At 68.1% G+C, this 56,696-nt stretch carries 54 protein-coding genes and 1 tRNA gene (1 of these 55 running past the window's edge); 34 read left to right on the top strand and 21 right to left on the bottom strand.

Annotated features, from left to right (window positions below):
- Both fabG and Q9R39_RS19225 read left to right on the top strand, forming a co-directional pair.
- Positions 1–461: the 3' portion of a 3-oxoacyl-ACP reductase FabG gene (fabG, locus tag Q9R39_RS19230; RefSeq protein ID WP_311277987.1), read on the top strand. Its footprint begins 295 nt before the window's first position; 461 of the gene's 756 nt are visible here — the last part of the coding sequence; its start codon lies beyond the left edge, outside the window; the stop codon is at positions 459–461.
- A 119-nt stretch (positions 462–580) separates the two neighbouring features.
- Positions 581–652: transfer RNA gene (locus Q9R39_RS19225), tRNA-Gln, on the top strand.
- Positions 653–719: 67 nt separating this feature from the next.
- Here the strand turns inward: Q9R39_RS19225 and Q9R39_RS19220 are convergent.
- Both Q9R39_RS19220 and Q9R39_RS19215 read right to left on the bottom strand, forming a co-directional pair.
- On the bottom strand, positions 720–2,060 hold the full coding sequence (locus tag Q9R39_RS19220) for an NtaA/DmoA family FMN-dependent monooxygenase (protein WP_311277986.1): 1,341 nt from the start codon (positions 2,058–2,060) through the stop codon (positions 720–722).
- Positions 2,057–3,229 (bottom strand): LLM class flavin-dependent oxidoreductase, encoded by a 1,173-nt coding sequence (locus tag Q9R39_RS19215; protein ID WP_311277985.1) that lies wholly within the window; start codon positions 3,227–3,229, stop codon positions 2,057–2,059. The genes Q9R39_RS19220 and Q9R39_RS19215 overlap by 4 nt, the downstream gene beginning before the upstream one ends.
- A gap of 187 nt (positions 3,230–3,416) precedes the next feature.
- Between Q9R39_RS19215 and Q9R39_RS19210 the strand changes: the two genes are divergently transcribed.
- The 3 genes from Q9R39_RS19210 to Q9R39_RS19200 all read left to right on the top strand — a co-directional run bounded on the left by Q9R39_RS19210 (position 3,417) and on the right by Q9R39_RS19200 (position 5,340).
- Positions 3,417–4,559: an LLM class flavin-dependent oxidoreductase gene (locus Q9R39_RS19210; protein ID WP_311277984.1), complete on the top strand. Its 1,143-nt coding sequence runs from the start codon at positions 3,417–3,419 to the stop codon at positions 4,557–4,559.
- A 1-nt stretch (position 4,560) separates the two neighbouring features.
- Entirely contained in the window at positions 4,561–4,755 is a 195-nt protein-coding gene (locus tag Q9R39_RS19205) for a hypothetical protein (protein ID WP_068971918.1), read from the top strand.
- Between the two features lie 75 nt (positions 4,756–4,830).
- On the top strand, positions 4,831–5,340 hold the full coding sequence (locus Q9R39_RS19200) for a pyridoxamine 5'-phosphate oxidase family protein (RefSeq protein WP_311277983.1): 510 nt from the start codon (positions 4,831–4,833) through the stop codon (positions 5,338–5,340).
- A gap of 14 nt (positions 5,341–5,354) precedes the next feature.
- On the opposite strand, the gene Q9R39_RS19195 is transcribed toward Q9R39_RS19200, so the two are convergent.
- The 4 genes from Q9R39_RS19195 to Q9R39_RS19180 form a co-directional block, all read right to left on the bottom strand.
- Positions 5,355–6,290 carry a glycine betaine ABC transporter substrate-binding protein gene (locus Q9R39_RS19195; protein WP_078112134.1) on the bottom strand — a complete coding sequence of 312 codons (936 nt, stop codon included), beginning with the start codon at positions 6,288–6,290 and terminating at the stop codon, positions 5,355–5,357.
- A gap of 74 nt (positions 6,291–6,364) precedes the next feature.
- Complete coding sequence (locus Q9R39_RS19190) at positions 6,365–7,183, bottom strand: ABC transporter permease (RefSeq protein ID WP_058250826.1); 819 nt, start codon at positions 7,181–7,183, stop codon at positions 6,365–6,367.
- Entirely contained in the window at positions 7,180–8,514 is a 1,335-nt protein-coding gene (locus Q9R39_RS19185) for an ATP-binding cassette domain-containing protein (RefSeq protein ID WP_137810734.1), read from the bottom strand. The genes Q9R39_RS19190 and Q9R39_RS19185 overlap by 4 nt, the downstream gene beginning before the upstream one ends.
- Positions 8,511–9,155, bottom strand: coding sequence for an ABC transporter permease (locus Q9R39_RS19180; RefSeq protein WP_058250824.1), 645 nt, complete (start codon positions 9,153–9,155; stop codon positions 8,511–8,513). Before Q9R39_RS19180 ends, Q9R39_RS19185 begins: the two co-directional genes overlap by 4 nt.
- 149 nt (positions 9,156–9,304) lie before the next feature.
- Between Q9R39_RS19180 and Q9R39_RS19175 the strand changes: the two genes are divergently transcribed.
- The 3 genes from Q9R39_RS19175 (at position 9,305) to Q9R39_RS19165 (ending at position 12,466) form a co-directional block, all read left to right on the top strand.
- Positions 9,305–9,955 carry a vitamin K epoxide reductase family protein gene (locus Q9R39_RS19175; RefSeq protein WP_058250823.1) on the top strand — a complete coding sequence of 217 codons (651 nt, stop codon included), beginning with the start codon at positions 9,305–9,307 and terminating at the stop codon, positions 9,953–9,955.
- A 56-nt stretch (positions 9,956–10,011) separates the two neighbouring features.
- Positions 10,012–10,713 (top strand): TetR/AcrR family transcriptional regulator, encoded by a 702-nt coding sequence (locus tag Q9R39_RS19170; RefSeq protein ID WP_068971913.1) that lies wholly within the window; start codon positions 10,012–10,014, stop codon positions 10,711–10,713.
- A gap of 169 nt (positions 10,714–10,882) precedes the next feature.
- Positions 10,883–12,466 carry a cation:proton antiporter family protein gene (locus Q9R39_RS19165; RefSeq protein WP_078112130.1) on the top strand — a complete coding sequence of 528 codons (1,584 nt, stop codon included), beginning with the start codon at positions 10,883–10,885 and terminating at the stop codon, positions 12,464–12,466.
- Between the two features lie 34 nt (positions 12,467–12,500).
- Here the strand turns inward: Q9R39_RS19165 and Q9R39_RS19160 are convergent, their stop codons facing one another.
- A complete protein-coding gene (locus Q9R39_RS19160; protein ID WP_065630919.1) occupies positions 12,501–13,073 on the bottom strand; it encodes a GNAT family N-acetyltransferase in 573 nt (190 codons plus the stop codon).
- Between the two features lie 102 nt (positions 13,074–13,175).
- On the opposite strand from Q9R39_RS19160, the gene mfd reads away from it, so the two are divergent.
- Positions 13,176–16,754, top strand: a complete 3,579-nt coding sequence (gene mfd, locus Q9R39_RS19155) for a transcription-repair coupling factor (RefSeq protein ID WP_058250819.1) — start codon at positions 13,176–13,178, stop codon at positions 16,752–16,754.
- 139 nt (positions 16,755–16,893) lie between these two features.
- Positions 16,894–17,802, top strand: coding sequence for a MazG family protein (locus Q9R39_RS19150; protein WP_058250818.1), 909 nt, complete (start codon positions 16,894–16,896; stop codon positions 17,800–17,802).
- A gap of 94 nt (positions 17,803–17,896) precedes the next feature.
- Here the strand turns inward: Q9R39_RS19150 and Q9R39_RS19145 are convergent, their stop codons facing one another.
- The 3 genes from Q9R39_RS19145 to Q9R39_RS19135 are packed head-to-tail and all read right to left on the bottom strand — an operon-like array spanning position 17,897 to position 21,466.
- A complete protein-coding gene (locus Q9R39_RS19145) occupies positions 17,897–19,234 on the bottom strand; it encodes an amidohydrolase family protein (RefSeq protein WP_058250817.1) in 1,338 nt (445 codons plus the stop codon).
- Positions 19,231–20,244 carry an isopenicillin N synthase family oxygenase gene (locus Q9R39_RS19140; protein ID WP_058250816.1) on the bottom strand — a complete coding sequence of 338 codons (1,014 nt, stop codon included), beginning with the start codon at positions 20,242–20,244 and terminating at the stop codon, positions 19,231–19,233. Before Q9R39_RS19140 ends, Q9R39_RS19145 begins: the two co-directional genes overlap by 4 nt.
- Positions 20,245–20,284: 40 nt before the next feature.
- Positions 20,285–21,466 (bottom strand): hypothetical protein, encoded by a 1,182-nt coding sequence (locus tag Q9R39_RS19135; RefSeq protein WP_058250815.1) that lies wholly within the window; start codon positions 21,464–21,466, stop codon positions 20,285–20,287.
- 299 nt (positions 21,467–21,765) lie between these two features.
- Between Q9R39_RS19135 and Q9R39_RS19130 the strand changes: the two genes are divergently transcribed.
- The 15 genes from Q9R39_RS19130 to Q9R39_RS19060 all read left to right on the top strand — a co-directional run bounded on the left by Q9R39_RS19130 (position 21,766) and on the right by Q9R39_RS19060 (position 36,338).
- A complete protein-coding gene (locus tag Q9R39_RS19130; RefSeq protein WP_058250814.1) occupies positions 21,766–22,545 on the top strand; it encodes an ABC transporter ATP-binding protein in 780 nt (259 codons plus the stop codon).
- Complete coding sequence (locus Q9R39_RS19125; protein WP_078112125.1) at positions 22,542–23,429, top strand: ABC transporter permease; 888 nt, start codon at positions 22,542–22,544, stop codon at positions 23,427–23,429. The genes Q9R39_RS19130 and Q9R39_RS19125 overlap by 4 nt, the downstream gene beginning before the upstream one ends.
- A gap of 51 nt (positions 23,430–23,480) precedes the next feature.
- Positions 23,481–24,512: an isopenicillin N synthase family oxygenase gene (locus Q9R39_RS19120; RefSeq protein ID WP_058250813.1), complete on the top strand. Its 1,032-nt coding sequence runs from the start codon at positions 23,481–23,483 to the stop codon at positions 24,510–24,512.
- Between the two features lie 34 nt (positions 24,513–24,546).
- Positions 24,547–25,197: a GntR family transcriptional regulator gene (locus Q9R39_RS19115; RefSeq protein ID WP_058250812.1), complete on the top strand. Its 651-nt coding sequence runs from the start codon at positions 24,547–24,549 to the stop codon at positions 25,195–25,197.
- Between the two features lie 145 nt (positions 25,198–25,342).
- Positions 25,343–26,749 (top strand): sulfatase, encoded by a 1,407-nt coding sequence (locus Q9R39_RS19110; protein ID WP_058250811.1) that lies wholly within the window; start codon positions 25,343–25,345, stop codon positions 26,747–26,749.
- 140 nt (positions 26,750–26,889) lie between these two features.
- Positions 26,890–27,699, top strand: a complete 810-nt coding sequence (locus Q9R39_RS19105; RefSeq protein ID WP_265965527.1) for a trehalose 2-sulfotransferase — start codon at positions 26,890–26,892, stop codon at positions 27,697–27,699.
- Positions 27,696–28,685, top strand: coding sequence for a sulfate adenylyltransferase subunit CysD (gene cysD / locus Q9R39_RS19100; RefSeq protein ID WP_396275694.1), 990 nt, complete (start codon positions 27,696–27,698; stop codon positions 28,683–28,685). Before Q9R39_RS19105 ends, cysD begins: the two co-directional genes overlap by 4 nt.
- Positions 28,685–30,607, top strand: a complete 1,923-nt coding sequence (gene cysC / locus Q9R39_RS19095) for an adenylyl-sulfate kinase (protein ID WP_311277981.1) — start codon at positions 28,685–28,687, stop codon at positions 30,605–30,607. Before cysD ends, cysC begins: the two co-directional genes overlap by 1 nt.
- The gene (locus tag Q9R39_RS19090) at positions 30,604–31,533 is read left to right on the top strand and encodes a formylglycine-generating enzyme family protein (RefSeq protein WP_388028858.1); all 930 of its coding nucleotides are present in this window, start codon (positions 30,604–30,606) and stop codon (positions 31,531–31,533) included. Before cysC ends, Q9R39_RS19090 begins: the two co-directional genes overlap by 4 nt.
- Positions 31,534–31,710: 177 nt before the next feature.
- A complete protein-coding gene (locus Q9R39_RS19085) occupies positions 31,711–32,499 on the top strand; it encodes a lytic transglycosylase domain-containing protein (protein WP_058250808.1) in 789 nt (262 codons plus the stop codon).
- Between the two features lie 184 nt (positions 32,500–32,683).
- Positions 32,684–33,967, top strand: coding sequence for a phosphopyruvate hydratase (gene eno / locus Q9R39_RS19080; RefSeq protein ID WP_058250807.1), 1,284 nt, complete (start codon positions 32,684–32,686; stop codon positions 33,965–33,967).
- Between the two features lie 12 nt (positions 33,968–33,979).
- Positions 33,980–34,654, top strand: coding sequence for a septum formation initiator family protein (locus tag Q9R39_RS19075; RefSeq protein WP_058250806.1), 675 nt, complete (start codon positions 33,980–33,982; stop codon positions 34,652–34,654).
- Complete coding sequence (locus Q9R39_RS19070) at positions 34,651–35,187, top strand: DUF501 domain-containing protein (protein ID WP_058250805.1); 537 nt, start codon at positions 34,651–34,653, stop codon at positions 35,185–35,187. Before Q9R39_RS19075 ends, Q9R39_RS19070 begins: the two co-directional genes overlap by 4 nt.
- Positions 35,184–36,131, top strand: coding sequence for a Ppx/GppA phosphatase family protein (locus Q9R39_RS19065; RefSeq protein ID WP_159370423.1), 948 nt, complete (start codon positions 35,184–35,186; stop codon positions 36,129–36,131). The genes Q9R39_RS19070 and Q9R39_RS19065 overlap by 4 nt, the downstream gene beginning before the upstream one ends.
- Positions 36,132–36,161: 30 nt before the next feature.
- Positions 36,162–36,338 (top strand): hypothetical protein, encoded by a 177-nt coding sequence (locus Q9R39_RS19060; RefSeq protein WP_175404283.1) that lies wholly within the window; start codon positions 36,162–36,164, stop codon positions 36,336–36,338.
- 11 nt (positions 36,339–36,349) lie between these two features.
- Here Q9R39_RS19060 and Q9R39_RS19055 read toward each other — a convergent pair whose 3' ends face one another.
- From Q9R39_RS19055 to Q9R39_RS19040, 4 genes are all read right to left on the bottom strand, one after another.
- The gene (locus Q9R39_RS19055; RefSeq protein ID WP_058250803.1) at positions 36,350–36,847 is read right to left on the bottom strand and encodes a DUF4395 domain-containing protein; all 498 of its coding nucleotides are present in this window, start codon (positions 36,845–36,847) and stop codon (positions 36,350–36,352) included.
- Positions 36,848–36,948: 101 nt separating this feature from the next.
- Complete coding sequence (locus Q9R39_RS19050) at positions 36,949–37,440, bottom strand: hypothetical protein (RefSeq protein ID WP_058250802.1); 492 nt, start codon at positions 37,438–37,440, stop codon at positions 36,949–36,951.
- A gap of 90 nt (positions 37,441–37,530) precedes the next feature.
- Positions 37,531–38,745, bottom strand: coding sequence for an acyl-CoA desaturase (locus Q9R39_RS19045; RefSeq protein WP_311277980.1), 1,215 nt, complete (start codon positions 38,743–38,745; stop codon positions 37,531–37,533).
- Between the two features lie 69 nt (positions 38,746–38,814).
- Complete coding sequence (locus Q9R39_RS19040) at positions 38,815–39,930, bottom strand: ferredoxin reductase (RefSeq protein WP_068970640.1); 1,116 nt, start codon at positions 39,928–39,930, stop codon at positions 38,815–38,817.
- A 161-nt stretch (positions 39,931–40,091) separates the two neighbouring features.
- Here Q9R39_RS19040 and Q9R39_RS19035 point away from each other — a divergent pair, with 161 nt between their 5' ends.
- Positions 40,092–40,754 carry a TetR family transcriptional regulator gene (locus tag Q9R39_RS19035; protein ID WP_068970639.1) on the top strand — a complete coding sequence of 221 codons (663 nt, stop codon included), beginning with the start codon at positions 40,092–40,094 and terminating at the stop codon, positions 40,752–40,754.
- Between the two features lie 34 nt (positions 40,755–40,788).
- Here Q9R39_RS19035 and Q9R39_RS19030 read toward each other — a convergent pair whose 3' ends face one another.
- The gene (locus Q9R39_RS19030) at positions 40,789–41,022 is read right to left on the bottom strand and encodes an Lrp/AsnC ligand binding domain-containing protein (RefSeq protein WP_396275692.1); all 234 of its coding nucleotides are present in this window, start codon (positions 41,020–41,022) and stop codon (positions 40,789–40,791) included.
- A gap of 142 nt (positions 41,023–41,164) precedes the next feature.
- Between Q9R39_RS19030 and Q9R39_RS19025 the strand changes: the two genes are divergently transcribed.
- From Q9R39_RS19025 to Q9R39_RS19010, 4 genes are all read left to right on the top strand, one after another.
- Complete coding sequence (locus tag Q9R39_RS19025; protein WP_269434027.1) at positions 41,165–41,527, top strand: rhodanese-like domain-containing protein; 363 nt, start codon at positions 41,165–41,167, stop codon at positions 41,525–41,527.
- Positions 41,528–41,726: 199 nt separating this feature from the next.
- A complete protein-coding gene (locus Q9R39_RS19020) occupies positions 41,727–42,905 on the top strand; it encodes an LLM class flavin-dependent oxidoreductase (RefSeq protein WP_058250898.1) in 1,179 nt (392 codons plus the stop codon).
- Positions 42,906–42,972: 67 nt separating this feature from the next.
- Complete coding sequence (gene sfnG / locus Q9R39_RS19015; protein ID WP_058250796.1) at positions 42,973–44,100, top strand: dimethylsulfone monooxygenase SfnG; 1,128 nt, start codon at positions 42,973–42,975, stop codon at positions 44,098–44,100.
- A complete protein-coding gene (locus tag Q9R39_RS19010) occupies positions 44,097–45,347 on the top strand; it encodes an SfnB family sulfur acquisition oxidoreductase (RefSeq protein ID WP_058250795.1) in 1,251 nt (416 codons plus the stop codon). The genes sfnG and Q9R39_RS19010 overlap by 4 nt, the downstream gene beginning before the upstream one ends.
- Positions 45,348–45,371: 24 nt before the next feature.
- On the opposite strand, the gene Q9R39_RS19005 is transcribed toward Q9R39_RS19010, so the two are convergent.
- Positions 45,372–46,607, bottom strand: coding sequence for a TerD family protein (locus tag Q9R39_RS19005; RefSeq protein WP_058250794.1), 1,236 nt, complete (start codon positions 46,605–46,607; stop codon positions 45,372–45,374).
- Positions 46,608–46,823: 216 nt separating this feature from the next.
- On the opposite strand from Q9R39_RS19005, the gene Q9R39_RS19000 reads away from it, so the two are divergent.
- The 3 genes from Q9R39_RS19000 (at position 46,824) to Q9R39_RS18990 (ending at position 50,368) form a co-directional block, all read left to right on the top strand.
- Complete coding sequence (locus tag Q9R39_RS19000; RefSeq protein WP_311277979.1) at positions 46,824–48,416, top strand: protein kinase domain-containing protein; 1,593 nt, start codon at positions 46,824–46,826, stop codon at positions 48,414–48,416.
- Positions 48,416–49,360: a hypothetical protein gene (locus tag Q9R39_RS18995; RefSeq protein ID WP_311277978.1), complete on the top strand. Its 945-nt coding sequence runs from the start codon at positions 48,416–48,418 to the stop codon at positions 49,358–49,360. Before Q9R39_RS19000 ends, Q9R39_RS18995 begins: the two co-directional genes overlap by 1 nt.
- Positions 49,361–49,522: 162 nt before the next feature.
- On the top strand, positions 49,523–50,368 hold the full coding sequence (locus Q9R39_RS18990; protein ID WP_311277997.1) for a hypothetical protein: 846 nt from the start codon (positions 49,523–49,525) through the stop codon (positions 50,366–50,368).
- A 15-nt stretch (positions 50,369–50,383) separates the two neighbouring features.
- Here Q9R39_RS18990 and Q9R39_RS18985 read toward each other — a convergent pair whose 3' ends face one another.
- The 5 genes from Q9R39_RS18985 to Q9R39_RS18965 form a co-directional block, all read right to left on the bottom strand.
- On the bottom strand, positions 50,384–51,721 hold the full coding sequence (locus Q9R39_RS18985) for a YibE/F family protein (protein WP_311277977.1): 1,338 nt from the start codon (positions 51,719–51,721) through the stop codon (positions 50,384–50,386).
- Between the two features lie 83 nt (positions 51,722–51,804).
- Positions 51,805–52,743, bottom strand: a complete 939-nt coding sequence (locus Q9R39_RS18980; RefSeq protein ID WP_058250790.1) for a MetQ/NlpA family ABC transporter substrate-binding protein — start codon at positions 52,741–52,743, stop codon at positions 51,805–51,807.
- An 87-nt stretch (positions 52,744–52,830) separates the two neighbouring features.
- The gene (locus Q9R39_RS18975) at positions 52,831–53,538 is read right to left on the bottom strand and encodes a methionine ABC transporter permease (RefSeq protein ID WP_259935502.1); all 708 of its coding nucleotides are present in this window, start codon (positions 53,536–53,538) and stop codon (positions 52,831–52,833) included.
- Complete coding sequence (locus tag Q9R39_RS18970; protein WP_288815957.1) at positions 53,535–54,578, bottom strand: methionine ABC transporter ATP-binding protein; 1,044 nt, start codon at positions 54,576–54,578, stop codon at positions 53,535–53,537. The genes Q9R39_RS18975 and Q9R39_RS18970 overlap by 4 nt, the downstream gene beginning before the upstream one ends.
- Positions 54,575–56,029: an LLM class flavin-dependent oxidoreductase gene (locus Q9R39_RS18965; RefSeq protein WP_277242722.1), complete on the bottom strand. Its 1,455-nt coding sequence runs from the start codon at positions 56,027–56,029 to the stop codon at positions 54,575–54,577. Before Q9R39_RS18965 ends, Q9R39_RS18970 begins: the two co-directional genes overlap by 4 nt.
- Positions 56,030–56,098: 69 nt before the next feature.
- Between Q9R39_RS18965 and Q9R39_RS18960 the strand changes: the two genes are divergently transcribed.
- Positions 56,099–56,602 (top strand): mycothiol transferase, encoded by a 504-nt coding sequence (locus Q9R39_RS18960; protein WP_078112110.1) that lies wholly within the window; start codon positions 56,099–56,101, stop codon positions 56,600–56,602.
- Positions 56,603–56,696 lie beyond the last annotated feature (94 nt).

The raw sequence follows: 56,696 nt of genomic DNA, 5'->3' as shown, positions 1-56,696 counted from the left end.
AGATGACCGTCGATGACTGGGACGCCGTCATGGCCGTGCACCTGCGCGGCGCGTTCAACGTCACCAAGGCCGCCCAGAAGTACATGGTCGAGGCGGAGTGGGGACGCATCGTGAACCTGTCGAGCACCTCGGCACTCGGCAACCGGGGACAGGTCAACTACTCGGCGGCCAAGGCCGGCATGCAGGGCTTCACCAAGACCCTGGCGATCGAGCTCGGCCGGTTCGGCGTGACCGCGAACGCCATCGCGCCCGGGTTCATCGAGACCGAGATGACCGCCGCCACCGCCGAACGCGTCGGCGTGCCCTTCGAGGACTTCAAGCGCGCCGCCGCCGGCCAGATCCCGGTCAACCGCGTCGGCGTGCCCGAGGACATCGCCCACACCGCGTCGTTCTTCATCAGCGAGGGTGCCGGCTTCGTGTCGGGGCAGGTCGTCTACGTGGCCGGCGGCCCCAAGGACTGATCACTCCCAGACGTCGACTCGACTCCCAGACCTCGATCGAAGTCTGTGAGTCGAGTTGACGTCGAGTGGTCACCTGGCGTGAGTGCCCGCGGGCTGTGGCACAATCGTCAGCGCAGTGATCCGCCATGGTGTAATCGGCAACACTCCTGATTTTGGTTCAGGCATTCTAGGTTCGAGTCCTGGTGGCGGAGCTCATGAGTCGCGGCGCAGCCGGGCCTCCGGAGAGTCTCACGACGAGCAGCGGGTCCCCGGCGAGGCTCAACCCCCCGGGCGCGCCAGTCTCAGATTGTCCCGCAGCGTCGATCCTTCGTAGTCGGTGCGATACACGCCCAGTTCCTGCAGCACCGGCACCACCTCGTCGACGAACCGGTCGAGCCCGCCGGGCACGATGTGGGGCACCAGGATGAAACCGTCGGCGACGTCGGCCTGCACGAAATCGTTAATCGTGTGCGCGATGGTCTGTGGCGAGCCGACGAACGACTGGCGGCCGGTGACCTCGATGATGAGTTCGCGCGTCGTCAGGTTCTTCGCCTCGGCCAGGTCGCGCCACTCGTGCGCCACGGCGACCGGGTCGCGATGCATACGCACACTTGCGCGTCCCTTCGCGACGGTGTTCTCACCCGGGACCGGATCCACCTGCGGCAGCGGACCGTCGGGGTCGTGGTCGGAGAGGTCGCGATTCCACAGCTGCTCCAGAAACTTGATCGCCGTCTGCCCGGTGACCTGTTGTAGGCGCACCTCGTGGGCGAGTTCGGCGGCCTGCGCGTCGGTGTCGTCGACGACGAAGGTGGCCGCGGGTAGCACCAGGAGTTCGTCGGGTCGCCGGTCGTAGGAGGCGAGTCGTCGTTTGACGTCGGTGTAGAACGCCCGGCCGGCGTCGTAGGTGGCGTGCCGGGAGAAGATGGCGTCGGCGGTCGCGGCCGCGAACTCCCGACCCTCGTCGGAGTCCCCGGCCTGGAAGATGACCGGTCGCCCCTGTGGCGGACGAGGGGTCGGGAAGTGCCCGCGGATGTCGAACTGTGAACTGGTGAAGTCGAATTCACCCGCCTCGAGGCGTGCCAGGAATCGGCCGTTCTCGGCATCGGCGACGACGTCATCGTCGCGCCATGAGTCCCAGAGCGTCGCGGCGGCGGCGAGGAATTCCTTGGCGCGCGCGTACCGCTGGTCCTCGGGCAGATAACCGCCACGACGAAAGTTCTCGCCGGTGAACTCGTCCCACGAGGTCACCACGTTCCAGGCCGCGCGTCCGGCGGACAGATGATCGAGGGTGGCGAATTGCCGTGCGACGTCGACGGGTTCGTTGAAGGTCGAGTTGATGGTGCCGGTCAGGCCGAGGTGGGTGGTGACCGCGGCCAACGCGGACAGCACGGTGAAGGTGTCCGGTCGACCGACCACGTCGAGGTCGTAGATCAGCCCGTTCTGCTCGCGGAGCCGCAGTCCTTCGGCGAGGAAGAAGAAGTCGAACTTCCCGCGCTCGGCGGTCTGCGCGAGGTGGACGAACGAGTCGAACTCGATCTGGCTGCCCGACGCCGGGTCGCTCCACACCGTGGTGTTGTTGACCCCGGGGAAGTGGGCGGCGAGATGGACCTGTTTGGTCATGCGACACCGGCCTTTCCAGTGGCGAAATGATTGGACGGGCGCGCCAGGCCGAGGTGCCCACGCAGCGTCGAATGGCTGTACTCATCGCGGAACAGGTTGCGGCGTCGGAGTTCCGGTACGAGCTCTCGGGTGATCGCGCGCAGGTCCTCGGGCAAGGCGGCCGGGTGTAGTCGTATTCCGCTGATTCCTGCCACCGCGGCCCAGCGCTCGATCTCGTCCGCGAGCCCGACCGGTGTGCCGGTGAAGACCGCGCTGTCGGGCGTGAACGGGCCACCGGTCCAGTCGTCGAGCTGCGCCCGACGGTCGTCGGCCTCCGCCTCCGATGCGGCGAGCACGACGAACAGGTCGACGAACAGGAGTGCTGGATCGGTGATCTCGCGACCGGCGTCGGAGTGTGCGGTGCCCACGGCGTCCACCGCGCGTACGGCGTCGTCGACGTCGCGCGGGCTGATGAACCCGAGGTCGGCGCCCCGACCGATCAGCCGCAGATCGGTGGGATGGGCGCCGGTCGCGGCGATGACCGGCCGGCCCTGCGGCGGGCGCGGCGTGATGGCGGGGCCGCGCACCGAGAACTGATCCCCGGCGAAGTCGATGTAGTGCAGCTTGTCCCGGTCGACGAAGCGACCGGTTGCGACGTCGCGGATCTCGGCGTCGTCCTCCCACGAATCCCAGAGCAGACCGAGCACGGTCGCGAAGTCGAGGGCCTCGGACGCGAGGTCGGCGAGCACCGCCGGGTCGTCGGGGAATCTCCTTCGACCGAACAATGCGGCCTCGTCGGGATCCGCGGTGGTGCGCACCACGACTCCGGCACGGCCGTGGCTCACATAGTCGAGGGTCGCGATCGCCTTGGAGACGTGGAAGGGTTCGGTGTGGGTCGCGGTCGCCGTCGGGATCAGCCCGATCGAACGGGTCGTGGGAGCGAGACGGGAGGCGAGTAGTACCGAATCGAGTCCTCCCGTCGCCCGGTCGGTGCGGGGATGCCCGCGATGCAGGGCGAAGGTATCCGCGAGGGTGACGAAGTCGAGGAGCCCGGCTTCGGCCTCGCCGACCAGTTGCTGCCAGTGCGCCGCTGTCGTGAGCGCGTTTGCCCGGGCCCCGGGCGCACGCCACGCACCCGGATGCGACCCGCAACCGTCCAGCGCCACGGCGACGCGTACGTGTTCGGTCATCGAGTCTCCCCTCGAGTCGTGTCGTCGATGTGTGTCTCCGTCTCGAACAGAGGCGGCATGACACGGGATTCCAGGACCAGGCCATCGGATCGGCGTGGGCCTAACCCTTCCGATGTCCCGCCGATGCCGCTTCGCTGATCAGGATGAGGTGTGTTCGGCACAGGACTCGAGACGGTCGGGGAGCGGTATGACGGGACATGAACCCATACCGCTGTCGGTGCTCGACCTCGTGCCGGTCACGGAGGGGAGTGACGCGGCGACGGCGGTGCGCCGCAGCGTTGCCTTGGCCCGGCACGCCGAACGTCTGGGATATCACCGCTTCTGGCTCGCCGAGCATCACTTCGTGGCAGTGGCCAGCTCGTCGACGACCACGCTCATCGGACTCGTCGCCGGCGCGACCGAGTCCATCCGCGTGGGATCTGCGGCGGTCCAGAGCGGCCTGCACACCCCGGTGTCGATCGTGGAGGCCTTCGGGACCATCGACGCGCTCCACCCCGGCCGACTGGACCTGGGTCTCGGTCGTTCCGCGCAGCGTCGCACCGAGTTGGCGACCGCCGACCGGAGATCCGCACCCCGCGAGCCCGCACCCCGACAGCCCGACGAGGTCGTCGACGGCCTGCTCATACCGTCGCCGTTCCCTGTCGAGTCGATCCTGAACGCACCGCGGGTCGTCGCCGCGTTCGAGGCCTCGCAGTTCGACGGTGCGTCGCCGCCGGACTTCGACGACGCCGTCGGTGATGTCCTGGCGCTCCTGACGGGCGGGTTCAGTCACCGCGACGTCGAACTGACCGCGGTGCCGGGGCGGGGCGCTGACGTGGCGGTCTGGATCTTCGGGAGCAGCAAGGGGCAGAGTGCCCAGACCGCAGGTGCGCGCGGGTTGCCGTTCGTCGCCAATTATCACGTCAGCCCGAGCACGGTCCTGGAGGCCGTCGAGGCGTACCGAAGTGCGTTCCGGCCGTCGCCGGTCCTGGCCGAGCCGTATGTGGTCGTCTCCGCGGATGTCGTTGTCGCCGCGGATGAATCGACGGCACGGCACCGTGCATCCACCTACGGACACTGGGTGTACGGCATCCGTAGCGGAGCCGGCGCGCAACCGTACCCGAACCCTGACACGTCGCGTCCGCTCGACGATGACGCGCTCCCGCTGGTCGACGATCGCGTGCGCACCCAGTTCGTCGGCGACCCCGACACCGTGGTGGACGGGCTGCGCACACTCGCGCGGGTGACCGGCGCCGACGAGCTGCTCGTCACCAGCGTCACCCACGACTTCGACCATCGGCTGGCGTCGCATGAGTTGCTGGCGGCCGCATGGGGATTGCGAGGGAAGTGAGATGACCGGCTACGCGGCAGAGGGTTTCGGACGACGCGCCGGTGTGCGGTCGTCGTTGAGGGCCCTGTTCACCGGCATCCGGCGTCGCGTCGACGTGGACCTTCTCGCCGTGTGTGCGGCGCTGCATCCGGAGGCACCGCCCCTGGGTCTCCCGTTGGAGTCAGCAAGAACGGTCGGCCGCGGAAAGGTCTCATAACCGGGTCCCGGTGGCACCATGAGGTTCTCCGGTGACGACGGTCGTCGCCGACGAGCAGCCACGAGGACGCCTACCATGTACGAGACCCCGGATGAACTACACGAACTGCAGACCCTTCTCGACGCGTCCCTGTCCCGATCGACAGATCATCTGCGGTCCATCATCTGCAGCGAGAACACGGTCGACGCACCGCAATTGGTTGACATCCTGACCGGCATGCGTGTTCTCGCGCTCTCGACCGTGACCGCGGCGGGCGAGCCGAGGATCAGCGCCGTCGACGGGCATTTCCTCCACGGGAAGTGGATCTTCGGCACGGCGCGCACAGCTGCGAAGGCTCGGCACCTCGCCGCCCGTCCGGCCGCCAGCGCTGCTCACATCCAGGGCGAGGAACTCGGGGTGTTCACGCACGGGACGGTCGAGATCCTCAACCCGCTCGACGGCGACCGCGCCGATGACTGGCCCGAGTTGGTGGCCCACTTCAAGAAGATCTACGGCGATGATGCGTTCGACTGGGACGTCGAGGTCATCTACTTTCGCCTGCACCCGCATTGGATGACGGTCTACGCACCGAGCCAGTCTCATTGACTGTGAGTCGACGGTCAGTCGACCGGGACGATAAAGCCTTCTTTCACGAGCCAGTCGTAGGCGACGTCGGAGGGGTCGGCACCATCGATGTCGATGAGTCCGTTGAGTTCCTGCATGAGCTCGTCGGTGAGTTTCGCCGACACCGGAGCCATGAGTTCGGCGATCTCCGGGTTCGCGTCGTTGACGCCGGTGCTCACCACGAGGCAGCCGCTGTAGGGCAGGAAGAACTTCTTGTCGTCTTCCAGGACGACGAGGTCGAGGTTCTTGATGCGACCGTCGGTGGAGTAGACCATGCCGAAGTTGCAGGGTTCGCTCCGTGCGGTCGAGGTGTAGACGACGCCGGAGTCCATGGTCGTCACGTTGCTCTTGGGCACGCCGCCGGGGGCGTCGAGCGGGATGTCGTAGGCCTCCAGCATGGGGATGAAACCGTCGGCGCGCGAGAGGAACTCGTCGTTGATGCAGAACGTCCGCTCGGATTCGGGCAGCTTCGCGATATCCGACATCTTGGTGACGTTCAACCGCTCGGCCGTCGGCGCCGAGGCGGCGAAGGCGTAGGTGTTGTTGAACGACGAAGGCGGCAGCCACTCGACACCATTGGCGCGTTCGGCGTCACGGACGCGCTCGTACAGCTGCTGCGGATCCGCGATGGTCTCCGTCTCACCGAGATAGGTCTGCCAGGCGGTGCCCGTGTACTCCCACACGATGTCGGCGTCACCGTTGAGAACCGCTTGCCGCGAGGACATCGAACCCGGTGCGTTGGTGAGGTCGTCGACGTCGGCCCCGGCCGCTGCCAGATAGGTCGCGGTGATCTTGCCGAGCAGGACCTGTTCGGTGAAGTTCTTCGACGTCACGGCGACCGACGTGCCCTCCAGCGGACGTTCGCCGCCGGGAAGGGAAGCGGGACGGAAGGTTCCGGACGAACTCACCAGACCACACGCCGACAGCGTCATCACGAGGGCCGCCGACGCGGCCAGGATTGCGAGTGCCCGGGAGCGCAGCGAGCGGGCCGACTGCGACCGTGTCATCATGCGATCCCCCGAGGTGTCGCGACGAGTTCGACGAGGCGGCCGAGCCAGTCGATCGTCATGGCGAGCAGGGCGACCAGGATCGCGCCCGAGACCAGCAGCTTGGGCAGGAACAGCGTGATGCCGGTGGTGATGAGCGTGCCCAGGCTGTTCGCGCCGATGAACGTGCTGAGGGTGGCGGTGCCGACCAGGATCACCAGTGCGGTCCGCACCCCGTTGAGGATGACGGGTACGGCGAGCGGTAGTTCGACCTGGACGAGGGTGCGGACGGCGGACAGGCCGATGCCCCGGGATGCCTCGACAGTCCGTTGATCGACCTGACGCAATCCGACGATGGTGTTCTGCAGGATCGGGAGCACGGCGTACACGACCAAGCCGACGACGGCGGTGTTGAACCCGGTCCCGAGCCAGAAGGTGAACAGCACCAGCAGACCGATCGCCGGCGCCGCCTGCCCGATGTTGGCGATGTTCACCGCGATCGGGTTCAGCCACCGGAGCGACGGTCGGGTGAGCGCGATACCCAGTGGGATCGCGATCACGACGACGATGACGGTGGCTACGAGAGTCAGTTGGATGTGATCGAGGATGGTGGCGCGCAGCGCGGCCCACGACATCGACGCGCTCTCGGTGGTGGTGAACGTGGTGTTCGCGTACCAGATGGCGAAACCCACGCCGACGACCACGATCACGAGCGGTTCGAACCACACGTCGATGGGGATACGGGAGAGCCGTCGTCGAAAGCCGCTCGGGACCGACTCCGGGGCAGGCGGTTTCGCGGTCTCGGTGATCCTCGCCTCTTCGGCGATGAAACCCGTCACCGCTCGGCGCTCGTCTCGGGCGTGCCCACCGGCGCTGTCGCGGAACCGGCGCCTGCGGCAGGTTCCAGGCCGGGCTCGTCGTCGGCCGCGACGACCGGGGTCTCGACGGGAGCCGAACCCTCGGCGTGGTCGAGATAGCCACCGTGGTCGTCGTCCTCCCGCACCGTCGCGAGCTGACCGCGGATCGCTTCCATCACCGAGGCGATGTTCAGCGCACCGACGACCGCGCCGCGTCCGTCGGTGACGAGAACACCACCCTGGCTCGTCGCGAGCATCGAGTCGAGAGCGTCGTTCAGGGTCGAGGACTTGGCCACGACCGGGAGGCGATGGTCGAGGTAGTCGGAGACCTCCGGCTTGGCGCGGATCTCCTCGACCGACGGCCATGCGCGTGGGCGGCCGTGTTGGTCGACGACGGCGACCCAGTCCTCGCCGGCCGCCTTCGCGCGGGTCACCACGGCGCCGGACGGTTCTCCGACGCGGGCGGTGATCACCTCTTTGAAGTCGACATCGCGGACGCGGGTGAGGGTCAGGTGGGCGAGAGTCGCACCCGATCCCACGAACTCCTCGACGAACGGGCTCGCCGGATTGGCCAGGATCTCCTCCGGCGGCGCGAACTGCTCGATGTGCCCGCCCTCGGAGAGGATCAGCACCTTGTCGCCGAGTTTGGTCGCCTCCTCGAAGTCGTGGGTGACGATGACGATGGTCTTGGCCAGCTCGTGCTGGATCGCGATCAGCTTGTCCTGCAGGCGTGCCCGGGTGATCGGATCGACGGCGCCGAACGGCTCGTCCATCAGCAGCACCGGGGGATCGGCGGCGAGGGCGCGTGCGACGCCGACCCGCTGCTGCTGGCCGCCGGACATGTCCTTGGGGAGCCGGTCGGCGAAGGTCGCGGCGTCGAGTCCGACGAGGTCGAGCAGGTACTCGGTGCGCTCGGCGATACGTTTCTTGTCCCAGTTGAGGATTCGCGGGATGGCGCCGATGTTCTTGCTCACCGACCAGTGCGGGAAGAGTCCGCCGGACTGGATGACGTAGCCGATGGACTGCCGCAGCTTGTCCGGGTTCTCCGCGGTGACATCGCGTCCACCGATGTAGATGCGACCCTCGGTGGGTTCGATGAGGCGGTTGATCATCTTCAGCGTCGTCGTCTTGCCACATCCGGACGGGCCGACGAAGGCGACGATGTCACCGGCGTCGATCTCCAGGTCGAGACGGGCGACGGCCGGCGTGGTGGCTCCCCGGTAACGTTTGGCCACGCCGTCGAGCCGGATGGACTCGCCGGTGACGTTGCGGTTGTTGCCGTTCGGCGCGGACGAGGTGGCGGAGTCGGTCATGAGAGTCCCTTGGAGATGGTGAGTCGGCCGAGCAGAACCAGGAGAGCGTCGAAGACGAGGGCGATGATGACGATCAGGATCGTTCCGGCGAGCGCCATTTCGAGTGCATTGGCACCACCGAGGCGGGAAAGCCCGTTGAAGATCAGCGATCCCAGGCCGGGGCCGAGGACGTAGGCGACGATCGCGGCGACACCGACGATCATCTGGGTCGACACGCGGATGCCGGTCAGGATCACCGGCCAGGCGATCGGCAACTCGACGGTGAGCAGGATGCGCCACCTCGAAAGCCCGATGCCGCGGGCGGATTCGACCACGGCCGGCGGCACGGACCGGAGACCGACGACCGCGTTGCCGATCACCGGCAGCGTGGCGAAGAAGGCCAGCATCAGAAACGACGGCGTCACACCGAGTCCGAACGGCACGATCAACAGGGCCAGGAGGGCAAGCGACGGAATGGTCAGCGCCACACGGCTCGACGTCAGCGTCAGCGCGCTGGCGAGCGGGAGGCGATAGACCACGGCGGCGATGAGGATCGCCACGGCCGTACCCACGAGCACTGTCTGAAATGACAGAGACGCGTGTTGATATGTCAGAAAAGTGAGTGATCGGGCGTTCTCGCTGAGGTAATCCCACAATTGCACTGTCGGTGTCCCATCCCCGGTGTCCCACCCCCGGTGTCTGCGTCGACATTACGCAGAGTTGAACGAGACTGCCGACATTTGGACCGATCCAGTGTGACTTTCACGCGGCGTGGGTCGATCTCCGCTCGACGCGGTGCCATCCTGGATGGGTGAGTGAGACTGCGCTGACCAGCTCGGAGGTCGGACCCGACGACGATCGGGCCCACCTGGCCGAGGCCGTGCGTTCCTGGACGCGCATCGTCGCCTGGGTGCTGAGTGTCGGCGGGGCCATCGGCTTCGTCGCGGCGTTCGTGCTGACCGTGGAACGATTCGAACTGGCCGCCGACCCCGAGTACGTGCCGTCCTGCAACTTCAATCCGGTGCTGAGCTGCGGTTCGGTGATGGCGCAGCCGCAGGCGGCGCTCTTCGGTTTCCCCAACCCGCTGCTCGGGATCGCCGGTTTCGCGGTCGCGATCACCACCGGGATGGCCTTGCTGGCCGGGGCGCGCCTCGCCGGCTGGTACTGGGCGGGGCTACAGGTCGGGGTCACCGCGGCGATGGTCTTCATCGGGTGGCTGGTCTATTCGAGCCTCTATTCGATCGGGGCGCTGTGTCCCTACTGCATGGTCGTCTGGGCGGTCACACTGCCGATCTTCGTCCTGGTCAGCGTGCGCAACGCGCACGCGAGCGGGCTCACCTCGCGGTCCCGTGTCGCGCTCGCCCTGGCCCGCAACCACGCGCCCATCCTCGTCGCGGCGGTCGGCCTCGTGATCGTGCTGATCGCGGTGCGATTCTGGTCGTACTGGTCCAGCCTGTACTGAACCCGACCTCGCGCGACCGCTCGGAATCTCCCGAGATGCACCACTACGCTGGGCCCATGGCTATCGGGCGTCCATCGGAGGGTTCGGCGGAGGTGCAGCGCGCGCCGCGGGCGCGGATGACCGGCGCGCAACGGCGATTGCAGCTCATCGAGGTGGCGCGCGGACTGTTCGCCGAACGAGGTTTCGAGGGCACGTCGATCGAAGAGATCGCGCAGCGTGCCGGTGTCTCGAAACCGATCGTCTACGAGCACTTCGGCGGCAAAGAAGGTCTGTACGCGGTGGTCGTCGACCGTGAGATGGAGACCCTGCTGGAGATGGTGACCTCGTCGCTGTCGAAGAACCGCTCGCTCTATCGCATCCAGCAGGTCGCACTCGCGCTGCTGACGTACATGGAGGAGCGCACCGACGGCTTCCGCATCCTGGTCCGCGGCGACAGCACCGCGAGCACGGACGAGACGGCGACCTACTCGAGTCTCCTGAACGACGCGATCAGTCAGGTCGAGCACATCCTGGCCGGGGACTTCGAACGACGCGGCTTCGATCCCGCCCTCGCACCGCTCTACGCCCAGGCGCTCGTCGGGATGGTGTCGGTGACGGCGCAGTGGTGGCTCGACGTCCGCGAACCGTCGAAGGAGGTCGTGGCGGCACACCTGGTCAACCTGTGCTGGAACGGGCTCACCCGACTCGAACCCGATCCCGAACTCGTCGGGCCCGACTACGTCGAATCGCGCAAGCGGACCACCGTCGACGACGCCTGACCGGGGGCCGCTCGCGTCCCGGCCCACACCCGACCCGAGGTGCACGGCAGTGTGCCCCAACCGCGTCTATTGTTGATTCACTCTGCGTCCCCCGGCCGGAAGGATCAACCGATGTCGACCCCGCACGGCGCCGGCCGGCCGGCCATCACATCCCGCTGAGGCGCCGCGCGTGGAGACCGTCGGCATCTACCTGGTCGTCATCTTCGCGTGCGGGTTCCTCGCACGTGTGGCCCGCCTGCCGACCCTCGTCGGCTACCTCGCAGCCGGGTTCATCCTGCACGCACCGGGAATCGACGAACTGCCGATCATCGACACGATGGCCGAACTGGGCGTCACGATCCTGCTGTTCACGATCGGGCTCAAGCTCGACGTGCGGATGCTGCTCCGGCGCGAGGTCGTCATCACCACGGCGGCGAACCTGCTCGTCATCCTCGGTCTCACAATGGGTTTCCTCGGCGTCCTGGGTGCCATCGGGGTGCGGCTGCTCGCCGGTGAGGGCTGGGAGACGGTGGCGCTGTTGGGATTTGCGCTGTCCTTCTCGAGCACGGTGTTCGTCGTCCAGGTACTCGACGAGCGGTCGGAGTCGCATTCCCTCTACGGCCGGATCGCCATCGGCGTCCTCGTGCTGCAGGACATCGTCGCCGTCGTCTATCTGACCGCCATGCAGGGCGAGCCGCCGAGCCCCTGGGCGCTGGCCCTGGTGTTGCTGATCCCCGGCGCGTGGATCGTCCGGCGGTTGTGGAACACCCTCGGCCACGGCGAGTTGCAGACGTTGTTCGGGATCGTCATGGCGCTCGTGCCCGGCTATTGGTTCTTCGAATCCGTGGGTGTCAAGGGCGACTTCGGCGCGATGATCATCGGCGTCCTCCTCGCTTCGCACCCGCGTGCGGGGGAGTTGTCGCGGACGTTGTTCGGTTTGCGTGAGCTGCTGTTGGTCGGTTTCTTCGTGTCGATCGGCCTGCACGTCACACCGACGACCGAGACCGTGCTGCTCGGCCTGCTCCTGCTCATCCTGCTGCCGCTCGAGGGAGCGGTGTACACGCTGGTCCTGTCGCTGTTCGGCCTGCGTCGCCGGACGTCGATCCTCACCGGACTCGCCTTGGCCAACTTCTCGGAATTCGGGCTCATCGTGATCGCGACCGGTGTGGGGGCAGGCATCATCGGCGAGGACTGGCTGGTGGTGACGTCGGTCGCGGTGGCGGGGAGCTTCGTGTTCTCCACCCTCGTCAATCGACGCGGCACGGGCCTGGTGACCCGGCTGTCGGCGTTCGTCCCGACCACGGCCGCCGCCCGGGCGCACCCCGACGACGCGCCGATCGTGCTGGCGCCGGCGCGCGTACTCGTCCTCGGGATGGGTCGCGTCGGCCACTCGGTCTACGACCGGCTGGTCGACGAATACGGCCTGCCCGTGATCGGCGTGGAGAACGACCCGCTCAAGGCGAGCGAACTGGCCCAGCAGGGTGTCCGGGTACTCGACGCCGACGCCACCGAGACCGACTTCTGGGACCGGGCCGTCGGCGTCGGCGAGCTCGAACTGCTCGTCCTGGCCATGCCCTTCCACGGCTCGAATCTCGTGGCTCTCGAACGCATCGAGGAGCTCGGCGTCACCGGGACCATCGCCGTCGTCGCGCAGTACGACGACGAACGCGACGAGTTACTCCAGCGAGGGGCCGACGTGGCTTTCCACATCTACGAGGGCACCGGCGTCGGACTGGCCGACGCGGCCGCCGAGGCCGCAGGTCTGGAACGCTGAGCGACGGTTCACCCCGACCTGGTGGCCAGGCCGGTCAGCTGCCCGCGCCGGAAGCGTCGTCGCCGCTCCAGAGGTCCTTCTGCATGTAGACGCAGTCGATCCACTGCTCGGCCTTGTGACCGATGGCGCGCAGGCGACCCACCTCGTCGAATCCGAACCGCCGGTGCAGTGCGATCGAGCCCTCACCCCCGGTCGCGGCGATGACCGCGACGATCTGGCGGACGTTGTCCGGGTCGGCGCGGGCGAGCAGCGCGGACATCAACGCGGTGCCGATCCCGCGCCCCCCGTGACCGGGCCGCACGTAGATCGAGTCCTCGGTCGACAGGTCGTACGCGGGCATCGTCCGGAACGTCCCCAGGTAGGCGTATCCGACGACGCGCTCGACCCCGTCGTCGACCGCGCGGGCCACCACGAACGGCCGTCCCGCAGCGGTGATCGCGGCGTGCTTGGCATGCCACTGCGAGACCGACGGAACCAGGTAGTCGAAGGTCGCGACGGTGTGCTGCACGTAGTGCGCGTAGATGTCCGCGACGGCCTCGCAATCGTCGATCGTCGCGTCGGACACGCGGATCAGGGGCGAGGTCGCGCCGGAGGTGCGGTCGCTCATGCCGATGAGAGTAGGGCAGGGGCGCCGACGGCGAGAACTTCGTCGGGACGAGTCCGCCGACCGGGCAGGGCGGGCCGATCGGCGACCCATACAATCGACGGAGTGTCGACGCTGTCTGCCCTGTCCGGTCTGGCCACACTCGCGTGTGCGGACAAGTCCTTCCGCGAGGTGCACAAGCACCGCGACGAGCGCCGACTGGACATCACCGCGCCGGATGCCGCGCGCCCCTTCCTCGTCTCGTGCCTGGTCACCGATGCGCAGGCGCCGCTGTTGGTCGTGTCGGCCAACGGCCGCGAGGCCGACGATCTGACGGCCGAGCTGGGCGAACTCCTCGACGACGCCGGGGCCGTCGCACAGTTCCCGTCCTGGGAGACGCTGCCGCACGAGCGGCTCTCCCCGAGTGCGGACACCGTCGGACAGCGACTGGCCGTGCTGCACCGCCTGGCGAACCCCGGCGACACCCCGCTGCGGGTCGTCGTGACCACTGTTCGCTCGCTCGTCCAGCCGATGGCACCGGGCCTCGCCGACGTCGCCACGGTGACCCTGCGTGAGGGCATCGAGGTCGACTTCGACGCACTGCTGTCCCAGTTGGTCGAGATGGCCTATGAGCGCGTCGACATGGTCGGCCGACGCGGCGAGTTCGCGGTACGCGGCGGCATCCTCGACGTCTTTCCGACGACCGCCGATCATCCGGTGCGCGTGGAGTTCTGGGGCGACGAGATCACCGAGATGCGTGCATTCTCGGTGGCCGACCAGCGCAGCCAGCCCGAGGTCGAGACCAGCGAGGTGCGGATTCACCCGTGCCGTGAACTGCTCCTGACCGAGAAGGTCCGTGCGCGGGCCGCCGATCTCGCGGCCGCCGATCCGGGCGACACGACCATGACCGAGATGTTGGGAAAACTCGCCGAGGGCATCCCGGTGGAGGGGATGGAGGCGCTGATCCCCGCGCTCGTCGACGGCGACATGCAGTTGCTGACCGAGGTGATCCCCGACGGCACCCGGGTCCTCATCCTCGACCCGGAGAAGGTGCGGACCCGGGCCTCGGATCTGTCGAAGACGGGTGCGGAATTCCTTGAGGCATCGTGGACGGCGGCGGCCATGGGCGCCTCGGCGCCGATCGACGGCCGGTCGTCGGAGAGCCTCGGCATCGATCTGCAGGCCAGCGCGTACCGGTCTCTCGACGAGGTGCGGAAGGCGACGCTCGCCGCGGGCCGGCCCTGGTGGACCCTGAGTCCACTCGCGACCGGCAGCGGTGACGAACTCGAACTGGACCTGGCTCCCGGCCCGGCGCCACGGGGCGACGACCGCGAGATCGCGGCGACGTTCGCGCAGTTGCGCGCCCACGTCTCCGACGGCAAGACGGCGGCGATCGTGGTGGCGGGCAAGGGCACCGCACAGCGTGTCGGCGAACGACTGTCCGACGCCGAGGTGCCCTACGTGCTCGCCGAACCCGGGCATCGGCCGCAGCCCGGCGAGGTGACCGTCTTCTGCGCGCCGCTGCGTGCCGGGATCGTCTGTCCCGACGCGGGTCTCGTGGTGGTCGCCGAGGCCGACCTCACCGGCACACGGGTCGCGAACGTCCGGGACGGCCGCCGGCTGCCGGCCAAGCGGCGCAACCAGGTCGACCCGCTCGCCCTGGCCGCCGGCGACCTGGTGGTGCACGACCAGCACGGCATCGGTCGGTTCGTCGAGATGATCGAGCGGACCGTCTCGGGTGCCCGGCGCGAGTACCTCGTCCTGGAGTACGCCTCGAGCAAACGCGGCCAGCCGGCCGATCGGTTGTATGTCCCGATGGACGCACTCGACCAGCTCTCGCGGTACGTCGGCGGCGAACAACCGTCGCTGTCGAAACTCGGCGGGTCGGACTGGCAGAACACGAAACGCAAGGCGCGCAAGGCTGTTCGCGAGATCGCCGGCGAGCTCGTACAACTCTATGCCGCCCGCCACGCAGCGCCCGGACATGCGTTCGGTCCCGACACCCCGTGGCAGCAGGAGATGGAAGACGCCTTCGACTTCACCGAGACCGTGGATCAGCTCACGGTCATCGCCGAGGTCAAGGCCGACATGGAACGTGCGGTGCCGATGGACCGCGTCGTCGTCGGCGACGTCGGTTACGGCAAGACCGAGATCGCCGTCCGTGCCGCCTTCAAGGCCGTCCAGGACGGCAAGCAGGTCGCGGTCCTGGTCCCGACGACGATTCTCGCGCAACAACATCTGCAGACCTTCACCGAACGGATGAGCGGCTTCCCGGTGCGCGTGCGCGGCCTGTCGCGTTTCACCGATGCCAAGGAGTCACGCGAGATCGCCGAGGCGATGTCGAAGGGCGAGGTCGACGTCGTCATCGGTACCCACCGACTGTTGCAGACCGGGATCGTATGGAAAGACCTCGGACTCGTGATCGTCGACGAGGAGCAGCGGTTCGGTGTGGAACACAAGGAACACATCAAGTCGCTGCGCACCCATGTCGACGTGCTGACGATGTCGGCCACCCCGATCCCGCGCACGCTGGAGATGTCGATGGCCGGGATCCGCGAGATGTCGACGATCCTGACCCCGCCCGAGGAACGGCACCCGGTGCTCACCTACGTCGGTGCCTACGCGCCCAAGCAGGTCGCCGCCGCCATCCGCCGCGAGCTGTTGCGTGACGGCCAGGTCTTCTACGTGCACAACCGGGTGTCGACCATCGACAAGATGGCCAAGGACATCGCGGCGATGGTCCCGGAGGCGAGAGTTGTTGTCGCACATGGGCAGATGGGCGAGGATCAGCTCGAGCGCACAGTGTCGGGATTCTGGAATCGTGAGTACGACGTGCTGGTCTGTACGACGATCATCGAGACCGGTCTGGACATCTCGAACGCCAACACCCTGATCGTCGACCGCGCCGAGAACCTCGGCCTCTCGCAGCTACATCAGCTGCGCGGTCGCGTCGGTCGCAGCCGCGAGCGTGGATACGCCTACCTGCTCTACAGCCCCGACCGGCCGCTGACCGAGACCGCCTACGACCGGCTGGCGACAATCGCGCAGAACAACGAGCTCGGCGCGGGAATGGCGGTGGCGCTGAAGGATCTCGAGTTGCGCGGCGCCGGAAACGTGTTGGGCGCCGAGCAGTCCGGGCACGTCGCGGGCGTCGGCTTCGATCTCTACGTCCGGCTGGTCGGCGAGGCGGTGGAGGCCTACCGCGCGGCCGCGGACGGTAAGCCCGTCGAATCCCGGGAGACGGGCGAGGTGCGCATCGACCTTCCCGTCGATGCGCACATCCCGGTCGAGTACGTCGATTCCGACCGCCTGCGTCTCGAGGCGTACCGCAAGCTCGCGTCGGCGACCGACGACGCCGCGGTCGACTCGGTCCTCGTCGAACTCAACGACCGCTACGGCCCACCGCCGGTGGAGACCACGCGGCTGGCGTCCATCGCCCGGCTGCGCTTGCGATGCCGGGAGCGGGGGATCACCGAGATCGGTCTCGCCGGACAGGGAATGAAGATCTCACCGCTGTCGCTGCTCGACAGCGAGCAGGTGCGTCTTCGTCGCCTGTACTCGTCGGCCACCTACCGGGCGACGACGTCGGTGGTCACGCTGCCCATCCCGCGCACCGGAGGCGTGGGGTCGGCGCGCCTGCGCGACGACGAGCTGATCGAGTATCTGACGACCTTCCTCACCCAACTCCGGCCGGACCCTTCGTGACGCGCCCTCCGCAAGCTCCGGGCGCTCCTCAGGGAGCGGGGGTAGCGCGCCCTCCGCAAGCTCCGGGCGCTCCTCAGGGAGCGGGGGTAGCGCGCCCTCCGCAGGCTCCGGGCGCTCCTCAGGGAAGGGCGTACGACGAATGACGGTGGTGCTGCTGGACCCGGCACGGCCGGATCTGATCCCCATTCAGGCACGCTCATGTCTCGCCGGGCCGGTGCAGGTCACCGAGGACGTGCCCGCGGCGATGCTGTGGGAGTTCGACCACGTCGAACCCGTCTTCGACGACGCACCCGTTGATCCGGCATCGGTGCTCGTCAGTACCGATCCCGAACATCCGCTGGTGCAGGCGCGAATCGCGCGCGGGGAAGACGTCATCGCGGCGCAGACGGTTTCCGGCATGGCGCTTCTCGAGTCCGTGGCGTTGATGGACACATTGCGTCGGAACGGCCCGTGGGAGAGCACGCAGACGCACCACTCGTTGCGGCGTTACCTGCTCGAAGAGGTCTATGAGTTGCTCGACGCCATCGAGGCCGGTGACCCCGTGGAGCTCTGTGAGGAACTCGGCGACCTCCTGCTACAGGTGCTGTTCCACGCGCGCATCGCCGCCGACGACCCGGAGTCGCCGTTCGACATCGACGACGTCGCACGGAGTTTCACGTCGAAGGTGACCGGCCGGACCCCGGGCGTGCTGTCCGGCGCCCACTCGGATCTGGAGACCCAGATCCGGGAATGGGAGGAACGCAAGGCGGCCGAGAAGCGCCGCGGCTCGGTGTTCGACGGCGTCGCCACGACCCAGCCCGCTCTCGCCCTGGTGCAGAAGGTCCTCGAACGGCTCACCGCGGCCGGTTATCCCGTCGACACCATCCCCGCGGAGACCCTGACCGTCACGGTCGTCGCCGGCGGCGACAGCGTCGAGGCGCAGGCGCGGGACCGAGCGCTCGCGTTGATGGCCGACGTGCGCGCGGCAGAAGCGCGTGCGGCCGAGCGAGGCATCACCCTCGACTCGCCCGAGGCGTGGTCGGCCGTACTGGGCGAGAACCCGGCCTGATCATCAAGCGGCGCAGTTGTCGCGTTTCGTTGCGATCCGCGCAACGAAACGCGACCACTGTCGCGGGGTGTGGGGAGATGAACCGGATCGAGGCTCAGACGGACAGTGCGGCCAGCTGTTTCGTGAACCCCCCTTCGTCGATTCGCGTGTGGCGTCCGTCCGCGACGACGATCTCGCCACCCACCATCACCGTGTCGACGATGGACCGTGATCCGGTGGTGAGCAGCGACGCGCCGGGATCCCGGACGGGGAGGGTGGCGTAGTCGCGATCGAACCGCACCAGGGTGAGGTCCGCGGGCGACCCGACCGTCACGCCGCCGGTCACCGGCGACAGACCGAGCGCGGAGTTGGCGCCGCCGCAGGCGATGTCGAGCATCTGGGGGAACCCGAGCAGGTCCGCACGCCGGTGGACGGCACGTTGCAGGTAAGCGGCGATGCGCAGCGTCGCCAGCATGTCCTGGGTGTCGTTGCTGGCGGCGCCGTCCACGCCCAGCCCGACCGCCAGGCCGCGCTCCAGCATCGCCGGGATCGGGGCCACCCCGCTGCCGAGACGCATGTTCGACAATGGATTGTGCGACACCGCCACCTTCCGGGCGGCGAGGGTGCGCTGGCCGGCGTCGTCGAGCTCGACGCAGTGGACGGCGAGCACGCGGTCCCACAGGAAGCCGTTGCGGTCGAGGTGGTCGACGGCCCCGAAGCCGGTGTGCTGCCGGCACATCTGCTCGTCGGTGCCGGTCTCGAGCAGGTGGATGGAGACCGGCAGTCCACGTTCCTGCGCGAAGTCGCGGATCGTCCGCATCCCGGCGTCGGTGACCGAGCGCGGATTGGGTACCGCCAGGGCCATCGAGATCGCTGACCCGGCAACCTCGTTGCGGAGATGGTCGACGTGGTCGAGGACTTCGCCGAGGGGTTGCATCAGCCGCGGTTCGAACCCCCACTTGCGGCTCGGGTCGGTGCGGTCGGCGACCCCGCGGCCGAGGATCGCCCGGATTCCGGTGTCGCGCAGTGCCCGCACGACGGCGTCATGGATCTCGTGCGACGGGTGCGGCCACATGTGTTCGACCACGGTCGTCGTGCCCGATCGCAACAGTTCGAGGCAGGCCGAGACGGCGGCGAGGTAGGCCCGCTCGGGTGTGATCGCCACCGATTCCTCGCCCACGGCCAGCAACCATTCGAGCAACGGTGTGCATTCGGCGATTCCCCGCATGAGCGACTGCTGGAGGTGCGTGTGGGTGTTGACGAACCCGGGGATGACGTAACCGTTACCGGTTCCACCGCCCGGACGGGCGGTGGGTGCGATCGCGGTGACGATCCCGTCGACGACATGGACGTCGTGATGGGCTTTCCACTGCCCGGCCGTGTAGACGGTGACGTCGCGAAAGGCCGGGGCCGCCGCGGTGACGGCGGCCCCGGGCAATGATGTGTCGGTCACTTCGCGAAGTTCGCGGCGATGCGCTGGGCGAGGTAGTCGGCGGCGGTGATCGGCGGGTAGGTGCCGCCCGCGCTCTCGATCAGCACGTCGGAGTTCGCCTGGGCGAAAAACGCGAGCGTGTAGCGCGGACCGGTGTACTCGCCCCGTCGGGGAGCCCGGACCCGATGGAAGTTCGACGGCAGTCGGTCGTCGGACCAGCGCATCAGCATGTCGCCGATGTTGCAGGTGATGGCGTCGTCGGACGGCTCGACCGACGTCCAGGCCTGACCGTCGGCCTCGGCTCCCGGTAGCACCTGCAGGCCTCCCTGACCGGACCGCTGGAACAGCAGGGTCAGTGCGTCGAAGTCGGTGTGTGCGCCGGCGCGCCAACTGTTCTCGGAGTCGATCAGTTCGTCGGGGAACGCGTAGTAGTGCAGCAGCCGCAGGGTGCTCTGGTAGGTGTCCGCCGTCGGGTCGTGCGCCCGGGTGAAGAAGTCGCGGTCGAGACCCAGACGCTGGGCGAAACAGCTGAGCAGGGTCATGGCCACCGACCAGCACCGGTGCTCGAAATCCTCGATGGTGGAGCGGAATCCGGCGAGCTCGCGCTCACTCGGCCACAGTCCGTCCATGCGGGGCCGGGTGAACTGGTAGGACTCCTTCTGGTCCGGTGTGCCGATCGACGGGCGTACCTGGGTGCGGTACTCCCAGCCCGCGTTCTGGCCCTTCTTGAGCGGATACTGCTCCTTGATCGAACGGGGGAGCGCGAAGAACCGGGCGGACATCTCGAACGCGTGGTCCACCGCGGCCAGGTCGATGCCGTGGTCGATCACCTGGAAGAAGCCGATGTCGGTTGCGGCCGACCAGAGTTGGTCGGCGATCTCGTCGCGGCGGTTGTCCAGATCGGCCAGACTGATCCGGCGGATCTCGCGGTCGGTGGTCTCGGTTCCCAGCCCGCCCATCCGGCGTTCCCGGTCGAGCTCGGCCAGGCCGGCCGAGGCGGCCGGCGATGGGGGTGTGGTGGTCTCGGTCATCGTGTGTCTCTCTGTGGTCGGGGAAGACGTGGGCGTCGGGTCAGCGGATCTGTTCATCGATGAACTGGGTCGTGAACAGCTGGTCGGCGGGCAATGCGGCCGGCAGGTCGGCGCCTCCGCCGTTCAGGATCGGCACGAGGTCGTTGATCACGTTCTGCGCCTTCACCATGTCGTAGCTGCCGTAGACACCGTCCGCGCCCGGGGCGATGACCGCGCGATCCTTCAGCAAGCCCGCCGAGTACGCCGCCTCGCCGGCTGAATACGGGGTGAAGGAGACGTCCTGGGACACCCAGTCGACGATGGTGGCGTTGACCGCGTCGGGCGAGGCCACGTAGTCCTTACCGGTCTGCTGGATCATCGGGACCAGCTTCTCCAGACACGGCGACATCTCATCGACGTCACCGGCGCGGACCGAGACGTTCGACGCGTAGACGTCGTACCCGGCGTCCTTGACCATCGCGTAGGCGACCGGCTTGTTCCACGACGGGGTCTCGTTCTCGTAGGTGTAGGGCTCGGAGTTGGCGAACCCCTGCTGGGTGATCGACGGGTCGCCGACGAAACGTGCCGGGGCGCCGTCGTAACTGGTGTCGAGCTGATCCTGCTGCAGCAGCCCCTTCGCGACCAGCCACTGCGGGAAGATCTGATCCTTCGACACCACCACGCTGGCGTCGGATCGGCCGATGTCGGCGATCGTCTTCACGTCCGGGTGGGTTGCGGGGTCCCACATGATGATCGAGGGGTTGTACTGCAGCAGGGGCGTCACACCGACCACGCGTTGGTCCTTGGCGGCGGAGATCATCTGGTCGCCGTGGACGAGACCGAGGTGGATGGAGTCGTCGGAGTACATGGCCGAGGGCACCGACTGGAATCCGATGGCCGGGCCGCCGGCGCGCAGCGTGATGTCGACGCCGGTGTCCATGCCGTCGAAGACGAGCGGCCCGGAGACCGACTTGTTGTCGGTGTCGACGGTGTACCCGGGTCCGAGAAGTCCGATGACCCCGGCCATGTCCGACTGCGGTTGCCACTGCAGTTGAACCACCACGTTGTCGGGGCAGGTTCCGGCGAGGGTGGATTCGGCCGGCGCCGAGGGGAGGCTCGACGACGCGGTGTCGTCGGACCCGGAACTCGAGCAGCCGGCGAGAACCGCTGCGCAGATCGTCGCCGCCGTGGCGGCCACGGCCAGACGCGACGTGCGGAGGCGGGACGGTGGGTGAGGGGTCATGGGATCTCCTGGACTGATGCCGTTCATTCGCGACACATTCGCGATCTACATGTGAAAGCTAGGTGGACGTTCAGGATTGCGCCAGCCGAGAACGGTGGTGTCTCGAACGTGTCGAATTCGGCCGTAGATGTGCATTGAACTGGACTTACGGGTCGAAATGCGCGATGTGAGGGGCCCGGTCCGCCGCGGCTGGTGACGCAGTGTTTACACGCGGTCATCAACCTGAAATACATGTAACCAATCATCTAGTTGCAGTAAGAGTGCAACAGTTACATGTAGACAGCACAGGGGAAGGCCGGATGGAACTCTACGACACGGTGAGGGATGTGGATGCGCGTCATCTCACCAAAGATGTGGTCGCGTCCGTCTCCGGGGTGACGAAGCGATTCGAGTCCGGGACCCAGGCGCTGGACCGGGTGGACCTCGACGTGCGCGCCGGCGACTTCATGGCCGTCGTCGGACCGTCGGGTTGTGGTAAGTCGACCCTGCTCCGGATGGCCGCCGGTCTCGAGAAGCCCACGGAGGGAAGCGTGGCACTGTCCACGGAGTCGGTCGGGTTCATCTTCCAGGAACCGACCCTCCTCGCCTGGCGCAGTGTGCGGGGCAATGTCGAACTCTGCGCCGAGATCGCCCGGCTGCCGCGGGGTGAACGACGACGCCGGGCGCAGGCCGCCATCGACGCGGTCGGTCTCACCGGGTTCGAGTCGCAATTGCCGCGCATGCTGTCCGGTGGCATGAAGATGCGTGCCTCGCTGGCCCGCGCGTTGACCTCCGAGCCCGAATTGTTGCTCCTCGACGAGCCTTTCGGCGCTCTCGACGAGATGACCCGGCTCGACATGCAATCCGAGCTGCAACGGCTCTACGCCGAACGCCGGTTCACCGCGATGTTCATCACGCATTCGGTGTCCGAAGCGGTCTTCCTCGCCAACCGGGTGATCGTGATGTCCGCACGCCCCGGGCGGATCGTCGCCGACATCGGCATCGACTTCGCTCACCCACGCCACCCGGATCTGCGCTACGACAGCCGTTTCACCGACCACGTCGCCGAGATCTCCGAGACCCTCCGAGGTGCACGATGACCACCGCCGCCCGATCTCGTCCCGCCGCCGGCGAGCACCACGGACCGGTCTCCGCGCCGCAGCCCGAACCCTCACGCGGCGAACGGTCGTCGCGGAAGAGTGGCGCCCGCCGTGTCACGGCAGCCGTGCTGAGGTACGGAGCACCCCCGGTCCTCTCCCTCGCCGTGGGAATCGCCGCCTGGTACGCGGTCAGCTATCTCATCCTCACTCCGGAACGGCGTTTCCTGCTCCCGCCGCCACACAGCGTGCTGACCGAGTCGCTGCTGGACCCGGACAGCGTCGGCCCCATGCTCGACGCCCTGTGGGTCACCGCGAAGGTCTGTCTCGTGGGTTTCGCCTTCGCCGCGCTGATCGGGGTCGCCATCGGCGTCCTGATGAGCCGGGGGTCCTTCCTCGAACGTGCGATCTACCCCTGGGCCGTTGTGCTGCAGGTGATCCCGGTGCTCGCGATCGTTCCGCTGATCGGACTCTGGTTCGGCTACGGGATGGTCGCCCGCACGATCGTGTGCGTGATCATCGCGATCTTCCCCATCATCGCCAACACGCATTTCGGGCTCGTCTCGGTCGACAAGTCCTCACAGGAGCTGTTCACCCTGTCGAAGGCCTCACCGGTGCAACGCCTGCTGATGCTCGAGTTCCCGTCGGCGCTCCCGTCGATGATGACCGGCTTCCGGACGGCCTCGGGGCTGGTCGTGGTGGGCGCCATCATCGGTGACATGTTCTTCGCCAAGGGCGAACCCGGTATCGGGACCCTGCTCGACATCTACCGGGCTCGCCTGCAGTCCGACGACCTCATCGCGGCGATCGTCCTGGCCTCGGTGTTCGGCATCCTCGTCTTCGGCGCCTTCAGCATTCTCAACGCAGCCGTGAACCGTCGTCGCTGAGGCCATCTCCGCGCTCGCAACCACCTCGACCCGAACCCATCCGGAGGATTCATGTTCACCGTTCCCACCATCGACATCTCGCCCTACCTCGACCCGGAGAGCTCGGCCGCGGCCCGCGACGGCGTGGCGCGCGCCCTCGACGACGCCTGCAGCGCAGTCGGTTTCGTCCAGATCGTCGGTCACGGCATCGCACCGGCCGTCATCGATGCCCTGACCGCGGCGCTCGACGAGTTCTACGCGCTGCCCCTCGAGGTGAAGAAGCAATACGCCCGCCCGGGGCAGAATCGTGGCTACAGCCCGCCGAAAAGTGAGTCGCTGAGCATGAGTCTGGGTGTGGCCGCGGCGAATCAGATGAACGACTTCTACGAGGCGTTCACCGTCGGCTCGGAGGGTTCCTGGTTCCCGGGCCTCGACCTGCCGGCGTCCAGCTACCCGACGAACACGTGGCCGGACGCGGCGCCGGGATTCCGCCCGGCCGTCGAATCCTGGTTCGACGCGGCGCGGGGCCTCTCACGAGTTCTGCTCACCGCCTTCACCGATGCGCTCGGTCTGCCGCCCGGGTACTTCGACGGGATGACCGATCACTCCATCGACGCGCTGAAGCTCAACAACTACACCCTCCCCGAAGGCGAGATCGAACTCGCCGGGGAGCTGACCGGGATGGGTGCGCACACCGACTTCGGCATCCTCACCGTGCTCTGGGCCGACCAGGTGCCCGGGCTCCAGGTGCTCGATCACGAGGGGCGGTGGCACGACGTGGCACCCGCCGACGGCGCGCTGCTGGTCAACCTCGGCGACGCCATGGCGCGGTGGACGAACGACCGGTGGCGATCGACTGTCCACCGCGTCGACCCGCCCGTCGTCGACGGCCGGATCCTGCGTCGTCGATCGGCAGCGTTCTTCTTCGACGGCAACGCCGATGCCGTCATCGAGACGCTGCCCGGGTGCGCGCGTACCGACCACCCGGGATATCCGCCGATCACCGTCGCCGAGAACATCGATGCGAAGCTCGCCGGGATGAAGAGCGGAATCGCACCCGTCGGCGCCGAGCGCGAGGCGCAGCGCGTGATGGCCGCGGGATGAGGTCGGGGCATCGGCCTTCTACGCTGGGACGATCATGACGGGAAACGGAGACGACGGCGCGCTGCTCATGCAGTCGGTCCTGCGCCGGATACGCGACGAGATCTTCGACGGCACGCTCGAACCCGGTGCGTCGCTCTCGGTTCCCGGTCTGGCCGCCCGACTGGACGTGTCCCGCAGCCCGGTGCGCGAGGCGGTCCAACAACTCGTCATGGACGGGCTGGCGGTCTACACGCCTCGTGTCGGTGCGAAGGTGGCTGTCCTCGACGACGAGATGCTGCGGCACGTCTTCGAGGTCCGCGAGGTCCTCGACGGACTCGCCGCGCGCCAGGCCACCATCCGGGTGACCCGTGCCGAGCTGACCGGGCTCTGGGATCGGGTTCGTGAGCAGGAACGTCTGCTGGAGACCGAGCCCGATCACCGACGCGACGCCGAACTCGATCTCGACTTCCACACCGCGGTCCGGTCGCTGTCGGGAAACGCCCCGCTGTGCGACGCACTGCTGAAGCTCGACACCCAGTCACATCTCTACCGATCCGACATGTGGTCGCACGAGGACAACCGTCGGCACGCCGTGACCGAGCACCGCCGGATAGTCGCGGCACTGGAGGTCGGTGACGCCGACGAAGCGGACCGGGCCGCGCGCGCCCACGCCGCCGGCGTGCTCGTCCGGCTGCTCCGTACCTGATCCGGTGCGCGATCGCCGTGACCCCGGCCACCGGACTTTCGCTCACGCTGATTTGATCTGGTCAGGCGGTGCGGCGGCGGGAGAGAGCGCATCCGCCGCCCCGGGTGGGCCCCGGCAGGGGAATCGTCTGCGCCATCATGGGTGAATGGTCTCTTCACCCGATGCCGCGCGCCGCGACAACGTGATCCTGGTGCACTGGCACGATCTCGGTCGCCATCTGCGGTGTTACGGCGCCGATGGCGTCGAGAGTCCCGTCCTCGACGACCTCGCGGCCGCCGGCATCCGGTTCGCCGACGCACACGCCACGGCGCCGCTGTGCTCACCGGCCCGCGGTTCCCTGTTCACCGGGCGCTATCCGCACGGCAACGGGCTCGTCGGCCTGGCCCACCACGGGTTCGAGTACTTCCCGGACGTGCAGACCCTGCCGGCTCTCCTCGCGGGTGCGGGCTACCGCTCGGCACTCTTCGGGATGCAGCACGAGAGCGCGGACCCCGGCCGGCTCGGTTTCGACTCGGTGGACGTGTCCGACTCGCGCTGCGACTACGTGGTGGACCGGTCTCAGGACTGGTTGCGACGACATGCGCACGACGATCGGCCGTTCTTCCTGACGGCGGGCTTCTTCGAAACGCATCGGCCCTACCCGGTCGACGAGTACAAGCCGGCGGACACCAGCACGATCGCGGTGCCCGGGTTCCTGCCGGACACCGACGACGTGCGCGACGATCTGGCGGGTCTGCACGGCTCGATCACGAAGGCCGACTCGGCCGTGGGCCGGCTCCTCGACACCGTCGCCGAACTCGGTCTCGACGACTCCACCTGGATCGTGTTCGTCACCGATCACGGTCTGGCGTTCCCACGGGCGAAATCGACGCTGTACGCAGAGGGCACCGGGATCGCATTGATCATGCGCCCGCCGTCGCGGCTGGGGATCACGCCGACGGTCTACGACGATCTGTTCTCGGGGGTTGATCTCACGCCGACGCTGCTCGACCTGGTGGGTGTCGACATCCCGGACACGGTCGACGGTGACTCGCACGCCCCCGCGCTGGTGGGAACCGAATGCACGGCCGTTCGCACCGAGGTGTTCACCGAAAAGACCTACCACGATGCCTTCGATCCGATCCGGGCCGTGCGCACCAAGGACTTCAGCTACATCGAGAACTACGCGGCGCGGCCGGCGTTGTTGCTCCCGCTCGACATCGCCGACAGTTTGTCGGCGCGGTCGCTGGATCGGCAAGAGGTGCAACAGGATCGGTTGCGGGTCGAGCTCTACGACCTGCGTTCCGATCCGCATGAGCGCAACAACCTCGCCGACGACCCGTCGTATGCGCATGTCCGGGACGAGCTCGCGCGGGCGTTGGCCGACTGGCGCGAGCGCACCCATGACGACTTGCCCGATGAAGCGGCCGGCACGGCGACGGCGGAGGCCTTCATGGACGCATTCCACGCCAAGGCGGCGCAGGTCGAGGCCGAGGAGGAGGCATTGCCGTCCCGGCGTCCGCTGGGTGCCCGTCGCGAGTTGGCCGGGGACATCACATCGGGCGAGCGCTGAGGGGCGTCGGCACGAAAGCGTCATCTCGGACACGCGATCTCACGACACCCACAGCGCGGTCTCGGTGTCAATGGTTTCGACCCGGCTGCGCGTAAAAGGCCAGCTTGCGGTGCTTTTCCCGCTCGCTAGACTCGTCTTTCATGTCAGCGAAGTCCTCGTCGGGACCGGCAAATTATCTGGTGTGTGCCAGCCAGCGCAGCGGCAGCACGCTGCTGGTGGAGTCGCTCGCCGCGACCGGCGTTGCGGGTCGTCCGGAGGAGTTCTTCCAGTACTTCTCGGATTCCTCGGCGGCTCCGCAGCCGCGTGAATGGTTCGCCGGTGTCAGCGATCCCACCATCCTCGAGCTCCTGGAGCCACTCGATCCCGGGGTGGTGGACACCCGCGATTCGGCCACCTGGCGCTCGGATGTGCGGGCGGCGGGTCGCACGCCGAACGGGGTGTGGGGCGGCAAGCTCATGTGGAACCAGACGCCGCTGCTGATCTCGCGCAGCCGGGTCGCGTCGGGTTCGTTGCGCGGCGCCGTCCGCTGGCTGTTCGGCGGAGCCGATCCGCTCTACGTGCACGTCCATCGAGAAGATGTTGTGCCGCAAGCGGTGTCGATGTGGCGCGCGGTGCAGACCCGCGTGTGGCGGCACGACGGCTCGGACACCGACGAGCACGACGAGGCGGTGTATCACGCCGGCGGTATCGCCCATCTCGCCGGCATCTTGAGCGACCAGGAACGACAGTGGCGCAATTGGTTCGCCGCCGAGGGGATCGAACCTCTCGAGATCGGGTTCCGGGACCTGGTCACCGATCCCACGAAGGCGACCGCACTGGTGCTGGAGAAGATCGGGCAGGACCCGGAGCTGGCGCCGCCGCCACCGCTGAAGCCACAGTCCAATTCACGGTCCAAGGAGTGGGCCCGACGCTATCGAGAAGACGCCGAACGAAACGGATACCCACTGTGACCGCTGTAGACGAGACCTCGCTCGACCGGGCGACCGGCGACCCGGCCCGGCCCGGGGACGCCGACGACTTCGACCACGTGACCGCCATCCGGGTGCTGGAGGCCGAGGCGGTGCACATCATCCGCGAGGTGGTGGCGGAACTGGAGCGGCCGGTGCTGCTGTTCTCCGGCGGCAAGGACTCCATCGTCCTGCTCCGGTTGGCCGAGAAGGCATTTCGGCCCGCGCCCCTGCCCTTCCCGATCATGCACGTCGACACCGGCCACAATTTCGACGAGGTGATCGAATTCCGTGACCGACGGGTCGCGCCGACCGCCGAGAATCCCGAGGGCATCGAACTCATCGTGGCCTCGGTCCAGGAGTCCATCGACTCCGGACGAGTCGCCGAGTCCACCGACCCGTCGGGTTCGCGGAACCGCCTGCAGACCCGCACCCTGCTCGATGCGCTGGAGGAGGGCGGATTCGACGCCGCGTTCGGCGGCGCCCGCCGCGACGAGGAGCGTGCCCGCGCCAAGGAGCGCATCTTCAGCTTCCGCGACGAGTTCGGGCAATGGGATCCCCGCGCCCAGCGACCCGAACCGTGGTCGCTGTACAACGGGCGGATCCGTCGTGGGGAGTCGGTGCGTGTGTTCCCGCTCTCGAACTGGACCGAGACCGACATCTGGCGCTACATCGAGCTCGAGGGCCTCGAGCTGCCCTCCATCTATTTCGCCGCCGAGCGGGAGGTCTTCGACCGGGACGGGATCCTGCTCTCGGTCTCGGAGTACTCACGGCCCCGCGACGGTGAGGAGGTACGGACCGAGTGGGTGCGCTACCGCACCGTCGGTGACCTGACCATCACCGGGGCGGTTCGCTCGCGGGCCACCACGATCGCCGAGATCATCGCCGAGATCAGCGAATCCACCGTCTCCGAACGCGGGGAGACCCGCGCCGACGACCGCACGTCCAGCGCCGCCATGGAAGACCGCAAGCGCGAAGGATACTTCTGATGACTCTCACCTCGCCACAGCCGGTCGTCCCCGCCGGTGACGAAACAAGCACGTCCGCAAGGCAATTCCTGCGGATCGCGACCGCGGGCAGTGTCGACGACGGCAAGTCCACGCTCATCGGCCGGATTCTGCACGACACCGGCAGTCTGCCGACCGATCATCTCGCCGCGGTCACCGACGGCGACGGTGATGTCGACCTGGCCGCCCTCTCCGACGGCTTGCGCGCCGAACGCGAACAGGGCATCACGATCGATGTCGCCTATCGCTTCTTCTCCACGCCCACACGGAGTTACGTCCTCGCCGACACCCCCGGACACGAGCGGTACACCCGCAACATGTTCACCGGGGCGTCGAACGCGCACGTGGCGATCCTGCTCGTCGACGCCCGGCACGGCCTGCTGCGGCAGACCCGACGCCACGCCCGGATCGCAACTCTCGTGGGCGTGCCGCACGTGATCGCGGCGGTCAACAAGATCGACCTCGTCGATTACTCCGAGCACCGTTTCGACGAGATCCGGGCCGACCTCGCCGAACTCGCGGTGCAACTCGGGATCGGGGAGATCCCGGCGATCCCGGTGGCCGCCAAGCACGGGGACAACGTCGTGCACCGCTCGTCGAACACCCCGTGGTACTCCGGGACAACGCTGTTGGAGTACCTCGAGGACGTCGAGCTCCACGCGCCCGCGCCGGTGACCGAGGAACTGCGCCTTCCAATCCAGTGGGTGTCGCGTCCCAGCGAGTCGAACCGGCGCACCTACACCGGCCGGCTCGCCTCCGGAACACTGCGCGTCGGTGACGAGATCGTCGTGCTGCCGTCGGGAAGCCGCTCGACCATCACTGCGCTCGATACCCTCGATCCCACGAGAGACGTTGCGGTGGCGCCTCTCTCGGTGGGAATCCAGGTCGCCGACGACATCGACATCGGTCGCGGCGACGTCATCGTGAGCGGTGCGGACGGAGCGCATGTACCGGTCCTGGCCCGCGAGATCGATGCGCACGTGTGCTGGTTGTCGAACTCGCCGCTGCGGGCCGGTGACCGCGTCGCCCTCAAGCACGGCCCGTCGACGGTCCGCGCCACCGTCCAGTCCCTCGAGCGGCGCCTCGACCCGGACACCCTCATCGAGCACGTCGCCCCCGGTGAGCTCGTGCTCAACGACATCGGCACCGTCACGCTGCGGACGTCGTCGGTGGTGCCGGCCGACCCCTATGCGAGCAACCGCGACACCGGCGCGTTCATCCTCATCGACGAGGCCTCGAACGACACGGTCGGCGCGGGGACGATCCTCGAGCCGCGCGAGGTCATCCCGGGTAAGGCGACGCGCAACGACATCAAGTGGCATCCGAGTTCGCTGGCGCGTGCGGAACGATGGGCGCACACCCGGCAGCGCGGAGCGACGGTGTGGCTCACCGGTCTACCGGCGTCGGGCAAGTCCACCGTCGCCGTCGCGCTCGAGCGGGCCGTCGTCAGCCGCGGGCGCGTCGCCTACCTCCTCGACGGCGACAACATCCGGCACGGGATCTCCGACGACCTCGGCTTCTCCGCCGGTGACCGCGCGGAGAACATCCGCCGTGTCGGCCACGTGGCCCGACTCTTCGCCGACGCCGGGGTCATCGCGATCGCGTCGATGGTCTCGCCGCTGCGTTCCGACCGGGAGATCGCGCGTGAACTGCACCGCGCCGCCGACCTCGACTTCATCGAGGTCCACGTCTCCACGCCGGTCACCGAATGCGAACGCCGCGACCCCAAGGGCCTCTACGAACGAGCGCGTCGCGGCGAACTCCGCGGGCTGACCGGTATCGATGCGCCCTACGAGAGTCCGGAGAGCCCCGATCTGCGATTCGACACCACCGGCGCGGACATCGACCGGCTGGCGTCGCTCATCCTCGGTGCGCTGATGGATCGCGGCATCATGGCGGGGTGAGTTGCTGTCATCCCCCGGGACCCGCGCACGGCGGCCCGGGTGCGCCGTTCCCGCCGGCCGAGCACGCCGGTGGCGGTCCCGGAGTGCACCCGATCGAGACGGTGGACATCCCGGCCGGGGGCTTCGCCATGGGGGACGCGTTCGACGAGGGGTACCGCACCGACGGTGAGCGACCGGTGCACGAGGTCGAGCTCGGTGCGTACTCGATCGACGCGACGACGGTGACCAACGCCGCGTTCGCCACGTTCGTCGCGGCGACCGGACACCAGACCGATGCCGAGCGATTCGGCGGTTCCGCGGTGTTCCACACCTACGCCACCGCGCCGGGCAAACCCGTGCCGGGAACACCGTGGTGGCTCGCGGTCGAAGGTGCGTCGTGGCGCCACCCGGCGGGTCCCGGCAGCCGGGTCGACGATCTGGCCGACCACCCCGTCGTCCACGTCAGCCACCGCGACGCGCAGGCCTATTGCGCCTGGGCCGGACGTGTCCTGCCCACCGAAGCGCAGTGGGAGTACGCGGCGCGGGGTGGGTTGCGCGGCCGACGATATCCGTGGGGGGACGCGGAGCCGACCCCGGAAGAGCCCCGCTGCAACATCTTTCGCGGCGAGTTCCCGGATGCGCCGACCGCCCGGGTCGGCACCGTGCCCGTGCGGGACTTCGAGCCCAACGGCTTCGGCCTGTACCAGTGCGCCGGCAACGTCTGGGAATGGTGCGCCGACACGTTCAGCGCCCGGTACTACCGCGTGTCCGACCGCAGCAACCCGCTGGGGCCGGGCCGGGGAAGCGCTCGCGTCCTGAGGGGCGGCAGCCATCTCTGCCACGACTCGTACTGTCATCGCTACCGGGTCGCTGCGCGATCGCACAACACGCCGGAGTCGACGGCGAGCAACATCGGGTTCCGGACCGTCGGTCCCGCGGCCGGCTGACATCCATCCGGCCGACAACCCGTCCACACGTCGCTGGGAACCGAACTCCGCCGTGGTCAGTTGGATCAGCAGACTGTGTGTCGATTTCCGGGAGACCCGATCGGCTGTGCGATCGTGGTTCCCCTCGGGCGGTGTCCGCCCGAAAGTCGTCGGACCGGAGAGGGGAGTAGGGCAGGAATGCGTGTGGAGGGCCGGGATGCGGCGCGTCGGGAGTCGAGGCGGCCGAACCCGTGGAGGAACGGCCTCATGGCCTCGGCCGTGGCGGTCGCGTCGTCGGTGCTGCTGGCCGGCTGCATCGACCTGCCGTCGCTGACCAGGCCGGACATCCCGGAGGGCATCCCGCCGGGGGCGGGCGTGCCCCAGCCCTACATCGACATCAACGCACCCGGGCGTACCGCGGACAGGATGCACGACTGGGCCGTGCCCATCGCGGAGTCCACCGGTATCCCGGTCGTCTCGCTCCAGGCCTACGGCAACGCCGCCGAGATCCAGCGCCAGCAACACCCCGAGTGCGGACTGAACTGGACCACGCTGGCGGGGATCGCCGGCGTCGAGAGCAAACACGGCCACTACCGCGGCTCCGACGTGGCCGACAACGGCGACGTCAACCCGCCCATCCGGGGCGTCAAACTCGACGGCACCCGCGGCAACATGGAGATCCTCGACACCGACGGCGGCGCACTCGACGGCGACGCCACCCACGATCGAGCGATGGGGCCGTTCCAGTTCATCCCGGAGACGTGGAAGCGCTACGGCGTCGACGCCAACGGTGACGGCGTCCCCGACCCCGACAACATCGACGACGCCGCCCTCTCGGCGGCCCGCTATCTGTGTGTCTCCGCCGGCAACGACATGACGACGCCGGAAGGGTGGGAGAAGGCCGTCCGGACCTACAACAACTCGATGGCCTACGTCCTCGACGTGCGCGATCACGCCAACGCCTACTCGATCAACGTCCGCTTCTGAACCCTGCCGGGAAGGCCTTCTGCGCTTGCGTCGACCTTGTCACGTGCGGCTTCGGCGCAGCCACTAGGCTCTTGCCTATCGGCCGGCACCAGACCCGGCCGTCGTCGGCGTAGGCGGCCCCGTCGGAGGACACATCTCCTGGGATCACGCCGACGAACTCGTCCACCGAGATTGGGGTGCAACCGTGGCAATCATCGAGCAGGTAGGTGCGCGTGAGATTCTCGATTCGCGGGGCAACCCGACGGTCGAGGTCGAGGTCGTCCTGGATGACGGCACCTTCACCCGGGCCGCCGTGCCGTCCGGGGCGTCGACCGGCGAACACGAGGCCGTCGAACTGCGCGACGGTGGCGACCGGTACCTGGGCAAGGGCGTCACCAAGGCCGTCGAGGGTGTCCTCGGGGAACTGGCCCCGGCCGTGATCGGGATCGAGGCCGAGGAACAGCGCCTCGTCGACCAGGCACTGCTCGACTGCGACGGCACCCCCGACAAGAGCCGTATCGGCGCCAACGCGCTGCTCGGTGTCTCGCTCGCGGTCGCCAAGGGCGCGGCCGAATCGGCCGGGCTGCCGCTGTTCCGTTACATCGGCGGACCCAACGCCCACATCCTGCCGGTGCCGATGATGAACATCATCAACGGTGGCGAGCACGCCGACAACGGCATCGACTTCCAGGAATTCATGATCGCCCCGGTCGGCGCGCCGACCTTCAAGGAGGCGCTGCGGTGCGGTGCCGAGGTCTACCACGCCCTCAAGGGCGTCCTGAGCAAGCAGGGCATGAGCACCGCACTCGGCGACGAGGGTGGCTTCGCCCCCGACCTGCCCAACACCGAGGCGGCCATCGCGGTCATCGGTGAGGCGGTCGGCAAGGCCGGCTACAACTTCGGCCGCGACGTCGTCATCGCGCTCGACGCCGCAGCGACCGAGTTCTTCTCGAACGGTGCCTACAAGCTCGAGGGCAAGGAACTCGGCGCCGACGAGATGGTGTCGTTCTACGAGAAGCTCATCAGCGACTTCCCGATCGTCTCGATCGAGGACGGTCTGTCCGAGGACGACTGGGACGGCTGGGCCAAGCTGACCGAGTCGATCGGCGACCGGGTGCAGCTCGTCGGTGACGACCTGTTCGTCACCAACCCCGAGCGTCTCGAGGAGGGGATCTCCAAGGGCATCGCCAACGCGCTGCTCGTGAAGGTGAACCAGATCGGCACCCTGACCGAGACCCTCGACGCCGTCGCACTCGCGCACAACAACGGCTACAAGACGATGATGAGTCATCGGTCCGGTGAGACCGAGGACACCACCATCGCCGACCTCGCCGTCGCCTGCAGCTGTGGACAGATCAAGACCGGCGCTCCGGCCCGCTCCGAGCGCGTCGCCAAGTACAACCAGCTGCTGCGGATCGAGGAAGGACTCGGCGACGCGGCACGGTACGCGGGCGACCTCGCCTTCCCGCGTTTCTCGTTTGGTTCGTGATTAGCTGTCTGCATGGCTTCGCAGCGACGTCACCGCGGTGACGGGCGTCAGCGTGGGCGCGATCGTCGGGTAGACGCGCGCTCACGCGAACGCGCCCGTCGCACGCGGCGGCACGCTCGTCCTGCGTCGTCGGCGGCGCCCGAGGAAGCGGTCGAGGCGGCCGGGCACGAGGTTCCCGCCGATCTCGACGCACCGGTCGCCGACGACACCTCGGATTCCGGGGTCCGTCGGGTGGCGCCGGAGCGCGTGCCTCGAACCCGCCGACGTCCGGCCCGCGCCGGCATCGGCGCCCGCCTGCGTGGTGTCGAGATGACCCCGGCCGGCCTTGCGACGCTCGTCATCACCGTCGTGGTGGTGTGCGTGGTGGCACTGACGCTCGCGATGCCGCTGCGGACGTACTTCAGTCAGCGTTCGGAATTCCGTCAGCTGACCGCGTCGAACGAGCAGCTGCAACGCGAGGTCGCGGACTATCAGCAGAAGGTCAACGAGCAGAACGATCCCGCCTACATCGAGGCCCAGGCGCGGACGCGCCTGCAGTTCGTCAAACCAGGAGAGATCCCGCTCGTGATGTTGTTCCCCGCCGACGAGGCACGGCGCGAGGCCGCCGAACGTGCCGAAGAGCGCGCCCGCGCACCGTGGTACGGAAATCTCTGGGACACGCTGTCGACCCCTCCCGGCGTGCAGTGAGCTCCTCCTCCGGCCACGGTGTCTCCGCGGAGGATCTCGCCACGGTGGCCGCCCAGCTCGGACGCGAACCGCGCGGGGTCCTCGAGATCAGCTACCGCACACCTGACGGGAAGCCCGCGGTCGTCAAGACCGCGCCCCGGCTGCCCGACGGCACACCGTTCCCGACGTTGTACTACCTGACCGATCCGCGTCTGACCGCCGAGGCGAGCCGCCAGGAGTCGGCCGGTGTCATGAAGGGCATGACCGCGCGCCTGCACGACGACGCCGAACTCGCCGCGGCGTACCGCCGTGCGCACGAGGACTATCTCGCCGAACGCGACGCGATCGAACCCCTCGGCACCGATTTCACCGGTGGCGGTATGCCGGACCGGGTGAAGTGCCTGCACGTCCTGATCGCGCACTCCCTGGCCAAGGGCCCCGGGCTCAATCCTCTCGGTGACGAGGCGGTGGCGCTCGCGGCCGCGAACGGGTTGCGCGGCAGCGCGATTCCGGAGGACTGGCCCGAGCCGTCGGATACGGGGACCGACGAGTGACCGTCGTCGGAGCCGTGGACTGCGGCACCAACTCGATCCGCCTGCTCGTGGCGAAGCCGGGCCCGGACGGGCGACTCGTCGATCTCCATCGTGAGATGCGTGTGGTCCGACTGGGTTACGGCGTCGACGCGACCGGGATGTTCGCCGCGGAATCGATCGAGCGGACGCGGGTCGCCCTCAGCGACTATGTCGACACGATGGAAGCGCTCGGCGTCGAGAGAGTGCGGATGGTCGCCACCTCCGCGACCCGCGACGCGTCGAATCGCGACGAGTTCTTCGCCATGACCGCCGATCTGCTCGGGTGCGTGTCCGCAGGCGCGATCGCCGAGGTCATCACCGGCGACGAGGAGGCGCGGCTGTCGTTCCGCGGGGCAGTCGGCGAATTGGATTCGGCGGATGGGCCTTTCGTGGTCACCGACCTCGGCGGCGGTTCGACAGAAGTCGTCCTGGGCGATGCGGACGGTGTGACCGCGGCGTACTCGGCCGACATCGGGTGTGTTCGGCTGACCGAGCGTGCTCTGCCGTCCGACCCGCCCACGCCGGCGGAGCTGGCCGCGGCGACCGAATTCGCACGCGCACGTCTCGCCGAGGCGTTCGCCGCGGTGCCGGTTCAGTCCGCTCGCACCTGGGTGGGCGTCGCCGGCACGATGACGACGCTCGCCGCGCTCGGTGCCGGCCTCCCCGAGTACGACTCGGACGCGATCCATCTGTCGACGATCTCGCTGCCCGAACTCGACCGGGTCTGCCGGAACCTGATCGGTATGACACGCGCCGACCGCGCGGCGCTCGGACCGATGCACCCCGGGCGCGTCGACGTCATCGGCGGCGGATCACTGATCACCCTCGAGCTCGCGAGAGTGCTGTCGGAAAGTGCCGGTATCGACGAACTAGTCGTGAGCGAACACGACATCCTCGACGGGATCGCGTTGGGAATACTCGACTGAGCAATGCTCGATCCAGTTACCATGCGTCGCATGGCATACAACCTGCGTTGCCCCTGCGGTGAGTCCATCACGGCCCTCGAAGCCGACTTCGTGCCGTCGGTCCAGGCCCACCTCGCCGCCGAACATCCCGGCCGCGACTACAGCGAGACCGAGATCATGATGGTGGCCATGACCGTTCCCGACCGTTCGGTGAAGTCCGACGGCTGAGCGGCGTCGGATCAGACGGCAGCCGGATCGCGCAGCGAGATGTTGTTGCACGCCTCGCAGACCGACTCGGGGATGACACCGCGGCGCTGCAGGAATCCGAAGATCGTGCAGCCCAGGCAGAAGCCGAAGACGGCCTCGAGCGTAGCGGCGGCGATCAGCACGCCCGTGGCGATTTGGGCGGCGAGCCCGTAGCCGAGCAGGCTGAGCACGAAGGCGGTCCCGCTGACGACGAGGCCGATGGTCTGGGCGAACCGCTTGGGCGGCCCCGGGACCAGCTTCTCCTTGCGGATGATCTTCGGCACGAGGAAGCGCACCGAGAGTTGCCCGAAAGGCGACAGGGTCGGTCCCGATGCCACACGCAGCGCGAACCCCAGGGCGAGGATGCCGTAGAGCACGGGCGTGTTCGCCGACACCGCGATGATCGCGAGGACGACGACCAACCCGGCGGTACTGCGCGCGGCGTAGTCGTTGACCGGGTTCGGGAACGTGAGGACAGAGCGCACCGACATCGGGCAACAACCTCCGGAGAGCGGGGACAATCGCCGACCAAGGTACGTGCGACGGCCCCATCGGGCAACGATTGCGCCCAGGGTGAATCGATCGGCGCCGGTCAGGACCCTGCGGTCGGGTCCATTCGCGGCTCGGACGCGGCGATGTCCCGCGGGTCGTCGACGTCCGGTTCGTCCTTGTCGGTCTCGCCGCCGTCGGAGGCGAGTTCCGCCTCGCGGGAGACCTCGCCCTCCTGGTCGATACCGGCCTGCTCGCCGACGTCGATGCGGTCTGGCAGTTCGTCCATGTCCACTCCGGTCACCTCTCTGGCCTGTTCGGATTCGGCGTACGGGGCCGAGGTGTCCACCTCGGACGATGCGTCCGCGAACTCGGCGTCGATGATGCCGCTCGCGTCGTATCGCGAGTGCGCGTCGGCTTTGGCCTTGCGGGCGGCCTCGCGCATCTCGAACCCGTCGGTCACGATCTCACCGATCTCGCGGGTCACGCCCGCAACGGCTCCGGTGATGATGGTCGCTATCCGGCCGACATGGGTGGCCGTGGACTCGATCAATTCCTGGAACAGATCCTTGTTGCGTTCGATGCTGTCGACCATCGCTTCGGGAATCCCCCTGCAGTTGGTTGCGGCTGGAGCCTGATCGGTGTGCCCAGAGCCTACCCCCGGGGCACACCGATCAAACCGGCGTCAGGCGACCGAGGCGGGCTTCTCGCGCTCGACGATGACGGTGAGATCGTTGTCGTCGCGCGTCATCCAGTTGGGCAACGACAGCTTCGCGATCTTCTTCCAGGTCGACGCGAGCTGGTGGCTCAGCGAGCCGGTGTTGTACGGCAGTCCGTAGCGTTCGCAGATCTCCCGGACCTCCGCGGACATCTCGGGGTAGCGACTGGCCGGGATGTCGGGGAAGAGGTGGTGCTCGATCTGGTGCGAGAGGTTGCCGCTCATCACATGGAACAACGGGCTGCCGGTGATGTTGGCCGAACCGAGCATCTGCCGCAGGTACCACTGGCCCCGCGTCTCGTTCTGGCATTCCTCGGACGTGAATGTCTGTGCACCGCTGGGGAAGTGGCCACAGAAGATGATCGAGTAGGTCCACACGTTGCGCACCAGGTTGGCGGTCGCGTTACCGATGAGGGTCGGGACGAACAGCGGGCCCGTGAGCGCGGGGAAGACGACGTAGTCCTTGAGGACCTGACGACCGGCCTTGCGCCACATGCCTTTCAGCAGGCCTTTGACGTCACTCCACTTGCGCTTGCCGGCGATGACGTTCTCGGCTTCGAGGTCGTGCAGCATGACGCCCCACTCGAAGAGCAGCATGAGGGCGGTCGCGTAGCCGAGGTTGCCCAGGTAGTAGGGGTTCCACTTCTGATCGCGGTCCATTCGCAGGATGCCGTAACCAATGTCGCGGTCCTCACCCAGGATGTTGGTGAAGGTGTGGTGCAGGTAGTTGTGGCTGTGCTTCCACTGGTCGGCCGGACAGACGGTGTCCCACTCGAACTCGCGGGAGTTGTAGGTGTCCTCGCGCATCCAGTCGTACTGACCGTGCATGACGTTGTGGCCGATCTCCATGTTGTCGAGGATCTTCGATACCGAGAGGGCGCCTACCGCGGCGATCCACGCGGGCGGGAAGAACCCGAGGTACATGAGTGCGCGTCCGCCGATCTCGAAACCGCGCTGGGCGCGGATCACCGAGTAGAGGTAGTCGCGGTCCTTCTGGCCCAGGTCGGCGACGATCCGGGCCCGCAGGGCGTCGAGGTCTCGCCCGAGCGCCTCGACCTGCTCGTAGGACATGACGACGGTGTTGGGGTCGTCCGCGACCTTCTGGTCGGCGCCGACGCGATGCAGCGCGGGCAGGTTGTTGTCGATGGTGGTCTCGACGTCACGGCTGATGTCGATGGTCATGGCATTGCCTCCTTCTCGGAGAGGAGATGTGGCTGGGAAGGGTGGATCTGGGGGATCAGCTCGCGGGCATCAGATGTCGATGTCGACCGAGCCGACCGGCGCGCTGATGCACAGCTGGATCTGGGTGTCGGACTCGTCGTCGATCTCGCCGGTGAGGACGTTGCGGGTGCACCCCGACTTCTTCGTCGCGACGCAGGAGAAGCAGATCCCCATCCGGCACCCGGATTCGGGCGTGAGCCCGGCCGTTTCGGCCTGGTCCAGGATCGGACGGCCGTCGTTGGCCGCCGACGTCCCCGACGAGGAGAACGTGACCTCGCCCTCGACGGAGTCCGGGTCGACGGCCGGGATGACCGGCGCGAAGGCCTCGCTGTGCAACGGCTGGCTGATGGCGAGTTCGGCATGGACCCGTGCGACCTCGTCCATGAGGGCGGCGGGGCCGCAGACGAACACGTCGGCGTCGGACAACCCCGGGATCCCCTCGAGGTGGTCGGCGCTGAAGTGTCCGTCGTCGCGCGTGTGGTACACGCGCAGGTCGAACCGGGGATGGCTGTCCGCGAGCTCACGCAGCTCGTCGCGGTAGGCGACGTCGGCCGGGGTGCGCGCATAGTGCACGAACGTGATCGGTCCCGCGTACCGTCGGGCGACGAGTGTGCGCGCCATTGAGAGTACAGGTGTAATCCCGCTGCCGCCGCTGACGAAGACCGCCGACGTCGGGTCGGTGTCGGGAAGCACGAACTCGCCGTCGGCGGCGGACAGCCCGACGACGTCCCCGGCGCGGGCGTGCTCACGAAGGTGGGTGGACACGAAGCCGTCGTCGTGTGCGGTGATGGTCAGCTCGATCTCGCCGTCCGGGCCCGCGGCGGCGTTGGCCGGCGAGAAGCAGCGGGTGTGCCGGACTCCGTCGATGACGACCTTGAGCTGCACGAACTGGCCAGCCTCGTGGCCTCGCCACTGACGGGTCGGACGAATGGTGAGGCGGACGGTGCGCGACGTGGGACGCTCGACACGGGTGATCTCGCCGCGCAGATCGCGCCAGGTGATCATCGGATCGAGCAACTCGAGGTAGCGGTCGACCGGATGCGGCGACAGCGCTGCCTCCACGATCGAACCGACCAGACGGCTCCACCGGCCGGGCTCGGCGCCGGTGCCGGCGCGGGTCTGGTCCTGGGGTGTGCGGATGCTCATGGGCTGGGCTCCGTTCGGTCTGTTTCGGTGTACATGTGTACACCGGCAAGTGTGACACAGCGCGACAGTCGATCGTCAAGTGTTGGCCGATGTGACTGCCGTCACGACACCGCCTGTGCCTCTGCGTCGCGTCGGCCGACCCGACGCATAGACTCGGGTGCGTGACACGCACGCGAGAGCCGAGCCGGCGCGATGCGCAGACCCGTGCGGACCGCAAGAACCAGACGCGACAGGCGTTGCTGGACACCACGCGGTCACTGGTCGGCGAGCGCAGTTTCGGCAGCATCAGCCTCCGTGAGGTCGCCCGTGGCGCCGGAATCGTGCCGACCGCCTTCTATCGCCACTTCGCATCGATGGAGGATCTCGGGGTCACCGTCGTCGAGGACTCGATGCGCGTCCTGCGACGGGCGCTGCGTGAGGGACGACGCGACCTGGCGGCGCGTGACGCCCTGCCCACCGCGCAGAACTCGCTGGCCATCCTGCTGCGGCACGTCCGCGAGAACGAGTCGCAATTCCGGTTCCTGGTGCGCGAGCAACGGGGCGGCATCGCCGAGATCCGTCGCGCGATCGGCACCGAACTCCGGTTGTTCTCCAAGGAACTCGCGATCGATCTCGCCCGGATCCCGGACCTGGCACGGTGGCAGTCCGACGACCTCGAACTGGCAGCGGAGCTGATCGTCATCATCATGCTCACCGCGGTGGCCGATCTGCTCGACGGTGAGTATCGCGGACGTTCCGCCGAGCAGGAGATCGTCGAGCGCACCGAGCGACAACTCGTGATGGTCTTCCTCGGTATGGGGCAATGGCGCCCGTCGACCGACTGAGCGGCGGGGATCGGACGCCCTGGTAGTTGCCGACCTACAGCTTGTCGGCGCTCTCGGTGAGTCCCGACCCGGGCGGAAGTAGCGGGCGAGGTGGCAGCGGGGAGGAGTAGACCACATTGGTGGTGACGCTGCCGAGGGTTCCGACCATGCCGCTGACCCGTTCCAGGTGCTTCATGTCGGTGGCGACGACCTTCATGATGAAACAGTCGTCGCCGGTGACGTGATGCGCCTCGATGACTTCGGGTAGCTCCGCGAGCAGGGTGTGCAACGGCTCGTACCTGCTGCTGGGATACCGCAGCCGTAGGAAGGCCAGGATCGCGAACCCGAGCCGCTCGGGGTCGACGCTGGCGCTGTAGCCGCTGAATCACCCCGAATTCTTCGAGGCGGGCTTCGAGACCGATGCGTCCGACGTGCACGCCGATCAGGAACGCGGTGTGAACTTCGTCTTGATCGACTCACGAGGTGAGGCGGCGTGGGCGCAGGGGCGCATCGTCGGAGCCGTGCACATGCCGACGTCACAGATCGCCGCGCGCGCCGTCGACGAGATAGCAACGAGCACACCGGTTGTGACGTACTGCTGGGGGCCCGGATGCAATGGTTCGACGCGGGCCGCGCTGGAGTTCGCCAAGCTGGGTTACCGGGTCAAGGAGATGATCGGCGGTTACGAGTACTGGGCGCGCGAGGGCTACCCCGTCGAGAATGATCACAGCCGGATCATCAGGTCCAAAGACCCGCTCACCGCGCCACTGGACTCGGTGGTCTGTGACTGCTGAAACAGTCGTATCCGCCGACGCCTAGCGGCCGGGCCCCGCGGTTGTCGATTTGCCCTCAGGGCGATTTCAACTGTGGTCCGTCGACGCGATGGTGCCGGACACTGGGCCGAGGCACCGCGCCGGCCCACTCGCCTCGAGGCGGGAGTCGAGGCGGTGTCGTGCTAGTCACGTGCCGACCCGACCGAAAGGTGCCCTCGCGGTGTCTCTGCATTTCCACTGGTTCCTGCCCACCTACGGCGACTCGCGCAATCTGATCGCGGGCGGACACGGCAGCCAGATGACAGGGGACCGGCCGGCCGATCTGCGCTACCTCAAACAGCTCGCCGGCGCCGCCGAGGCCAACGGCTTCGAAGCCGTCCTGACCCCGGCAGGTCTCTGGTGCGAGGACGCCTGGCTGACCACCGCCGCTCTGATCGACGCCACCGAGAGCCTCAAATTCCTGGTGGCGTTCCGCCCCGGGCTCATCTCGCCGACGCTGGCCGCCCAGATGGCCGCCACGTTCCAGTGGCATTCGCAGGGCCGCCTTCTGGTCAACGTCGTCACCGGCGGCGAGTCGAGTGAACAGCGCGCCTTCGGCGACTTCCTGGCGAAGAACGCGCGGTACGAGCGTTGCGACGAGTACCTGGAGATCATCCGGCGACTCTGGACCGAGGAAGAACCCGTCGACGTGGTGGGGAAGTACCTGCGCGTCGAGGGTGCGCAGCTCGGACGCCGCCCCGATCCGACGCCGGAGATCTTCTTCGGCGGATCGTCGCCGGCCGCCGGTGACGTCGCCGCCAAGCACGCCGACACCTACCTCACCTGGGGCGAACGTCCGGACGCGGTGGCCGAGAAGATCGCGTGGGTCAACGGCCTCGCGGCCGCGCAGGGCCGGGAACTCTCGCACGGCATCCGTTTTCACGTGATCGCCCGCGAGACGTCGGAGCAGGCCTGGGCCGAGGCGGCCCGTCTGCTCGGTGCGCTCGATCCGGCGCAGGTCGCGACCGCCCAGCAGAATCTGGCGCGCTCGGAGTCCGAGGGTCAGCGACGTATGTCCGAACTCCACGGTCGTGGAGCCGGTTTCGCCGACCACAACGATCCGCACTCGCTGGAGATCCACCCCGGCGTGTGGGCCGGGGTCGGACTCGTCCGTGGTGGTGCCGGCACCGCTCTGGTCGGCTCCTACGACGAAGTGGCCGCACTCATCGCCGAGTACGCCGCGCTCGGACTGGACCACTTCATCCTGTCGGGCTATCCGCATCTCGAAGAGGCGTACCACTTCGGCGACGGGGTCCGGCCCGCTCTCGCCCGGCTCGGACTGCTCGACCCGGCGTCGGCAGGCCCGTCCGAGGCCGTGCGCACCGCGTTCCTGCCGCGTTTGCAGGCCGCATCATCCTGATCGACAACACTTTTCACCTTCACCACGTCCCTTCTCGCCATGTAACCGACACCTCGCGGAGGTAGCCATGTCCACCGAGTCCATCGCGGACCAGATCAAGTTCGCCTACTGGGTGCCCAACGTCAGCGGTGGCCTGGTCACCAGCACCATCGAGCAACGCACCGGCTGGGACTACGACTACAACGTCAAACTCGCGCAGACCGCCGAGAACAACGGTTTCGAGTACGCGCTGTCGCAGGTGCGGTACGAGGCAAGCTACGGAGCCGAATACCAGCACGAATCCACCAGTTTCAGCCTCGCGCTCCTGCTCGCCACGCAGCGGCTGAAGGTGATCGCGGCGGTGCACCCGGGGCTCTGGCATCCGGCCGTCCTGGCGAAGCTCGGCGCCACCGCCGACCACCTGTCCAAGGGTCGCTTCGCGATCAACGTCGTCAGCGGCTGGTTCAAGGACGAGTTCACCCACCTCGGCGAGCCGTGGCTCGAGCACGACGAGCGGTACCGGCGCAGCGGAGAGTTCCTCGAGGTGATCCGCAAGATCTGGACCGAGGACGAGGTCGACTACCGCGGCGACTTCTACCGCATCCACGACTTCACGCTGAAGCCCAAGCCGCTCAACACCGTCGAGCGTCCGAACCCCGAGCTGTTCCAGGGCGGGAACTCCTCGGCCGCCCGCAACAACGGCGGACGGTACGCGGACTGGTACTTCTCCAACGGCAAGGACTTCGACGGCGTGACCGAGCAGCTCGACGACCTCCGCGCCGTCGCACGTGCCCACGAGCGCGAGGTGAAGTTCGGGCTCAACGGCTTCATCATCGCGCGGGACACCGAGAAAGAGGCCCGCGACACTCTGCGCGAGATCGTCGAGAAGGCGAATCGCCCTGCGGTGGAGGGCTTCCGGGACGCCGTCCAGCAGGCCGGGAACTCGACAGGCGACAAGAAGGGCATGTGGGCCGACTCGTCGTTCGAGGACCTCGTCCAGTACAACGACGGCTTCCGGACCCAGCTGATCGGCACCCCGGAGCAGGTGGCCGAACGCATCGTCGCCTACAAGCGTCTGGGCGTCGACCTGATCCTCGGCGGCTTCCTGCACTTCCAGGAGGAGATCGAGTACTTCGGTGAGAAGGTGCTGCCTCTGGTGCGCGAGATCGAGGGCGCCCAGAGCGACACCGCCCCGACGCCTGCGGGAGTGGCGTGACCGCAGTGAGCCAGGCGCGGGTCCGGTCCGCCGTGCGGATCGGGTCCGAGGCCGAGGCGCTGTCGATCGCGCGCGAACTGGCCGCCGAATTCGCGGTCGGGGCGGCCGAGCGCGACCGCGAACGTCGGTTGCCCCATGCCGAGATCGACCGTCTGTCGCAGTCGGGGCTGCTGGCACTCACCGTCCCGGCTCGGTTCGGTGGTCTCGACCTGCGTCCCAGTGCGCTCGCCGAGGTGGTGTCCATCCTGGCCGCCGCGGACGCGAGCATCGCGCAGATCCCGCACAGCCACTTCGTCTACCTCAACCTCGTCCGCCTGTCCGCGGGAGAAGTGTTGCAGGAGCGCATCTTCGCCGACGTCCTCGCCGGCGGACGGGTGGCCAACGCTCAGTCCGAGCGGGGCGGCAAGACCATCGCCGACATCTCGACACGGTTGAGTCCGGTGGCCGATCGAGCATCGACGCTATTCGTCCTCGACGGTGAGAAGTTCTATTGCACCGGTTCGTTGTTCGCGGACACCCTCGCCGTCCTCGCGCGGTTGGACGTCGCCGTCGGCGACGTCGCGCCCGGGGAGTACGTGGCGTTCGTCCCGGCCGATGCCGACGGCGTGGAGATCGTCGACGACTGGGATGCGGTGGGACAGCGCACGACCGGCTCGGGGACCGTCCGGTTCAGCGGGGTCGGCGTGGGTCTCGCGGATCTGGTGGCGCGCGCACCGGCAACATCGGCGCCCACCGGTTACGGCGCCTTCGCCCAGCTGCTCCATGTGGCGATCGACGTCGGTATCGCCCGCGGTGCGCTGCGCGCGGCGTCGGAGTTCGTGCGTACGAAGTCGCGACCGTGGTTCGAGGCGAATGTCGAACGGGCAGTGGATGATCCGCTGTTGGTGCAGCGCTTCGGCGAGTTGGAGGTCGAGGTCGCGACCGCCGAGGCGACCCTCGCCGCGGCCGGTCGAAGAGTCGACGCGGCAGTGGGAGGTACCCCGGAATCGTCCTCGCGCGAGTTGGTCGCGGAGGCCTCGATCGCAGTCGCGACGGCGAAGGTGGTGGCCGACCGGGTGGCCCCCTCGGTGGCGTCGGCCCTGTTCGAGGTGAGCGGGACCCGCAGTGCCGCCGGTGGTGGGGGGCTGGATCGCTTCTGGCGCGACGCCCGGACGCACACGCTGCACGACCCCGTGCGATGGAAGTACCAGCACATCGGGCGCTGGGTTCTGCGCGGCGAGGAGCCGCCCCTGCACGGCGTGATCTGACCGCGGGGGCGTCCGGCGTCGGCGTCAGAGGTAGCGGCCGACGAGCGGCACGGCCTTCTTCGGGGTCTTCGCGTTGAAACCGTCGCCGATCGCACGCAGTTTCCACTCGCCGCCGTCGCGGGAGATGACCGCCATCGCGACCGCGGTGAACGGCATCCCGCCCTTGAGGGTGTAACGGGCCAGCTCGGCGGAGGTCGTCTCGTCGACGAGCCGGCAGTAGGCGTTCTCGATCTTCTCGAACGTGTGGCCCCGGTACGACGTGACGATGAACATCAACGCGTCGATCTGGGGTGGGACCGACTGCAGCGCAACGCGGATGACCTCGTCGTCGCCCTCGCCTTCACCGGTGAGGTTGTCGCCGGAGTGCAGGATCGAACGGTTCTTGCTGTTGAGGTGACCGTAGTAGACGGTCTCGACGCATTTCCCGCCCGAGAACATGAGCACCGAGGCGTCGAGGTCGATCGAGCCCCGGCGCCCGAATCCGCCGCGCACCGGATCCCACCCGAGTCCCATCTGGATGTCGGTGAGTGCCACGCCACCCTCCTTGCGGAGGGTGACCTTCTGGCCTTTCGCCAGGCTCACCGGGGCGCCCTTGCGCAGGCTGACCTCGGCGGGCTGCGCCGGGGGTGCGGGAGCAGGCGGTCCGGGTGCAGGGGGCGCGGGAGTGGGCGCCGCCGCCGGGGGCGCGGGTGCCGGGGGAGTGGGAGCCGACGGCTGCGAGTAGCTGATCGGCGCGGGCGGGGCGGGTATCGGTTGCGGCTCGTCGTCGACGCTCACCCCGTGGTCGCGGACCAGGTCGGCGAAACCGCCCGCGTATCCCTGACCGACGGCACGTACCTTCCACTCGCTGTTGCGTCGGTACACCTCGAGGGCGATGACCACCGACTCGCTGGTGAGGCCGGTGACGGTGAAGTCGTACAGCGGCCGGCCCGCTTCGTCGGTGACGTGAGCGACCGGCGGTGCGAAACGGCCGAAGGTCGACGACGCGTCGTCGAGCGTGATGACCGCGCGGACCGCGTCGATGTCGGCAGGTACTCGAGCGGTCGAGATGTGCAGTCGCGCAGAACCTGCGGCGGCCTGTTCCAGCCGGACGCCGGGCCCGGTCGGCTGGTTGTAGAAGACGAAGTCGTCGTCGGTACGCACCACCCCCCGGTCGGTGACCAGGAGGGCCGACAGGTCGGCGGCGGTCGCGAGGTCCACCGAGACGATGACATCGGGGGTCGGCAACGGGCCGTTCTGGCCTTTGGTCAGAGCAGACATCTCCGGGCGTTTCCTCACATCAGTCGGGCCGAGTCCGTATCGGCGCCGGGAGCGGAGCGAGCGGGCCGAGTCCGTGCCGTCCGGGTGGACGGCGTCACCAGGCACAGCGTAGTCACGCGACGGCGCGGGCTCGGGGCCCGACGCGACACCTGTACTCGGAAGGTGCAATCGAGTGGTCGACAGACGATGTCCGATTACCGACATATGCTCCTGCGTATGGCTGGGAGTCGGGTCAACACACAGTTCGGGCCGTACCGCCTCGACGAACTACTGGGCCGCGGTGGGATGGGCGAGGTCTACCGCGCATACGACACGACCAAGGACCGGGTCGTCGCGCTGAAGCTGCTCAACCCCGGGCTGGCACACGATCCGATGTATCAGGAACGGTTTCGCCGGGAATCGCATGCCGCGGCCCGCCTCGGCGAACCGCACGTCATCCCGATCCACGACTGGGGCGAGATCGACGGCGTGCTGTACATCGACATGCGGTTGGTCGTCGGAGAAGATCTACGCGCGCTTCTGACGCAGGAGATGCGGCTCCCGCCCGAACGCGCGGTGTCGATCATCGAACAGGTGGCCGCGGCGCTCGACGCCGCACACGCCGAGGGGCTCGTGCACCGCGACATCAAACCGGAGAACATCCTGGTCGGGGCGAACGACTTCGCGTATCTCGTCGATTTCGGCATCGCGCATGCCGCCGAGGACACCCACCTCACCCAGACCGGGACGGCCGTGGGATCGATCGCCTACATGGCCCCGGAGTTGTTCGACGCCGCCCAGGTCAGCGCGGCCAGCGACATCTACGCCCTGGCCTGTGTGCTTTTCGAGTGCCTGACCGGGCGGGTGCCGCATCCGGCGACGACGGTGAGTGCGGCGATCAAGGCGGCCGTACTGTCACCGGCCCCGTCGCCGAGTGCGGTCAACGCCGACGTACCGCCGGCGATGGACGAGGTGATCCGCACGGCCCTCGCCGCCGATCCCGCGGCCCGCCATGACTCCGCGGGCGCGCTCGCCCGCGCGGCTCGCAGCGCGCTCGCCGGGGGCGTGGAGGGGGTCCGGCCGGGGCCGGATCTCGTCAAGGCGTCGCCACCGCCTCCGGAAGCACCCACCGGTGTCGTCCGCGCTCCGGACACGGTCATCGCGCCCACCGACCCCGGGTACGAACCGACCCTCGTGCGGCACACGACGGGCCCCGAGGCCGGAGCCGGGACCACCCAGTTCTCCGGGCCGCAGCAGTTCTCGGGGCCGCAGCAGTTCTCTGGGGCGCAGCAGTTCTCGGGGGCGCACAACTACGCAGGACCGCAACCCGGTCCGCCGGTGTACGGGCCGTCGGGGTATCCGCCCGCCTATCCGCCGCCGCAGCGACGCTCGGTCGCGATACCGGTGCTGATCGGGTTGATCGCGGTGGCACTCGTCGGGCTCGCCGTCCTCGGCGGCGTCCTGATCGCCGGCTCGGGTGACGATGTCGAGACCCGGGCCGACGAGGAGCCGACGACACCGACCGTGACCGAGACGGTGGCGCCCCCGCCGACCGTCCAGAACGTTCCGCCGGCGCCGCCGGCCCCGGCTGCGCCGCCGCCCGGTTCGAGTCCGTGCGATGCGACGGTCGGGATCGGTACATCGGTGACCAGCTGCCCGTTCGCGTTCGCGGTGCGCGATGCGTATGTGGGAGCGGGTGCGCCACGGTCGCCGCGTGTCGTGGTCGCGGTCAGCCCGGTCACCGGGCAGGCCTATGCGATGAACTGCGTTCCCGAAGGCGGGATCGTCGCGTGCCGGGGAGGCAATGACGCCCTGGTGCACATCTACTGATGGACACCACCCGACGGCCGTTGTGGCCCACGCGGACTCGGCGGAACCGCTGCATCGTCGTGCTCGGCGCGCTCGCGCTCCTCGCCGGTTGCTCGACCGAATCCGACCCGAAACCCGTTGTGCCGGTCACCGTCACGGTGACCGCCGACCCATCGGCGTCAACACCCGCCGCACGCGCTACAGACATCCCGACGTCGTCGGCGGCCGTCCCCTCCGCATCGTATGGAGGCCTCGCGGCGAGTTTCCGCAGGGTTGCCGCGTCGACCGGACTGACGGTCGGCATCGCGATCGCACCGGTCGGTGGGTCGGCCGTCCCCGGGCTCACCCTCGGCGATGCGACACCCCGGGTGGCGTGGTCGACGATCAAGGTCCCGCTCGCCGTCGCCGCAGAACGGGCGAACGGCCCGGGCCCGGCGGCGCGGGCCGCGATCGTCGACTCCGACAACGCCGCCGCGGAGAGCCTCTGGTCCTCGCTGGGCGGCGGACAGGCGGCAGCCAACGCCGTCACCGCGGTGCTGCGGGACGGCGGTGACACCACGACGGTGGTCCCGGCGACGCAGCGTCGTGCCGGTTTCACCGTGTTCGGGCAGACGGTGTGGTCGCTGCCGGGGGCCGCGACGTTCACCGCCGGCTTGCCCTGCATCTCGGGTTCGCGACAGGTCGTCGCCCTCATGGGTCAGGTGGGCGGCAATCAGCAGTGGGGAATCGAGATCATGCCGGCGCCCCGCGCAACCGCGGTGAAGGGTGGTTGGGGTCCAGGAGTGTCCGAGGGATACCTCGTCCGTCAGATCGGAATCCTCACCTTCCGCGACGGCCAACGTGCGGCGGTGGCGATGAGCGCGGTCGGGGGCTCGATGTCGGGGGGTATCGCCGCGCTGAATTCGGTGGCGAACTGGCTCGACACCAACCTCGCCCGTCTTCCGCGCGGACGCTGTTCCGCCTGACCGGTCCTCGAAGCGGTGTGACCCCGGTCCCAGCAAGGTTCCGATTGGGTATACAGCCTGGTCCCTGGTGCGTAACCGTCCTAGTCTCATGTGTCTGAAGTGACTCAGGAGACAGATGTGAAAGTTGTGACCAGGATCGGCGTGGTGTTCTGCGCGGTGGCGATGTCGATGGTGATCGGCGCGGGCTCGGCGACGGCGATACCGCTCCCCGTGATGCCGCCACTGCCGGAACCCTTCGCCACGTGGTTCAAGCCCCCGGAACCGCTCGACAAAAAGCTCGCGAAGAGCTATGCCGCACTGACGAAGTCGATGCGGAAGTCCTTGCCCGGCCAGCTCGGGATCGCGATCGTGCCCGTCGGCGGGGACGAGGTCATCTCACTCGGGTCGCTCAAATCGGGACGTGCATGGTCGACGATGAAGGTCCCGGTGTCGCTCGCCGCGCAGCGCGAGCGCGGTCCAGCGGTCGCCGCGATGGAGGACAAGGCGATCACGTTCTCCGACAACGATGCAGCCGGCGAATTGTGGGGGGTGCTCGGCGGCGGGCACGCGTCCGTCGACGCTGTCAGTGCGGTCCTCCGTGAGGGCCACGACGTCCGGACACACGTGTCCTCCGAGGTCGACAATCCGCCGTCGTACCCCGGTCACACCGCCTGGGCGCTACGCGACCAGGCGATCTTCGGCGCTCACCTGCCGTGTCTGCCCGACAGCGAACACCTCATCCGGCTGATGAGCGCCGTCGCCCCGAACCAGCAGTGGGGTATCGCGAAGGTGGGGCGCAGTCAGGGAGCGGTGACCGCGGTCAAGGGTGGCTGGGGTCCGGCGACGTCGAAGTCGTCGGCGCATCTGGTGCGGCAACTGGGCATCATCACCACGACCAGCGGCCAGGTCGCGGTGTCGATGGCGGCGATCCCGCGGAGTGGATCGTTCACCGACGGGACCAAGATGCTGACCCGGCTCGGCAATTGGCTCGGAAAGAACCTGGCCGACCTCCCCAAGGGTCGATGCTGATCGCGGGCCGTGACCTCAGGCCGCGGCGTGCGCGGCCGGTGTACGTCCCGCGCCCGCCGGGGTCGTGAGCGCGGCGGCGATCGCCGTCGTGAGCGGAACCGACAGCGCGATCGCGATACCGCCGACGAACGAGCGGGCCAACTCCACCGCGACGACGTCGGTGGTGAGCAGTCCGCCCAACGGCTGCTGGGCCACGGAGAACAACAGCATCAGCGGCAGCGCACTGCCCGCGTAGGCGAAGACAAGGGTGTACACCGTGCTCGCGATGTGGTCGCGGCCCACGCGCATCGCGGCGCGGAAGGTCGCGAGCCGTGACGGTTCGCCGGCCGCGGCCAGCTCGAAGGCCGCCGAGGCCTGGGTGATCGTGACATCGTTCAGAACACCGAGGGTGCCGATGATGAACCCGGCGAGCAGGAGACCGCTGACCGAGATGTTGCCCTGATACACCTGCAGATTGGTGGTCTGATCGCCCGAGAGCCCGGTGAGGTTCATGGTCCGGATGGCGAGCGAGCTCAGGAATCCCGCGAGCAGGAGGGAGGTCAGCGTCCCGAGCAGAGCCGAACTGGTCCGGAGACTGACACCGTGCGCGAGGTAGAGGACCACGAACAGGATCACCGCCGACGACACGACCGCCACCGCGACAGGGGACGACCCGTCGAGGATGGCCGGCAGCGTGAACACGGTGAGTATCCCGAAGGCGATCGCCAGCCCGATGATCGAGCGGAACCCGCGCCACGCCGCCACCAGCACGATCGCGGCGATGAACAGCACGGCCCAGAAGATGATCGCCGGTCCGCGCTGGAAGTCGAAGAAGCTGTACCGGTTGCTGCCGTCGGGGCCGGGAACGGTCGCGAGCCGGATGTCGTCACCGACGTTCAACGTCGGCTGGCCGGCCTGGGGGTCGTCGAGCGTGCCGGCGGCGGGGGCCACGGTGTCGGGCCCGGATCCGGCCTGTGCCCGGTTGGTCGGGATCTCCAGGACGGTGTACTTGCCGGCCACGTCACCGGAGGTGAACCGGACCGCGTTGAGGATGCACGGCCCACCCGGCACCGGATTCACCGGTATGTCGGCGGTCTCGAGCACTGATCCCGCCATCGAGTTGAGGCAATTCGCATGGAACTGGTCCACGATCTCGCCGTCGACCGTGGTGATCGGCCCGCCGTCGGCGGACCGGAACTGGGTGGGGATCGGGTGTTCGGAATCCGACGGCCACAGGACGACCATGCCGACCGCGACCGCGACCGCGGTCACCGCGAGCGTGCCGATGACGAACCACCGGGCGATCGGCGACAGCGTGTGGCTGATGTCGGACAGCGAGTGCGCATGACCGTGCCCGTGATGTGTGCGGCTCACGCGGTGAGCCTATGCGCACCGCACCCGGGTCGCGATGGGCGACCCGGGTGCGGTGATGGGGTGTGCAGCAGTGCCGACGCCGGTCACAGGGGCAGCAGGATGCCCTTGACCCGCGGATCGGTCCGCAGGAATTCCTGCACGGCAGGGTCTTTGAACGCGGCGACCAGGTTCTTGATGTTCTCGGTGTCCTTCCACTGCGTTCCGATGGTCAGCTGCCCGGCGAACTCGTCGGGAGCGGGCGGAGCGTAGATCTGCTTGGCGATGTCGATGTTCGCGGCGAGGTAGTACTCGGTGTAGCCCACGGTGGCGTCGAGGTCGGCGAGCGAGCGCGACTGGGCGGCGAAGTCGAGCAGGACGAACTGCAGGTTCCGCGGATTCGTGGCGATGTCCTTCTGGGTCGCCTTCCACTTGTCCACGCCTGGTTTCAGCGTGATGAGTCCGGCGCGTTCGAGCAGCCAGAGTCCCTGGGCCTCGTTCGCGGGATCGGAGTAGAGGGAGACGCGGGCGTTCTGCGGCAGGTCGGCGACGTCGCGGTACTTGTCCGACCAGATGCCGAATCCCCAGCGGAACACCGGCGTCGCGGCTTCCTCCTGGAAGTCCGGGTTCGCCTCGAGGACCTGCGACAGCCACAGCTTGTGCTGATAGACGGTGCCCGCGACCTCCCCGTCGCTGACCGCACGGTTCAGCGTCGTGGAGTCGGACAGGCCCTTGAATGCGACCTTGATGTCATACCGGGGTGCGACCTCGTCGGCGATGAACTCGACCAGTGCCTGCTCGGAGGCGTTGCCCTCGGCGGTGACGACGGTCAGTGTCGCACCGGCGGTCTCGTTGGGCGACGTCGAGTCGGACCCGAGGAAGCGCCAGCCGACGACGGCGGCGATCACGGCGACCACGACCAGCGCGCCGACGATCAGCGGCCAGCGGCGACGTGTCGAGATCTCGATTCCGGAACTGCCGGGCGGAGAGGGAGTCTCGCCGGATTTCGATGAGGTGCCGGTGGTGGAACCGGTGTCCTGTGTCATGGGGTGCCTTTCGGGTGTGGCTGGGTGATGCGGTGACGAGCGCTCCGCCGCTCAGGGAGCAGAGCCGGCCGGCGGTTTTGTGGTTCTTCAGTGGTTGGCCCGGCGGGACGTGACCGGGTTGAGGCTGCGGGCGAGGGCGTCGCCGGCGACCTGGATCACGGCCACCGTCACGATGAGCACGATGATGGTGGCGACCATGACCCCCTGATCGAATCGCTGGTAGCCGTAGGTGACCGCCACGTATCCGAGTCCGCCGGCGCCGATGGTGCCGGCGATCGTGGAGTACTCGATCATCGCGATGGTGTTGATCGTCAGTCCGCCGACGATGCTCGGCAGCGCCTCGGGAACCTGTGCCTTCCAGATGATCTGGGCGTTCGATCCGCCGGACGCACGTGCCACGTCGATCGTCGAGGCCGGGACCGACCGCAGCGAGTTCTCGACGATGCGTGTGAAGAAGGCGATGCCGGCGATCGACATCGGTACCACCGCCGCGGCGATGCCGATGTTCGTGCCCGTGACCAGGCGGGTGAACGGGATGATCGCCGTCATCAGCACCAGAAAGGGCAACGACCGACCGATGCTGATCACCCACGACAGGGGGGTGTGCAACGAGCGTCGTGCGAAAAGCCCGCCGGGAGCGAGGTTGTGGATGAGTGCGCCCAGCGGGACTCCCACCACCAGGACGACGACCATCACGATGCTCACCATCAGGACCGTGTCGATGGCCGCCGGGATGAGCAGGTCGGGGATCTCGTCGAGCGGCACCGTGATGTTCGCCGAATACGTGGTGCTCACGCGGCCACCTCGGAGCCGGTGACGGTCTCGACGGCGGTACCGCCCGCGGTCGCGGTGGCGTCGAGAAGGCGTGCGGCCAGGCCGAGTTCACCCGCGGCGCCGATGAATGCCGACGCGTGTCCGGTGGGCACCGACACGGTGAGATCGCCGAAGACGGTGCCGTCGATGGTCTGCACGTTGGCGCCCAGCACCGAGATCGAGATGTCGAGTCGCCTGCCCAGCTGGGTCAACCAGTCCGCGGGGACCGTCGCGGAGTGGTAGACCACCGAGATCGGGGTTTCGGCCGAGGCCGGTTGCGCACTCGGCCCGCGCGGCCGGAGTGCCCGTCCCAGAACCGAATCCGGTTCCAGGACCACCTGTTCCAGCCGGCCGTGCTCGACGATGCGGCCGCGTTCGAGACGGCCGACGGTGTCGGCGACCCGCACGACCGTGTCCATCTCGTGGGTGATGAACACCACCGCGAGATCCAGTTCGTCCCGAACGTCGGTGAGGAGCCGTAAGAAGGTGTCCGTGGCCGCGGGATCCAGACCCGAGGTGGCTTCGTCGGACAGCAGGACGGAAGGTTTGAGTGCGAGGGCCCGAGCGATGCCGACGCGCTGCCGCTGACCGCCGGACAGCTGATGCGGATACAGGTCCGCTTTGTCGGCGAGGCCGACCAGATCGAGAAGTTCGCCGACGCGTGCCGTGGTCGATCGCTTTGTCGCACCCAGATATTCGAGAGGCAAAGCGACATTCTGCGCCGCGGTTCGCCGGGACAGCAGACTCGCCGACTGGAACACGGTGCCGATCCGGCGCCGGGCGTCGCGAAGGCCCGACGTGCCCAGTGCGGTGAGATCCTCCCCGTTGACCACGACCTTGCCCGACGTCGGACGTTCCAGCAGATTCAGACACCGGGCCAGCGTGCTCTTGCCGGCGCCGGACGGGCCGACGACGGCGAAGATCTCACCGGCGTCGACAGTGAAGTCGACCTCGTCGAGCACCGTCGTCGGGTCGGGCGAACCGACACCGAACACCTTCGTCAACCCCACCACCTCGATCACCGGAGGCCCCCGTTCGCGCTGGTGAGCTGAGCGGCTTCCCTGATCGAATCGTCGATGGTCGAGTTGCTCCCACCGACCCGGTACGTGGACCCGCGATGGTTCTCCGGCAGTTGATCGCCACGCCCGAAGAGCTTGTGGCGCAGGGTTCCCGGGACGTAGTCCCGGTCGTAGAGTCCGCGCCGCTCGAGGGCGGGCACCACGTGGGTGATGATGTCCTCGAACGATCCGGGGGTCACCGCGTAGGCGACGTTGAAGCCGTCGACGTCGGTCTCGGTCACCCAGTCCTGCAGGGCTTCTGCCACCTCGTCGCCGGAGCCGATCAGGACCGGACCCATTCCGCCGATGCCGCCCCACGCCGCGATGTCCCGCACGCGCCATTCCTCGCCGGTGTCGCTCGCCTGCTGGAAAGCGGCGACCGCGGACTGGATCGCGTTGCTGTGCACGTTGCCGATCGGTTCGTCGATCTCGTAACTCGCGAGGTCGATGCCCATCCAGCCCGACATGAAGACCAGCGCACCCTCGGTGCTGGCGTAGGACTGGTACTCCGCGGCTTTCGCGCGGGCTGCCTCCGGAGTCGAGTCGGTGATGATCGTCAGCAGCGTGTAGATCTTCGCGTCGTACGGGTCGCGTCCGGCCAGGATCAGCTCGTCGCGCACCTTGCTCACCACATCACGCAGGATGGCCTTGGTCGGCGCGGCCACGAAGATGGCCTCGGCGTTCTCCGCGGCGAAACGTCGGCCGCGAGGCGAGGCCCCGGCCTGGTAGATGACCGGTGAACCCTGCGGCGACGGCTCGGCGAGGTGAATGCCGGGCACGGTGAAGTGGGTGCCGCGGTGCCCGATGTGATGGACCCGGGCCGGGTCGGCGAAGATGCCCGCCTCGCGATCGCGGAGGACCGCGTCGCGTTCCCACGAACCCTCCCAGAGCTTGTACAGCACGGTGAGGTACTCATCGGCCTGGTTGTAGCGTTCGTCGTGCTCGAGTTGATCGTCGGCGCCCATGTTGCGGGCTGCCGCAGGCAGGTATCCCGTCACCACGTTCCAGCCGATCCGGCCACGGGTGAGGTGGTCCAGCGTCGACAGACGCCGTGCGAAGGGGTAGGGATGCTCGAAACCCGTACCGGTGGTGACCCCGAAGCCGAGGTGTTCGGTGGCGTGCGCCATCGCCGAGACGAGCAACAGCGGGTCGTTCACGGGGATCTGCGCACCCTGGCGGATGGCGGCTTCGTCGTTGCCGGCGTACACGTCGTAGGTGCCCAGGACGTCGGCGATGAACAGACCGTCGAATCCGCCGGTCTCCAGCAAGCGGGCGAGGTCGACCCAGTAGTCGATGGTGTTGTAGTCCCACGACCGGTCGTCGGGGTGGCGCCATAGACCCGGTGACTGGTGCGCAACGCAATTCATGTCGAAGGCGTTGAATCGGATCTTACGTGGGGCATTCGGTTCTGACACCGGAGGAATGATGCTGACGGATCGTCGGAGTGGCCATCGTTGTGCCCACCGCGAACCTAAACTTGTGCCATGCGATCTACAGATGTGTTGCTCGACGGTCTCGGTCGAGTCGTTGAGAACGTTCACGCCGTCCTGGACGACATCTCCACCGAGGAATTGAACCGGGCTCCCGCGCCCGGTGCCAACACGATCGCCTGGCTCGTGTGGCATCTGACGCGCGTGCAGGACTCGCACGTCGCCGACGTCGCCGGAACCGACGAGGTGTGGGTGACCGGGGGATGGGTCGAACGGTTCGGTCTGCCGTTCGACCCCGGGGAGAGCGGGTACGGGCAGTCTGCCGACGAGGCGGCGCGGGTCGTCGTCGACGACCCGGACCTGTTGCGTGGCTACTACGACGCCACGCACGCGGTCAGCGTCGACTACATTGGCGCGCTGTCGGATTCAGATCTCGACCGCGTCGTCGACGAGAACTGGGACCCGCCGGTCACGTTGGGCGTACGACTGCTCAGCGTGATCGACGACGACACCCAGCACATCGGTCAGGCGGCATACGTCCGGGGCCTGTTGTCCTGATCCCGTCGCTGTCGCTCCGCGTTCTGAGTAATTGCGGCCTGGCGGCCGTCGTGGACCACGACAGAACCGTTGTGCGCGGTGCGAGCCCATTCAC

Origin of the sequence: Gordonia sp. AC31 (assembly GCF_031844505.1) — a bacterium.
Taxonomy (GTDB): domain Bacteria; phylum Actinomycetota; class Actinomycetes; order Mycobacteriales; family Mycobacteriaceae; genus Gordonia; species Gordonia hongkongensis.
The sequence above is the reverse complement of the archived record's forward strand: the minus strand, read 5'-3'. Positions and strand labels throughout refer to the sequence as shown.

Bases quoted from the DNA above. Each gene is read 5' to 3' on its own strand.
- Q9R39_RS19045 (WP_311277980.1), bottom strand. From the start codon at position 38,745: ATGACCATCGACATCAGCCGTGACGTCGAGACCACCATCGACAACAAC.
- Q9R39_RS19110 (WP_058250811.1), top strand. From the start codon at position 25,343: ATGGTCTCTTCACCCGATGCCGCGCGCCGCGACAACGTGATCCTGGTG.
- Q9R39_RS19040 (WP_068970640.1), bottom strand. From the start codon at position 39,930: ATGAGCATCCGCACACCCCAGGACCAGACCCGCGCCGGCACCGGCGCC.
- Q9R39_RS19120 (WP_058250813.1), top strand. From the start codon at position 23,481: ATGTTCACCGTTCCCACCATCGACATCTCGCCCTACCTCGACCCGGAG.
- Q9R39_RS19000 (WP_311277979.1), top strand. From the start codon at position 46,824: ATGGCTGGGAGTCGGGTCAACACACAGTTCGGGCCGTACCGCCTCGAC.
- Q9R39_RS19085 (WP_058250808.1), top strand. From the start codon at position 31,711: ATGCGTGTGGAGGGCCGGGATGCGGCGCGTCGGGAGTCGAGGCGGCCG.
- Q9R39_RS19075 (WP_058250806.1), top strand. From the start codon at position 33,980: ATGGCTTCGCAGCGACGTCACCGCGGTGACGGGCGTCAGCGTGGGCGC.
- cysC (WP_311277981.1), top strand. From the start codon at position 28,685: ATGACTCTCACCTCGCCACAGCCGGTCGTCCCCGCCGGTGACGAAACA.
- Q9R39_RS19115 (WP_058250812.1), top strand. From the start codon at position 24,547: ATGACGGGAAACGGAGACGACGGCGCGCTGCTCATGCAGTCGGTCCTG.
- Q9R39_RS18960 (WP_078112110.1), top strand. From the start codon at position 56,099: ATGCGATCTACAGATGTGTTGCTCGACGGTCTCGGTCGAGTCGTTGAG.
- Q9R39_RS19210 (WP_311277984.1), top strand. From the start codon at position 3,417: ATGACGGGACATGAACCCATACCGCTGTCGGTGCTCGACCTCGTGCCG.
- Q9R39_RS19050 (WP_058250802.1), bottom strand. From the start codon at position 37,440: ATGGTCGACAGCATCGAACGCAACAAGGATCTGTTCCAGGAATTGATC.
- Q9R39_RS19055 (WP_058250803.1), bottom strand. From the start codon at position 36,847: ATGTCGGTGCGCTCTGTCCTCACGTTCCCGAACCCGGTCAACGACTAC.
- Q9R39_RS19150 (WP_058250818.1), top strand. From the start codon at position 16,894: ATGACGGTGGTGCTGCTGGACCCGGCACGGCCGGATCTGATCCCCATT.
- Q9R39_RS19215 (WP_311277985.1), bottom strand. From the start codon at position 3,229: ATGACCGAACACGTACGCGTCGCCGTGGCGCTGGACGGTTGCGGGTCG.
- Q9R39_RS19105 (WP_265965527.1), top strand. From the start codon at position 26,890: ATGTCAGCGAAGTCCTCGTCGGGACCGGCAAATTATCTGGTGTGTGCC.
- Q9R39_RS19220 (WP_311277986.1), bottom strand. From the start codon at position 2,060: ATGACCAAACAGGTCCATCTCGCCGCCCACTTCCCCGGGGTCAACAAC.
- Q9R39_RS19005 (WP_058250794.1), bottom strand. From the start codon at position 46,607: ATGTCTGCTCTGACCAAAGGCCAGAACGGCCCGTTGCCGACCCCCGAT.
- Q9R39_RS18990 (WP_311277997.1), top strand. From the start codon at position 49,523: ATGTCGATGGTGATCGGCGCGGGCTCGGCGACGGCGATACCGCTCCCC.
- Q9R39_RS19130 (WP_058250814.1), top strand. From the start codon at position 21,766: ATGGAACTCTACGACACGGTGAGGGATGTGGATGCGCGTCATCTCACC.
- Q9R39_RS19125 (WP_078112125.1), top strand. From the start codon at position 22,542: ATGACCACCGCCGCCCGATCTCGTCCCGCCGCCGGCGAGCACCACGGA.
- Q9R39_RS18980 (WP_058250790.1), bottom strand. From the start codon at position 52,743: ATGACACAGGACACCGGTTCCACCACCGGCACCTCATCGAAATCCGGC.
- Q9R39_RS19135 (WP_058250815.1), bottom strand. From the start codon at position 21,466: ATGACCCCTCACCCACCGTCCCGCCTCCGCACGTCGCGTCTGGCCGTG.
- Q9R39_RS19200 (WP_311277983.1), top strand. From the start codon at position 4,831: ATGTACGAGACCCCGGATGAACTACACGAACTGCAGACCCTTCTCGAC.
- Q9R39_RS19195 (WP_078112134.1), bottom strand. From the start codon at position 6,290: ATGACGCTGTCGGCGTGTGGTCTGGTGAGTTCGTCCGGAACCTTCCGT.
- Q9R39_RS19205 (WP_068971918.1), top strand. From the start codon at position 4,561: ATGACCGGCTACGCGGCAGAGGGTTTCGGACGACGCGCCGGTGTGCGG.
- sfnG (WP_058250796.1), top strand. From the start codon at position 42,973: ATGTCCACCGAGTCCATCGCGGACCAGATCAAGTTCGCCTACTGGGTG.
- Q9R39_RS19185 (WP_137810734.1), bottom strand. From the start codon at position 8,514: ATGACCGACTCCGCCACCTCGTCCGCGCCGAACGGCAACAACCGCAAC.
- Q9R39_RS19170 (WP_068971913.1), top strand. From the start codon at position 10,012: ATGGCTATCGGGCGTCCATCGGAGGGTTCGGCGGAGGTGCAGCGCGCG.
- Q9R39_RS18995 (WP_311277978.1), top strand. From the start codon at position 48,416: ATGGACACCACCCGACGGCCGTTGTGGCCCACGCGGACTCGGCGGAAC.
- Q9R39_RS19160 (WP_065630919.1), bottom strand. From the start codon at position 13,073: ATGAGCGACCGCACCTCCGGCGCGACCTCGCCCCTGATCCGCGTGTCC.
- Q9R39_RS19060 (WP_175404283.1), top strand. From the start codon at position 36,162: ATGGCATACAACCTGCGTTGCCCCTGCGGTGAGTCCATCACGGCCCTC.
- Q9R39_RS19140 (WP_058250816.1), bottom strand. From the start codon at position 20,244: ATGACCGAGACCACCACACCCCCATCGCCGGCCGCCTCGGCCGGCCTG.